This window comes from Sphingobium sp., from assembly GCF_036170395.1.
GTDB lineage: Bacteria > Pseudomonadota > Alphaproteobacteria > Sphingomonadales > Sphingomonadaceae > Sphingobium.
This window is the reverse complement of the sequence record NZ_JAVHPD010000075.1, coordinates 1-57671: the sequence shown is the minus strand read 5'-3', so window position 1 is coordinate 57671 and position 57671 is coordinate 1. Positions and strand designations below refer to the sequence as shown.

General features: G+C 67.0%; 46 protein-coding genes and 1 pseudogene (1 of these 47 running past the window's edge). 29 read left to right on the top strand and 18 right to left on the bottom strand.

Going from position 1 to position 57671, the window contains the following annotated elements:
• Positions 1-431, top strand: the 3' portion of a protein-coding gene (locus V2B31_RS18385) for a FadR/GntR family transcriptional regulator (RefSeq protein ID WP_328281349.1). Its footprint begins 334 nt before the window's first position; only the last 431 of its 765 coding nucleotides appear in the window; its start codon lies off the left edge, out of view; it ends in the stop codon at positions 429-431.
• 67 nt (positions 432-498) lie between these two features.
• Positions 499-999: pseudogene (locus V2B31_RS18380) on the top strand (nuclear transport factor 2 family protein); the annotation flags it as partial.
• A 54-nt stretch (positions 1000-1053) separates the two neighbouring features.
• Here the strand turns inward: V2B31_RS18380 and V2B31_RS18375 are convergent.
• Positions 1054-2391 carry an LLM class flavin-dependent oxidoreductase gene (locus V2B31_RS18375; protein ID WP_328281347.1) on the bottom strand — a complete coding sequence of 446 codons (1338 nt, stop codon included), beginning with the start codon at positions 2389-2391 and terminating at the stop codon, positions 1054-1056.
• Positions 2392-2506: 115 nt separating this feature from the next.
• Positions 2507-3859: an FAD/NAD(P)-binding protein gene (locus V2B31_RS18370; protein WP_328281346.1), complete on the bottom strand. Its 1353-nt coding sequence runs from the start codon at positions 3857-3859 to the stop codon at positions 2507-2509.
• Between the two features lie 102 nt (positions 3860-3961).
• Between V2B31_RS18370 and V2B31_RS18365 the strand changes: the two genes are divergently transcribed.
• Genes V2B31_RS18365 through V2B31_RS18350 form a run of 4 tightly spaced genes read left to right on the top strand, consistent with a single transcriptional unit; the run spans position 3962 to position 7212 of the window.
• On the top strand, positions 3962-4105 hold the full coding sequence (locus V2B31_RS18365) for a hypothetical protein (RefSeq protein ID WP_328281343.1): 144 nt from the start codon (positions 3962-3964) through the stop codon (positions 4103-4105).
• A complete protein-coding gene (locus V2B31_RS18360) occupies positions 4095-5084 on the top strand; it encodes an ABC transporter substrate-binding protein (protein ID WP_328281339.1) in 990 nt (329 codons plus the stop codon). The genes V2B31_RS18365 and V2B31_RS18360 overlap by 11 nt, the downstream gene beginning before the upstream one ends.
• A gap of 5 nt (positions 5085-5089) precedes the next feature.
• Entirely contained in the window at positions 5090-6262 is a 1173-nt protein-coding gene (locus tag V2B31_RS18355) for an acyl-CoA dehydrogenase family protein (RefSeq protein ID WP_328281335.1), read from the top strand.
• 2 nt (positions 6263-6264) lie between these two features.
• Positions 6265-7212 carry an NAD(P)-dependent oxidoreductase gene (locus tag V2B31_RS18350; protein ID WP_328281333.1) on the top strand — a complete coding sequence of 316 codons (948 nt, stop codon included), beginning with the start codon at positions 6265-6267 and terminating at the stop codon, positions 7210-7212.
• Between the two features lie 13 nt (positions 7213-7225).
• Here V2B31_RS18350 and V2B31_RS18345 read toward each other — a convergent pair whose 3' ends face one another.
• Positions 7226-8062 carry a LysR substrate-binding domain-containing protein gene (locus tag V2B31_RS18345; RefSeq protein WP_328281331.1) on the bottom strand — a complete coding sequence of 279 codons (837 nt, stop codon included), beginning with the start codon at positions 8060-8062 and terminating at the stop codon, positions 7226-7228.
• A gap of 293 nt (positions 8063-8355) precedes the next feature.
• On the opposite strand from V2B31_RS18345, the gene V2B31_RS18340 reads away from it, so the two are divergent.
• The 11 genes from V2B31_RS18340 to V2B31_RS18290 all read left to right on the top strand — a co-directional run bounded on the left by V2B31_RS18340 (position 8356) and on the right by V2B31_RS18290 (position 20533).
• A complete protein-coding gene (locus V2B31_RS18340; RefSeq protein ID WP_328281327.1) occupies positions 8356-9174 on the top strand; it encodes an ABC transporter permease in 819 nt (272 codons plus the stop codon).
• A gap of 2 nt (positions 9175-9176) precedes the next feature.
• Entirely contained in the window at positions 9177-9959 is a 783-nt protein-coding gene (locus tag V2B31_RS18335) for an ABC transporter ATP-binding protein (RefSeq protein ID WP_328281323.1), read from the top strand.
• Positions 9956-10570 (top strand): cysteine dioxygenase, encoded by a 615-nt coding sequence (locus V2B31_RS18330; protein ID WP_328281319.1) that lies wholly within the window; start codon positions 9956-9958, stop codon positions 10568-10570. The genes V2B31_RS18335 and V2B31_RS18330 overlap by 4 nt, the downstream gene beginning before the upstream one ends.
• Positions 10567-11829: a rhodanese-like domain-containing protein gene (locus V2B31_RS18325; protein WP_328281315.1), complete on the top strand. Its 1263-nt coding sequence runs from the start codon at positions 10567-10569 to the stop codon at positions 11827-11829. The genes V2B31_RS18330 and V2B31_RS18325 overlap by 4 nt, the downstream gene beginning before the upstream one ends.
• Positions 11830-11857: 28 nt before the next feature.
• Positions 11858-12946 (top strand): LLM class flavin-dependent oxidoreductase, encoded by a 1089-nt coding sequence (locus V2B31_RS18320; RefSeq protein WP_328281311.1) that lies wholly within the window; start codon positions 11858-11860, stop codon positions 12944-12946.
• A 3-nt stretch (positions 12947-12949) separates the two neighbouring features.
• A complete protein-coding gene (locus V2B31_RS18315; RefSeq protein ID WP_328281307.1) occupies positions 12950-13906 on the top strand; it encodes an ABC transporter substrate-binding protein in 957 nt (318 codons plus the stop codon).
• 123 nt (positions 13907-14029) lie between these two features.
• Positions 14030-16618: a TonB-dependent receptor plug domain-containing protein gene (locus V2B31_RS18310; protein ID WP_328281303.1), complete on the top strand. Its 2589-nt coding sequence runs from the start codon at positions 14030-14032 to the stop codon at positions 16616-16618.
• Complete coding sequence (locus tag V2B31_RS18305; RefSeq protein ID WP_328281299.1) at positions 16608-17555, top strand: ABC transporter substrate-binding protein; 948 nt, start codon at positions 16608-16610, stop codon at positions 17553-17555. The genes V2B31_RS18310 and V2B31_RS18305 overlap by 11 nt, the downstream gene beginning before the upstream one ends.
• An 82-nt stretch (positions 17556-17637) precedes the next feature.
• Positions 17638-18429, top strand: coding sequence for a class II aldolase/adducin family protein (locus V2B31_RS18300; RefSeq protein ID WP_328281295.1), 792 nt, complete (start codon positions 17638-17640; stop codon positions 18427-18429).
• 10 nt (positions 18430-18439) lie between these two features.
• Positions 18440-19789 carry an LLM class flavin-dependent oxidoreductase gene (locus V2B31_RS18295; protein WP_328281291.1) on the top strand — a complete coding sequence of 450 codons (1350 nt, stop codon included), beginning with the start codon at positions 18440-18442 and terminating at the stop codon, positions 19787-19789.
• A 93-nt stretch (positions 19790-19882) separates the two neighbouring features.
• Positions 19883-20533, top strand: coding sequence for a peroxiredoxin-like family protein (locus V2B31_RS18290; RefSeq protein ID WP_328281495.1), 651 nt, complete (start codon positions 19883-19885; stop codon positions 20531-20533).
• A gap of 33 nt (positions 20534-20566) precedes the next feature.
• Here V2B31_RS18290 and V2B31_RS18285 read toward each other — a convergent pair whose 3' ends face one another.
• On the bottom strand, positions 20567-21238 hold the full coding sequence (locus V2B31_RS18285) for a cell wall hydrolase (RefSeq protein WP_328281287.1): 672 nt from the start codon (positions 21236-21238) through the stop codon (positions 20567-20569).
• Between the two features lie 228 nt (positions 21239-21466).
• On the opposite strand from V2B31_RS18285, the gene V2B31_RS18280 reads away from it, so the two are divergent.
• From V2B31_RS18280 to V2B31_RS18255, 6 genes are read left to right on the top strand one after another with little or no spacing between them, the layout of a single operon-like run.
• Positions 21467-23104, top strand: coding sequence for a ShlB/FhaC/HecB family hemolysin secretion/activation protein (locus V2B31_RS18280; protein ID WP_328281284.1), 1638 nt, complete (start codon positions 21467-21469; stop codon positions 23102-23104).
• A 38-nt stretch (positions 23105-23142) separates the two neighbouring features.
• Positions 23143-24918: a DUF2341 domain-containing protein gene (locus V2B31_RS18275; RefSeq protein ID WP_328281279.1), complete on the top strand. Its 1776-nt coding sequence runs from the start codon at positions 23143-23145 to the stop codon at positions 24916-24918.
• Positions 24919-24942: 24 nt separating this feature from the next.
• Complete coding sequence (locus V2B31_RS18270) at positions 24943-25344, top strand: ExbD/TolR family protein (protein WP_328281275.1); 402 nt, start codon at positions 24943-24945, stop codon at positions 25342-25344.
• Between the two features lie 29 nt (positions 25345-25373).
• On the top strand, positions 25374-26096 hold the full coding sequence (locus V2B31_RS18265) for an energy transducer TonB family protein (RefSeq protein WP_328281271.1): 723 nt from the start codon (positions 25374-25376) through the stop codon (positions 26094-26096).
• 41 nt (positions 26097-26137) lie between these two features.
• On the top strand, positions 26138-28027 hold the full coding sequence (locus V2B31_RS18260; protein ID WP_328281266.1) for a putative porin: 1890 nt from the start codon (positions 26138-26140) through the stop codon (positions 28025-28027).
• 27 nt (positions 28028-28054) lie between these two features.
• Positions 28055-40711: a filamentous haemagglutinin family protein gene (locus V2B31_RS18255; protein WP_328281262.1), complete on the top strand. Its 12657-nt coding sequence runs from the start codon at positions 28055-28057 to the stop codon at positions 40709-40711.
• Between the two features lie 27 nt (positions 40712-40738).
• On the opposite strand, the gene V2B31_RS18250 is transcribed toward V2B31_RS18255, so the two are convergent.
• From V2B31_RS18250 to V2B31_RS18200, 11 genes are read right to left on the bottom strand one after another with little or no spacing between them, the layout of a single operon-like run.
• A complete protein-coding gene (locus V2B31_RS18250; protein WP_328281258.1) occupies positions 40739-41599 on the bottom strand; it encodes a general secretion pathway protein GspK in 861 nt (286 codons plus the stop codon).
• On the bottom strand, positions 41586-43610 hold the full coding sequence (gene gspD / locus V2B31_RS18245; protein ID WP_328281254.1) for a type II secretion system secretin GspD: 2025 nt from the start codon (positions 43608-43610) through the stop codon (positions 41586-41588). Before gspD ends, V2B31_RS18250 begins: the two co-directional genes overlap by 14 nt.
• Entirely contained in the window at positions 43607-44101 is a 495-nt protein-coding gene (locus V2B31_RS18240) for a hypothetical protein (protein WP_328281250.1), read from the bottom strand. The genes gspD and V2B31_RS18240 overlap by 4 nt, the downstream gene beginning before the upstream one ends.
• Positions 44061-44612 carry a type II secretion system protein GspM gene (gene gspM / locus V2B31_RS18235; protein ID WP_328281246.1) on the bottom strand — a complete coding sequence of 184 codons (552 nt, stop codon included), beginning with the start codon at positions 44610-44612 and terminating at the stop codon, positions 44061-44063. Before gspM ends, V2B31_RS18240 begins: the two co-directional genes overlap by 41 nt.
• On the bottom strand, positions 44609-45631 hold the full coding sequence (locus tag V2B31_RS18230) for a PilN domain-containing protein (RefSeq protein ID WP_328281243.1): 1023 nt from the start codon (positions 45629-45631) through the stop codon (positions 44609-44611). Before V2B31_RS18230 ends, gspM begins: the two co-directional genes overlap by 4 nt.
• Positions 45628-46281 carry a prepilin-type N-terminal cleavage/methylation domain-containing protein gene (locus tag V2B31_RS18225; protein ID WP_328281240.1) on the bottom strand — a complete coding sequence of 218 codons (654 nt, stop codon included), beginning with the start codon at positions 46279-46281 and terminating at the stop codon, positions 45628-45630. The genes V2B31_RS18230 and V2B31_RS18225 overlap by 4 nt, the downstream gene beginning before the upstream one ends.
• The gene (locus tag V2B31_RS18220; RefSeq protein WP_328281236.1) at positions 46278-46631 is read right to left on the bottom strand and encodes a hypothetical protein; all 354 of its coding nucleotides are present in this window, start codon (positions 46629-46631) and stop codon (positions 46278-46280) included. Before V2B31_RS18220 ends, V2B31_RS18225 begins: the two co-directional genes overlap by 4 nt.
• Positions 46628-47023: a GspH/FimT family pseudopilin gene (locus V2B31_RS18215; protein WP_328281232.1), complete on the bottom strand. Its 396-nt coding sequence runs from the start codon at positions 47021-47023 to the stop codon at positions 46628-46630. The genes V2B31_RS18220 and V2B31_RS18215 overlap by 4 nt, the downstream gene beginning before the upstream one ends.
• Positions 47024-47029: 6 nt before the next feature.
• Positions 47030-47473 carry a type II secretion system major pseudopilin GspG gene (gene gspG / locus V2B31_RS18210; RefSeq protein WP_328281228.1) on the bottom strand — a complete coding sequence of 148 codons (444 nt, stop codon included), beginning with the start codon at positions 47471-47473 and terminating at the stop codon, positions 47030-47032.
• Positions 47474-47475: 2 nt separating this feature from the next.
• Positions 47476-48675, bottom strand: a complete 1200-nt coding sequence (locus V2B31_RS18205) for a type II secretion system F family protein (RefSeq protein ID WP_328281224.1) — start codon at positions 48673-48675, stop codon at positions 47476-47478.
• A 6-nt stretch (positions 48676-48681) separates the two neighbouring features.
• Positions 48682-50415 carry a GspE/PulE family protein gene (locus V2B31_RS18200; protein WP_328281221.1) on the bottom strand — a complete coding sequence of 578 codons (1734 nt, stop codon included), beginning with the start codon at positions 50413-50415 and terminating at the stop codon, positions 48682-48684.
• Between the two features lie 396 nt (positions 50416-50811).
• On the opposite strand from V2B31_RS18200, the gene V2B31_RS18195 reads away from it, so the two are divergent.
• From V2B31_RS18195 to V2B31_RS18185, 3 genes are all read left to right on the top strand, one after another.
• Positions 50812-52569 carry a substrate-binding domain-containing protein gene (locus V2B31_RS18195; RefSeq protein ID WP_328281217.1) on the top strand — a complete coding sequence of 586 codons (1758 nt, stop codon included), beginning with the start codon at positions 50812-50814 and terminating at the stop codon, positions 52567-52569.
• Positions 52570-52771: 202 nt separating this feature from the next.
• Positions 52772-53251, top strand: a complete 480-nt coding sequence (locus tag V2B31_RS18190; RefSeq protein ID WP_328281213.1) for a hypothetical protein — start codon at positions 52772-52774, stop codon at positions 53249-53251.
• 48 nt (positions 53252-53299) lie between these two features.
• A complete protein-coding gene (locus tag V2B31_RS18185) occupies positions 53300-53959 on the top strand; it encodes a peptidylprolyl isomerase (RefSeq protein ID WP_328281209.1) in 660 nt (219 codons plus the stop codon).
• A gap of 8 nt (positions 53960-53967) precedes the next feature.
• Here the strand turns inward: V2B31_RS18185 and V2B31_RS18180 are convergent, their stop codons facing one another.
• On the bottom strand, positions 53968-54204 hold the full coding sequence (locus tag V2B31_RS18180) for a DUF2061 domain-containing protein (RefSeq protein WP_328281206.1): 237 nt from the start codon (positions 54202-54204) through the stop codon (positions 53968-53970).
• Between the two features lie 110 nt (positions 54205-54314).
• Here V2B31_RS18180 and V2B31_RS18175 point away from each other — a divergent pair, with 110 nt between their 5' ends.
• Complete coding sequence (locus V2B31_RS18175) at positions 54315-55055, top strand: DUF72 domain-containing protein (RefSeq protein ID WP_328281202.1); 741 nt, start codon at positions 54315-54317, stop codon at positions 55053-55055.
• 333 nt (positions 55056-55388) lie between these two features.
• Here the strand turns inward: V2B31_RS18175 and V2B31_RS18170 are convergent, their stop codons facing one another.
• On the bottom strand, positions 55389-55574 hold the full coding sequence (locus V2B31_RS18170; protein WP_328281197.1) for a PspC domain-containing protein: 186 nt from the start codon (positions 55572-55574) through the stop codon (positions 55389-55391).
• A 265-nt stretch (positions 55575-55839) separates the two neighbouring features.
• Between V2B31_RS18170 and V2B31_RS18165 the strand changes: the two genes are divergently transcribed.
• Complete coding sequence (locus tag V2B31_RS18165; protein WP_328281194.1) at positions 55840-56295, top strand: gamma-glutamylcyclotransferase family protein; 456 nt, start codon at positions 55840-55842, stop codon at positions 56293-56295.
• A gap of 127 nt (positions 56296-56422) precedes the next feature.
• Here the strand turns inward: V2B31_RS18165 and V2B31_RS18160 are convergent, their stop codons facing one another.
• Positions 56423-57178: an alpha/beta fold hydrolase gene (locus tag V2B31_RS18160; protein WP_328281191.1), complete on the bottom strand. Its 756-nt coding sequence runs from the start codon at positions 57176-57178 to the stop codon at positions 56423-56425.
• Positions 57179-57488: 310 nt separating this feature from the next.
• On the opposite strand from V2B31_RS18160, the gene V2B31_RS18155 reads away from it, so the two are divergent.
• A partial coding sequence (locus V2B31_RS18155) for a hypothetical protein (protein WP_328281187.1) occupies positions 57489-57671 on the top strand: 183 nt, incomplete at its 3' end.

The window sequence follows — 57671 nt, the reverse complement described above, 5'->3', positions numbered from 1 at the left end:
CGCCAGCAGCCCGGATCGTTGCGCAGAGCCCGACGCCGCAAGCCATCGAGCGACTCAATGCCTGCATCGCCGAAGAGCGAAGGTTCATTGAAGATGTGGAGCAGTTCAGCCGCAGCTCGAACGAGTTCCACCGCACGCTCGTAGAGCTGAGCGGCGTTCGCACATTGACGGTCATCGTGGATATGCTCAACGAAATGCTCGGGCGGCATTTGCTTCAGATCTACATCCGCGCCGCCGGTGAGGCAGACTCGCTGGTCAGCCGCAAGAAAGCCGTGCGCGCGCAGGAAAAGCTGGTGACGCTGATCGAAGCCGGCGACGCGGACGGCGCGGCGACCTTCTGGCGCGAGCATCTGAGCATTGTGACCTCGACCATCAACAAGTGGCAGCATGCCGACTCGGTGGTCGATCTCACCAGTGGCGTGATGACCTGATCAGTCGATCAACGCCTTGATTCGCGCACGACCTCATGTCGATCGGGCCGCGTAGCTACACCATCCTGACGCCCGCATCACATTCGGCTGGTTCAGCGGCACCATCGCAGCCTATCTGGAAGCATCCCGCGCAATCCTTACGCGGATGCAGGCCAGCACCGACAATGGCAATCATTTGACCTTCGCCCCCCATGTCGAACTGAACGGCGACCGCGCGTTGAGCGACATGGCGGTGATTATCATCGGCCGCGCGCCCTATGACACGATGCTCGCTGACGTGGCCTGCTATTGCCGTTTCGTCTCGCGTGCCGAGCGTCGCGCGGGCGAATGGCGGCTATCGACGATGGATTGCGTCTACATTAAGGAAACCATTCAACCTGCCGACCCCGGCGTCGAGCTGGATTATGACGCCGAAGTGATGGCCGGGTTGCCGGGCGCCTATCGCATCATGGCCTATTCGCTCGTTCGCGCGGGGTTCCCGATCCGCGACGATCTTTACTCGCTCGATCAGCCCGAGCGCGTTTCCGAACTATATCGTGCCGCCCGTGCATGGCTTGGCGAGGGCTGAACTTCATCCGTCGCTCTTAAACGATGCCGCCGGCCAGGTATGTGCCTGGCCGGTTCAGGCCGCGCTCTGCGCCTGCCGCTGCGCCGTATAGCGATTCTCCGGCTCGGCCAGTCCTAGATGCGCGCGGAAGGTCGTGCCGTCATAGTCGGTGCGGAACAGCCCGCGCGCCTGCAGGATCGGAACCACCTTGTCGACGAACAGGTCGAGCTGCCCCGGCAAGGGCTCGAAAATGACGAAGCCGTCCGCCGCGCCGTCTTCAAACCATTGCTGCAAACGGTCGGCCACCGTCTCCGGCGATCCGACAAACACCCCGCGCGGCGTCGCCAACCGCTCGGCCACCTGCCGCAGCGTCAGATTTTCCGCCCGCACCTCGGCAAGGATGCGCAGCGTGCCGCTCTGCTGGCTGTCGAGCCCGATATGCGCCACATCGGGGAAGGGCGCGTCGAGATCATATTGCCGAAAATCATGGTCGTTGAAGGTGCGCGACAGGAAGCCGAGGCCGGTGTCGATCGACTCCAGCGCCGCCAGCTCGCGATAGCGCGCCTCCGCGTCCTCGTCCGTATCCCCGACGATCGGCGCGATGCCCGGCAGCACGAACAGCTGGTCGGGGTCGCGGCCGAAGCCCTTCGCCCGCGCCTTCACGTCGGCCAGATAGGCCTGGCCGTCCTCCTTGGTCGGCGCATGGGTGAAGATCACCTCGGCATGGCGCGCGGCGAAGCTGCGCCCGTCGTCCGACGCGCCGGCCTGGAAGATGACCGGCTGGCCCTGCGGCGTGCGCTTGATGTTGAGCGGCCCGCGCACCTGGAAATGCTCGCCCTTATGGTCCAGCCGGTGCAGCTTGTCGGGATCGACGAACCGCCCGCTCTCCTTGTCGGCGACATGCGCGCCATCCTCCCAGCTGTCCCACAGCCCCTTCACCACGGCGAGATATTCGGCGGCGATCTTGTAGCGGGTGGCGTGGGCGGGATGCTCGGTCTTGCTGAAATTGGCCGCCGTATCCCCCAGCCAGGACGTGACGACATTCCACCCCGCGCGGCCGCCGCTCAAATGATCGAGCGAGGCGAACTGGCGCGCGACGTTGAACGGCTCGGAGTAGCTGACCGTCAGCGTGCCGACGAGGCCGATGCGCGACGTGGTGGCGGCGAGCGCCGACAGGATCGTGATCGGCTCGAACCGGTTGAGATAATGCGGGCTCGATTTCTCGGTGATCGACAGGCTGTCCGCCACGAACAGGAAGTCGAACTTGCCCCGTTCCGCTGTCGCCGCCTGCTTCTGATAGTGGGACAGGCTGGTGCTGGCATTCACGTCCCGATCTGGATGACGCCAGTCGTTCCAGGTGCGGCCGACGCCGTGCAGGATGAAGCCGAGCTTGATGTGCGGGGATTTCGCCATGGGGGGGCAGCCTTTCGCCGATGCGGATATGGCGCGCAGCATAGAGGCCGTCCCCGCAACGCGACCAACGCGAAGTCGTGCCGCGACTATGACTTAGGCAAATAGGTGAGGGGGGTCAGAGCCCCGCCGCCTCGACCCAATAAGCGTGGCTGATCTCGCGCGCCAGCGTCCACACCTGCCGCCTGATGTCGGGCACGGCGACGATCTCCCAATGCGCGCCGCGCGTCATCGGGCCGACGACGCGCAGCCGCTCCTGCGCCTCGCCGTCCGCGCTGATCGCGCGGCACTGGCGATCCACATCGATGCCGATCGCCAGCGGATCGGGCCGGATCGCGCCCTTGTCGGCCAGCGCGCGCAACAGCGGATCGCGTGCGCGGTTGAGGTCGCCGAGAGGCCCGGTACAGTTGATGACCCGCGCGAAGCGTCGCCACGTCACCGCGTCGCTCCCCCGCGGACGCAACGCGACCGCGATCCCATCGCCCTCCGGCCGCGCGGCCACGATCTTCGCCGCCCCGATCTCCAGTCGCCCGCTGGCGCGCATCGCCGCCAGCCGTTCGGCCACCGCCGGCGCGAGGCGGTGGCGGTGCACATCCCAATAGGGCCGCAAATGCCGCAGGAAGCGCGCCCGGTCGGCCGCGTCGGCGGCGCGCCACATATCCTGGGTGAAGGGCCGCAGTTCGTCCACCGCCCCGCGCCAGCCGATCGCCTCCGCCCGCGCCCGCACCTGCCGCACCAGCGCCGACGCCGAACCCGCCGGCCGCTCCGTCGGGCTCGCCGCCGCCGGCCCCGGCGCATGGGCGTGGGGCAGCAGCCCGCGCCGGGACACCGCGACGATCCGCCCGGCAAAGCCCCCCGTGTCGAGGCTGAGCGCGCAATCCACCGCCGTCAGCCCACAGCCGAGCAGCAGCACCTGATCGTCTCCGCATAACCCATCAGCCAGCCCCGCCGTCCAGGGATCGTCGGCATAGGCGATATGGCTGATGCCAGCAAAGGCAGGCAGCGCATGCGGCGGCAGGTTGCCCGGCGCAATCACCGCAATGTCCGCAGCCACCCACGCGCCGGTCGCCAGCCGCACCGCCGCCGCCTCGTCCGACAGCCGGATATCGACCGCCTCGGCCTCCACCAGCCGCAGCCGCGCGCCCGCCTCGTCCGCCGCCGCCTCCAGCAGGTCGCGCAGATATAGACCATAGGTCCGCCGCGTGGCGAAACTGGCATCCTGTCCTTCGGCCCGCGCCTTCAGCCAGTCGGCGAAATGGCCCGGTGCGTCGGGCAGCGCGCTCATATTGGCGGCGCGGACATTGAGGACATGGTCGTCTTGCGCCGCGCCATAGGCAAGGCCCCGCCCCAGCCGGTCGCCCCGACGCTCGATCAGCGTCACCCGCGCCTCGCCATGACGCAGCAGGTTGATCGCCAGCAGCGTGCCGGAAAAGCCGCCGCCGACTATGGCGACATGATCGGCGCTCAGCATCGATCAAGCATTTCTAATGGAACGGGCAGCATTGCTTGTGGGACATATCTCTACTGCTACCATAGATAAATAGCCAAGATGTGATTGTCGGAGATTATGGTCATGGCCCCTGTGCGATCCCTGCTGGCCGGGTGGCGGCGCTGTAAGGCGGCGGCGGCGCGCGAATTTCTGCGCGATCCCCATGTCATCCTGTTCGAGCGCGCCGCCGATCCCGCCCCGGCCGCGACAAGCGCCCATGGCGGCTGAGGGTCTTTCCCGCCGGCTGCTGCTGGGCGGCGGCGCGGCCTCCTGCCTGCTGCTCGCCGCCTGCGGTTCCACCAAGGGCGGCCGACCCACGTTGCGCGTGTCGATCACCGGCAAGGGCGACGGCGATTCGCGCCTGCTCTTCAAATCCGCCGGGATCAAGCCCGACGGCTTCGACATCGCCTATAGCGAGTTCCAGTCGGGCCATCTGGTGGTCGAGGCGCTGAACGGCGGCTCGCTCGATTATGGCGGGATGAGCGAGATCCCGCCCATCTTCGCCGCCGCCTCCACCATCCAGAGCTTCCGCCAGATCGCGGTCGCCCATGGCGACGTCAATAACCAGGTCGTGCTGGTGCCCAAGGGATCGACCGCCAGGAGCATCGCGGACCTCAAGGGCAAGCGCGTCGGCTATGTCCGCGCGACCACCTCGCAATATTTCCTCATCCGCATGCTGGAGGAAGTCGGCCTGGGATGGGACGATATCAGGCCGGTGGCGATGGGCGTCAGCGACGGCGCGGCAGCCTTCTCGCAAGGTGCGCTCGACGCCTGGGCGATCTACGGCTTCCCGATCCAGCGCGCGATCGCGACCGAAGGCGCGCGCATCCTGCGCACCGCCTATGGCATCCTGTCGGGCAATTATCTCGTCGCCGCGCATGTCGATACGCTGGCTGATCCCGATAAGGCGAAGCTGGTCGCCGACTATCTCGGCCTGGTCCAAAGAGCCTATGGCTGGGCTGCCGCGCATCAGGAGCAATGGGCGGCCATCGTGTCCAAGGATATCGGCGTACCGCTCGCCTATGTGCAGGACCAGTTCAAGCGCAAAAGCGCGACCTACGAACTGCGGCCGGTGACTCGGCAAGCCATCGCGTCGCAGCAGAAGGTCGCCGACCTCTTCTACGCGCAGAAGCTGCTCCCCAAGCCGGTCGATGTCCGCCCTTTGTGGGACGACCGCTTCAATTCCGCCATTCCCAAAAGAGGCTGACCATCATGGCAACCCGTCTCGCAACCCCCGACGCCATTCCCGCGATCACCGACGATTATCTCGACTGGCTGACCCGCGAACTCGCGTCCCATGCGCAAGCCTATGACCGCAGCGGCGAATTTCCCCGCGCGCCCTTCGACCTGCTGGCGCGCGAAGGGCTGATCGGCCTCACCGTCCGCCCGGAACTGGGCGGTCGCGGCGCGAACCTGTCAGAGGCGCTGCGTGTGCTCGCCGCCGTCGCGAAAGGGGAGCCGTCGACCGCGCTCATCCTCTTCATGACCTATCATTATCACGCCAACCCGCATCGCGCGCAGGGCTGGCCCGCCGCCATCTACGAGCGGCTGGCGGCCGATGCGGTTGCGGGTCGCGGCCTGATCGGGGGCCTCCGCGTCGAGCCCGAACTCGGCACCCCGGTGCGGGGCGGCCTGCCCGTCACGATCGCGCGGCGCACGGCCGACGGCTGGGCGATCAGCGGCACGAAAATCTATTCGACCGGATCGACTGGGCTCGACTGGTATTCGGTCTGGGCGAAAACGGACGAAGAGGAGCCGCGCGTTGGCAATTTCCTGGTGAAGGCCGGCAGTCCCGGCGTCACCATCGAGCCGGCCTGGGATCATCTGGGGATGCGCGCGACCGTCAGCCACGCGGTCCATTTCGCCGACACGCCGACCCCGCTCGACCATGCGGTGGACGTGCGCCTGCCACAGCAATGGGCGGCGGCTGCGGGCGACCCCAGCCTCGCCATCTGGAACGCACTCGCCATATCGACCATCTATGACGGCGTGGCCCGCGCCGCGCGCGACTGGCTCGCGCCCTATCTTAACGACCGCGTGCCCTCCAACCTCGGCGCGTCGCTCGCCACCCTGCCGCGCGTGCAGGAGAAGTTCGGCGAGATAGAGGCGCTGCTTCAGGTCAACGCCGCCCTGATCCGCGACGCCGCCGCGCGCTACGATGCCGGCGATCCGCCCGGCGCGGTCGCGGTCAACAATATCAAATATGTCGCGACCGCCAACGCCATCCGCGCGGTCGAGATCGGCTTGGACCTCACCGGCAATCCCGGCCTCAGCCGCAACAACCCGCTCGAACGCCATTATCGCGACGTGCTGTGCAGCCGCATCCACTCGCCGCAGACCGACACGATCCTTGTCACCGCCGGTCGCGCGGCGCTGGGGCAATAACCATGTCGCTCATCATCGCCAGCCAGCTCGACGCCGATTTCAACAAGGGTCTCGGCCAGCACCCGATCGCGCCGGTCGTGATCGACGTGGCGGAGGACGAACCCTGGACCGCCGCCGCCGAAGCCGACCTGCTGCTGGTCCGCCCGACGCCCGCCTGGCGTCAGCCGCGCGTCGCGCGTCCCTCGCTGTGGCCGGGCCGGTTGAAATGGGTCTATAGCGCGTCCGCCGGCATTGATTTCTATCCCGAATGGCTGCTCGACGCGCCGCTCGTCACCTGCGGGCGCGGCGTCGCGTCGGACGAAATCGCCGACTATGTGATCGCCGCCATCTATGCCCATGCCAAGAATCTTGAGGCGGTGACGGTGCGGTCGCGCGCCGACTGGAAACATGCGCCGCTGGGGCGCGTGTCCGGCACCACGGTCGGCATCGTCGGGCTGGGCGCGATCGGCCAGGCGGTGGCGCGGCGCGTGCTGGCGCTCGGCGCGCAGGTGGTGGCGCTGCGGCGATCGGGCGCGCAGGCCGGGATCAGCGGCGTCGAACTGCTGACCGATCTGCCCGCTCTCGTCGCCCGCGCCGACCATATCGTCGTCGCCGTGCCCGGCACGCCCCAGACCCGCCATCTTTTCGACGCGCTCTTGCTTGCACAGGTAAAGCCCGGCGCGCACATCATCAATGTCGCGCGCGGCTCCGTGCTGGATCAGGATGCGCTGGTCCGCGCGCTCGACCGCGCTGATGGTCCGGGCTTTGCTACGCTCGACGTCACCGAACCCGAGCCGCTGCCCGAAGGCCATTCGCTCTACAGTCACCCCAAGGTCCGGCTGACCCCGCATATCTCCAGCAACTACACGCTCGTGCGGCACCGCCTGCTGGAGAAGGTGCGCGACGACATCAGCCGCTTCGTGCGTGGCGAAACCCCGACCGACGTGGTCGATCCGGCGCGGGGTTACTAAGCGGGCAGGCGCATCACAGCCCCTGCACCGTCTCCCGCGCCAGCTCCGCCAGCCGGTGCGCCGCGCTGTCCAGCTTGTCGCCCGCGCGCAATATCGCCGCGACGCGCGGCAGGTCGGGCAAGCGCTCATGCGCGAGCGTCGCTTCCTCGCCGATGAAAAGATGCGTGCGGCAGGTGATGCCCAGGCCCGCGCCCACGGCCGCCTTGAGCGTCGCGAGATTGGGCGTCTCCACCGCGATCCGCCATTGCAGGCCTGCGTCCTCCAGCCCCCGTATCGCCGCCTCCCGGAAGCGGCAGGGCTCCTCCAGCACGGCGAGCGGAATGATGCTGCGGTCGGCCAGCGCCGCATCGCCATACCAGGCCATCGGCGCGACCGTGACCGCATGGGGGTCGTTCGGCGCGGCAAAGCCCAGCAAAATGTCCAGCTCGCGCCGATCGAGCAGCGCCTGCAACTCCGCCGTGCCCGCGACGCGCGCATAGATTTGCGCGTCGGGGTGCAGCTCCGAAAAGCGCGAAAGCAGCCCGGACAGCAAAGTGTCCGCGAAATCCTGCACCATGCCGATCCGCGCCGGCCCGGCAAAGCGCCCCGCGCTCACCGCCGCCACCGCCTCGTCATGCAGCAGCAGCACGCGCCGCGCATAATCCAGCATCACCTCGCCGGCCGGCGTCAGGTTCAGCCGCCGCCCTTCGCGCAGGAACAGGGTCTGCTGCACCAGCTCCTCCAGCCGCTTGATCTGGAGACTGAGCGCGGACTGGGTCACGAACACCTGTTCCGACGCATTGAGCATCGATCCGGTATCGACGATCGCGACGAAGCTGCGCAGCAAATTGGTGGGCAGGTTGACCGGCACGGCGGGCCTTTCTCGGGAAGAATGCGGGGAAGGACCGACCCAAGGCAGGGAACGGGCCATCCCCTATCGCCGATGCTTATATATCAATCAAAATAGTAGAGATTTGGGGTGACCAACTAAATCTTGATATGTCCGCCGCCGGACCAAAAAACGGCTCTTTTCTTCGTTTAGGCGAGCCGATCGGGCATCCGGCCGAGCCTTATGACCGGCGCTCATAGATCGGCGCAGAAAAACTTAATTGAAACGGTAGAGAATACATGATGGGCTTGCCGCGACCTGAACAGGGACCGGATATGGCAAGCGTAGCAATCGGACATTCCCATGGCGCGGAGCGCGCGCGGCGGCCCTTCTCGCTGTCGCGCTTCGGCGGCCGCTGGCTCTCGCCGGTGCTGCTGCTGCTGCTCTGGGAGCTGGGTTCGCGTAGCGGCCTGATCCCCGAACGCACACTCGCCGCGCCCTCGGCCGTCATCGGCACGCTCATCGAGATGGTGATTTCGGGCGAGCTGCCCTCCAATCTCCTCGTCTCCTTCGCCCGAGTCGCCGCCGGCCTTCTGATCGGCGTCGGTCTCGGCCTCGCTCTCGGCCTCTTCGCCGGCCTGTCCCGCGCCGGCGAGCTGGCGGTCGATCCGCTCATGCAGATCAAGCGCACCATCCCGGCGCTCGCGCTGACCCCGCTCTTCATCGTCTGGTTCGGCATCGGCGAAACCCCCAAGGTGGCGCTGATCGCCTTCGCCACCATCTTCCCGGTCTATCTCAACCTCTACAGCGGCATCCGCAGCGTCGACCTGCGCCTGCTGGACGCCGCCAAGAGCTTCGGTCTCAGCCGCGCCGAACAGATCTGGCATGTCGTCCTGCCCTCGGCACTACCCTCGCTGCTGGTCGGACTCCGCTACGCCCTCTCGGTCTCGATCCTCGTCCTCGTCGTGGCGGAGCAGATCAACGCTTCGGCCGGCCTTGGCTACCTCATCAACAATGCCCGCGATTTCATGCGGACCGACATCATCGTCGTCTGCCTGATGGTCTACGCCATCCTCGGTCTCGGCGCCGACTGGCTGGTCCGCGCCATCGAAGCCCGCGCCCTCGTCTGGCGCCCCAGCATAGTGGAGCAATAAGCATGGACGCTCGCCTCGGCTTTACCGCGCTCGACAGCGCAGTGCATCAACCCCATCCCGAGCCCGTGGTCCGCCTGCGCGGCTTCACCCGCCGCTTCGGCGCGAACACGATCATCGACGGGCTGGACCTCGATATCGCGCCGGGCGAGTTCATCGCCCTGCTCGGCCGCTCGGGATCGGGCAAGACCACCTTGCTGCGCACCCTCGCCGGCCTCGATGAAGTGCGCGGCCAGAATGTCGAAGTCCCCGACAGCCGCGCCGTCGTGTTTCAGGACGCCCGCCTCCTGCCGTGGAAGCCGGTCTGGAAGAATGTCGGCCTCGGCCTCAAGGGCGACATCCGCCCCCGCGCCGAAGCCGCGCTCAAGGAGGTCGGCCTCGGCCATCGCATCGACGCTTGGCCACTCACTCTTTCGGGCGGCGAAGCCCAGCGCGCCGCGCTCGCCCGCGCGCTGGTGCGGGAGCCCGAATTGCTGCTGCTCGACGAACCCTTCGCGGCGCTCGATGCGCTCACCCGCTACCGGATGCACGACCTCGTCCTCGCGCTCTGGCGCAGGCACCGCCCCGCCGTGCTGCTCGTCACCCATGATGTCGAGGAAGCGATCGCGCTCGCCGACCGGGTGCTGGTGCTGGACAAAGGCCGCATCGTCGCCGAAGAACGCATCACCGCCCCGCGCGGCGAACGCGCCAGCTTCTCCGCCCGCCTGCGCGAAAAGCTGCTGGCCAATCTCGGCGGCGACGATCATGGCGTCATCCCCTTCGCGCCCGCGCTGGAAGCCGCCGAATGACGGCAGCCGCCACCCTCGACCGGCCGATCGACACCACCCGCCTGCGCGGCTTCGTCACCGCCTTCGCCGACCTGCTGGCGGCGACCAGCGATGAACGGGCGATCCTCGACAGCGGCAGCGCGCTGCTCGCCCGGCTGATCGCAACCGACGACTGGCTGCCGGAAGAGTATGCGCGGCCCAACCCCGACCGCTACCAGCAATATCTGCTCCATTGCGACAGCCGCGAGCGCTTCAGCGTCGTCAGCTTCGTCTGGGGACCGGGCCAGTCCACCCCGATCCACGACCATAGCGTCTGGGGCCTGGTCGGCGTCCTGCGCGGCGTCGAGCGGGTCGAGCGCTTCGGCCGCCTCCCTTCGGGCGCGCTGGTGGCGGAGGGCGAGGAACTGCTCCACGCCGGCGAGGTCGACGCCGTCTCTCCCCGCATCGCCGACATTCACCGCGTCACCAACGGTCTCGCCGACCGCCCCTCGGTCAGCATCCACGTCTATGGCGCGAATATCGGCGCGGTCGAGCGCGCGACCTACGCCCCCGACGGCACGCCCAAGACCTTCATCTCGGGATATGCCAACCGCACCCTCCCCAATCTTTGGGACAGATCGAGAAACCCATGACCACCGACACGCTTGACCGCCTCCAGACGTCCACCCCGCAGGACATCCGGCGCGCCCTCCTGATCGGCACCGAGATCGCGCTGATCGACGTGCGCGAGGAGCATGAATTCGCGCAGGGCCATCCCCTCTTCGCGGCGCAGATCCCGCTCCGCCGCATCGACGCAGAAGCGCGCTGGCGCATTCCCCGCCTCGACACCCCGATCATCATCTATGACAATGGCGAAGGGCTGGCGCGCAAGGCGGCGGTCCGCCTCGAGGCGCTCGGTTACACCGACGTGCGCGAGCTGGAGGGCGGCCTCGCCGCCTGGCGCGACGCGGGCTATGAGCTGTTCGAGGATGTGAACAGCTACAGCAAGGCGTTCGGCGAACTGGTCGAACATCGCCGCCACACCCCGAGCCTCCCCGCCGAGGAAGTGCAGGCGCTGATCCGCGAAAAGGCCGACATCAAGATTCTCGATGCCCGCCGCTACGACGAATATAACACCATGAACATCCCGACCGGCACCAGTGTCCCCGGCGCGGAACTGGTGCTCCGCGCGCAGACCATTGCGCCCGATCCCGACACCACGATCATCGTCAACTGCGCCGGCCGTACACGGTCGATCATCGGCGCGCAGTCGCTGGTGAATGCCGGCATCCCCAACAAGGTCTATGCCCTGCGCAACGGCACGATCGGCTGGACTCTGGCCGGGCAGGAGCTGGAAACCGGCCAGACCCGCGCCGCGCCCGAAGTGGACGATGCCGCGACGGAAGAAGCGCGCGCCCACGCCCGCGACGTCGCCTATCGTGCGGGCGTCAAGCGGATCGGCTGGAAAGAGCTGGAGGCGCTGAAAGCCGAGACGGGGCGCACCCTCTATCTCTACGACGTCCGCCAGCCGCGCGAATATGAAAGCGGCCATCTGCCTGGCTTCCGCAACGCGCAGGGCGGGCAGCTGGTCCAGGAAACCGACCATAATGCCCCGGTGCGCGGCGCGCGCATCGTCGTCACCGATCCCACCGGCGTGCGCGCCGACATGACCGCCTCCTGGCTCGCCCAGCTTGGGTGGGAAGTCTATGTGCTCGACGTCGACTGGTCCGCCGCCACGCTGGAGCGCGGCCCCGACAGCGCGCCGCCGCCGCGTGGCCCGGAGGGCCGCTACAAGCGCCCCTATGAAGGCACCGACAACAAGGCCGCCGCGATGCAGGCCTATCTCGACTGGGAATATGGCCTCGTCGCCCAGCTGGAGCGCGACGGCACCCACGGCTTTTATGTGATCTGATAAAGACAGAAAGACAGGAGGACGCAGCATGAGCGTCAAGTTCATCGGCTATATCGGCTTCAACAACGGCTCCGAAACCCAGTCGGCCGTCCGCAGCCGCGCGCTCGATATCGACTATGTCGATGCCGCCGCTAAGGCGCAGGAGGAGGGCGGCTTCGACCGTGTCCTTATCCCCTTCGGCTCCAACAGCCCGGAAAGCCAGATCGTCGCGGCCCATGCCGCCGCGCGCACGACGCGGCTCGGCTTCCTCGTCGCGCATCGCCCCGGCTTCACCCAGCCGACCGTCGCCGCGCGGCAGCTCGCGACGCTCGACCAGCTTTCGGGCGGCCGCGTCGCCGTCCACATCATCACCGGCGGCGCCGATGAAGAAATGGCGCGCGACGGCGACACGAAGACGGTCAAGGCGGAACGCTACGCCCGCACCGACGAATATCTGACGATCCTGCGGCAGGAGTGGACTGCGTCCAAGCCCTTCGATCATCAGGGCCGCTTCTACGACATCCGCCAGGCGTTCAGCGCGATCAAGCCCGACAATCTGCCGGTCTTCTTCGGCGGTTCGTCGGACGAGGCGATCGAGGTCGCTGGCCGCCATGCCGATGTCTATGCGCTCTGGGGCGAAACCCTCGCCGCCGTGCAGGACACGGTCCGCGCCGTGCGCAAGTCCGCCGCGCGCTACGGGCGCAGCCCCGGCTTCTCGCTCTCGCTCCGTCCCGTCATCGCCGACACCGAGGAAGCCGCGTGGAAGCGCGCTGCCGAGATCGAGGAACAGGTGCGCGGAAACCGCGTCGCCGCCGGGCTGCCGCTGACCGGCCATCGCCCGCCCAATGCCGGCTCGCTGCGCCTGCTCGAAACCGCCAGCAGCAACCGGCAGGACAAGCGCCTGTGGACCGGGGTCGCGGCGCTGACCGGCGCGGCCGGCAACAGCACGGGCCTCGTCGGCACGCCCGAGCAGGTCGCCGACGCCATGCTCGATTATTATGACATCGGCATCGACCATTTCCTGATCCGCGGCTTCGATCCGCTCGGCGATTCGATCGTCTACGGCCGCGAACTGCTGCCGCTGGTCCGCGCCAAGGTCGCGGAGCGCGAAGCGGCCGGTCTCGCTCTGGCGGGCTGATCCATGTCGAAAAAGACTGTCGCCATCCTGTCGGCGGCCCTTGTCGCGGTGGCGGGCCTCGGCCTTGCCGCCGCGACCTTTTCCCGCAAAGACGACAATGTCCTGCGCGTCGCCAACCAGAAGGGGCAGGTGAAGGCGATGATGCTCGCCTCCGGCGCTCTGGAAGGCGCGCCCTATAGCGTCGAATGGTCCGAATTTCCCGCGGCCCAGCCGTTGCTCGAAGCGGTCGGCGGCGGCGCGGCGGACTTGGGCCTTGCCGCCGACGCGCCGTTCATCTTCGCCTATCAGAGCGGCAGCCCGGTCAAGGCGATCGCCGTCCAGTCCCCCGCCAACCAGGCGGCGCAAGCGCTCGCCATCCTCGTCAAGACCGGATCGCCGATCCGCAGCGCGCAGGATCTGGTAGGCCGGTCAGTCGCCACCACGCGCGGCTCGATCGGCCATCATCTGCTGCTCCAGGCGCTCGAACGCGCGAACATCCCGGCGGAGAAGGTCCGCGTCACCTTCCTGCCGCCCGGCGACGCGAAGGCCGCTTTCGACAGCGGCGCGATCGACGCCTGGGCGACCTGGACACCCTATACCAATGTCGCGATCAAGGAAGGCGCGCGCGCCGTCGTGGACGCCAAGGATTATGGCCTGCCGCTCTATATCGACATCGCCAATGCGGACTCGATCGCGCCCAAGCGCGCGCTGCTCGCCGATTTCCTGAAACGGGAAGCGAAGGCGGTCGCCTGGTCGCGCGCGCATCCCGATCAGTTCGCGGCGGTGCTGGCGAAGGAAACCGGCCTGCCGCTCGACATCGCCCGCGCCAGTTTCGAGCGGAGCAACCGCGTATCGCGCCCGATTGATGCCAGCGTCGTCGCGCATGAGGAGGCGATCACCGCCCGATTCCAGCGCGCGGGCCTCATCGAAGACGCGCGCAATGTATCGCAAGCCTTTGATCCAAGTTTCTCTAAACAATAGATTTCCATCAGCAAAGCTAAGCTAAAGTTGAGAGTAAATCATAGGTCATTGGTCAAACTCATTTCTCAACTAAAGATGTAGTAAATATAGCAACCCTCAAATCCGAACTGGGGGTCAAAAAACATGAAGCGTTTTCAGTATCTTACAAAAGCAAGTGCGTGTATAGCTGTTCCACTCGCTGTTCCACTTGCATCGGCGCAGCCGCTCCCGGTCGCCCCGCAGGCAGCGGAGGGCGACGGGGCCGACGCCGGCACCATCATCGTCACCGGCGTGCGCGGGGCGCCCCGCACCATTGCGGAAAGCCCGGCCCCGATCGACGTGGTGGGCGCGGAAAAGCTGCAAGCCACCGGCTCGGCCGAGTTCGGCGAAGCGCTGTCCAAGCTGCTCCCCTCGCTCAACTTCGGCGCGACCCATGCCGGCGTCTTCTCGATCGGCCGCCCCGTCACCAACCGCGGCCTCGCGCCCGCCTATACGCTGGTGCTGGTGAACGGAAAGCGGCGGCATAACGGCGCTTTCCTCAACAACTCGACCGCCGACACGTCGGGCGCGAACCCGGTTGATATCGATCTCATCCCAACGAGCGCGATCGACCGGATCGAGGTGCTGAAGGACAGCGCCGCCGCTCAGTATGGCACCGACGCGATCGCCGGCGTCATCAACATCCAGCTTGCCGAGAAGGAGGGGCTCTCCGCCGACTTCACCTACGGCACCCTCTACGAGGCCAATGGCGAGCCCGACAGCTGGAAGGGCACGATCCGCTATGGCACGAAGATCGGCCCTGACGGCGGCTTCCTCACCCTCTCCGGCGACATCCGCAAGCGCGGCGGGGCGTGGTGGAACCTGCCCGCGACCGACATCAACCTCTACGGCCTGCCCGCCGGCCGCACCATCGACCAGGTGGTGGCGACGAGCGGCCTCACCCGTGCCCAGGTCGAGGCGAACGTCGCCGCCGCCAACGCCCGCAACGCCCAGTGGAACCGCGACGGCGCGCATAATGGCGACCCGCAGATCGAGGCGTTCAACTTGGCCTACAATGCCGAATTGCCGGTAACCGAAAATGTCAGCCTCTACAGCTTCGGCACCTATGGCGAGCGCGACGCCCAGATCGGCAATAATTTCCGCCGCCCCAACAGCACCGCCAATTTCACGGCGCAGTTCCCGGACGGCTATTACCCGCTCAACAATATCGAGGAGAATGACTTTCAGGTTGTCGCGGGTCTGAAGGGCACGCTGGTCGGCTGGGACTATGACGTCTCCTCCTCCTTCGGCCGCAACTACAGCCATCAATTCTCCAAGCTGTCGGTCCGTCCCTCGCTCGGGCCGACCGGCCCGACGGAATGGCCCAACCTCGCCAATTTCGAGTTCCGCCAGTGGACCCACAATGTCGATCTGCACCGCAGCGTCGACATCGGTCTCGCAAAGCCGCTCGAAATCTCGGTGGGCGCCGAATATCGGCTCGACCGCTTCCGCACCTTCGCCGGCGATCCGCTGGCTTATCAGCCCGCGACCTACACCTTCAAGCCGGGCGACCAGCAATATGACTGGAATGTCGGCCGCATCGCGTCGCCGGTAGTCCAGGGCGCGATCGTCCTGTCGCCCGCCGACGAGGCCGACATCAGCCGGAAAGTCTATGCCGGCTATATCGACCTCGGCCTCTATCCCACTGACGCCTGGTATATCGGCGCGGCGATCCGGGCCGAACATTATGACGACGGCTCGGGCAGCCCCATCGGCCTCAAGCTCAACAGCCGCTACGAAGTCACCCCGACGCTCGCGATCCGCGGCACGGTCGGCACCGGCTTCCGCGCGCCTTCACTGACGCAGATCGGCTATGCCCAGACGGACGGCCGCACCTCCTCCTTCTTCAACCCCGCCACCGGCCAGACCGAATTGCGCCCGACCGTCGCCAAGCTGGTGACGGCGGACTCGACCGTGGGCCAGTTGCTCGGCGCCAAGCCGCTCAAGGCGGAAAAGACGTGGAACGCCGGCCTCGGCCTCGTTTTCACCCCCGCGCCGTCGCTCTCGATCACGCTCGACAGCTACTATATCCGCATCAAGGACCGGGTGGAGCGCACCGGCCGCCTGTTCGGCCCCGGCATCTCGGCGATCCTCGCCGCCAACGGCCTCTCCGACATCGAGCAGGCGGAATATTTCATCAACGCCGCCGACACCGAGACCAAGGGGTTCGACCTCGTCGCGGACTATAGCCGCAATCTGGGCGACCTCGGCAAGGTCGGCCTGACGCTGGCCTTCAACTATTCCAAGACCAAGGTCACCGACGTCGTCGCCACCCCGTCGCAACTCTTCGCGGCGAACGGCGCGTCGCTGCTGGGCGCGGGATCGGTCTTCTTCGGCGGCGACAAGATCGGCGAGCTGGAAGTGCTCCAGCCCCGCACCAAGCTGGTGAGCAGCTTCAACTGGCAGAAGGGCATTTTCGGCGTCAGCGTCACCGCCACCCGCTACGGCAAATATACCCAACGCACGGCGGCGGGCGACGACCGCTATTTCGGCGCGAAGATCATCACCGACGCCAGCATCAGCGCGAAAGTGACCGACTTTGCCACGCTATCGGTCGGCGCGACCAATCTCTTCGACGTGCGGCCCGAAACCAACGGGCCGGGCAATCCCCAGACGGGGCAGGGCTATTACGGCCCGTCGCCCTTCAACCCGGCAGGCGGCTATTATTATGGACGGATCGCTCTTGCCTTCTGACCGCCGAACCTTCCTCGCCGGGGCGGCCGCTTTCGCCCTCGCCGCGTGCGGGGGCGGGAAGGGCGGCCGCACGAAGCTGGTGCTGGGCGATCAGGTCCATCTGCTCCAGTCGAAGGCGGAGGCAGCGGGGGTGCTCGGCAACCTCGCCTATGACATAGAATGGGCCAATTTCGTCGGCGCAGCGCCCTTGCTCGAAGCGCTCAACGCCGGCGCGGTCGATACCGCGCCGGCGGGCGACCTGCCGGTCGTGCTGGCGGCGGCGGCCAAGGTGCCGTTAAAGGTGATCGCCGGCTCGGTCTCCTCCACGAAGGACATCGGCATCATCGTTCCGCCCGGCTCGCCGATCCGCTCGGTCGCGGCTCTCGCCGGCCACCGCGTGATTGTCTCCAGCGCACGCGGCAGCATCTCGCATTATCTCCTCCTTGAAGCGCTCAAGGAAGCGAAGCTCGACCGGCGCACGGTCGATATCGGCTTCATGCTGCCCAACGACGCCGCCGCTGCCTTCGCCGCCGGGCGGATCGAGGCCTGGGCGACCTTCGGCACCTATCAGATCGCCGCCGAGCAGCGCGGCGCGCGGGTGCTGCGCGACGGGCAGGGGATCAACACCGGCCTCACCCTCATCGCCGCGTCGCAGGCGGCGCTGGACGATCCCGCCAAGCGCGCCGCGCTTAAGGACGTGCTCGCCCGCTTCCGCCAGGCCAGCCTCTGGGCGCAGGCGCACCCGGCCGACTATGCCGCCGTGTTCGCAAAGGCGACCGGAGTCGACCCAAAGCTCGCCAAGCTGATCGTGGATCGCCAGAACCCCGTGCTGGTCGCGCCCGACGCCGCCGTCATCGCGCCGCTCCAGCGTGTGGTCGATCGCTTCCGCGCCGATGGCGAACTGCCCGCCCATGTCGATGTCGCCTCCATCGTCGATCGCGGCATCTTCCCGGCATGAGCAGCGCTTCGCGACCCTTCAGAAATCCTCATTGGGCGGCCCCCTGCCGCCCGCTTACTATTCCGCCCAAAGGAGCATCGCCATGGCTACAGTGTTGAAGGACGACCGGTTCCGCCACAGCGGCATCAGCGAGGCCGAGTGGAAGGTCCGCGTCGATCTCGCCGCCTTCTACCGCCTCTCGGCCCTCTATGGCTGGGATGATTTCATTTACACCCACATCTCCGCGCGGGTGCCGGGGCCGGACCATCATTTCCTCATCAACCCCTTCGGCCTGATGTTCGACGAGATCACCGCGTCCAGCCTGGTCAAGGTCGATCTCGACGGCAATATCATAGGGGACAGCGATTACGGCATCAACTATGCCGGCTATGTGATCCACTCCGCGATCCACGGCGCGCGAGAGGACGCGCATTATGTCGCCCATTTCCACAGCGCGGACGGCATGGCGGTCTCCGCCCATGCCGAAGGGCTGCTGCCCTTAAACCAGCGCGCGCTCGGTCTCATCCCGCGCCTCTCCTATCATGCCTATGAAGGGGTGGCGCTCAACCTCGACGAGCGCGAGCGGCTGGTTGCCGATCTTGGCGATACGAAGGTTATGCTGCTCCGCAACCATGGCACTTTGGCCCTGGGTGCGTCACCGGGCGAAGCATTCAGCGGCATCTATCATCTGGAGGAAGCCTGCAAGGCGCAGGTCCGCACGCTCACGGTGGGCCGCGACAAGGTGCTGATCGCGCCCGAAGCCGCGCAGGAGGAAGTGCGCCGCCAGATCGGCCGGGAACGCAAGCCCGTCGAGGGCGGCAAGTCGCATTATGATCTCGTCTGGGAAGCCGCGCTCCGCAAGGCGCAGCGCCAGTCCCCCGGCTTCGACGCCTGAAACCCAGGCCATGACCAAGCGGCAATTGAAGCTCGGCCTCGTCCCGACCGGGGTGGGCGGCCCCGGCGACAGCAACCGCTGGCTCGACACCGACATTCCGGTCGACGCCAGCGTCAATATCGACTGGACCATCGACATCGTGCGTCAGGCAGAGGCGGCGAAGTTCGACCTCGTCTTCATCGTCGACAGCCAGTTCATCACGCCCCATTCGCCGCCCCATTATCTCAACCGGCTGGAACCGCTCACCCTCCTGTCGGCGCTCGCGGTGGCGACGAAGCATATCGGCCTCGTCGGCACCTTCACGACCTCTTACAACGACCCCTTCGGCCTTGCCCGCCGCCTCGCCTCGCTTGACCTCATCAGCAAGGGGCGGGCCGGCTGGAACGTCGTCACCAGCGGCGACGCGGGCACCGCCAGCAATTTCAGCCTGCCCGAACATTTCGATTATGACACACGCTACCGCCGTGCCGTCGAGTTCCTGGACGTGGCGCGCGGCCTCTGGTCGAGCTGGGAGGAAGGCGCATTGGTCCGCGACCGGGCGACCGGCCAGTTCCTCGATCCCGACCGGCTGCACCGCCTCGACCATCGCGGCGAATTCTTCCAGGTGGCAGGGCCACTCAACATCCAGCGCTCGCCGCAGGGCGAGCCGGTCATCTTTCAGGCGGGCGACAGCGATCAGGGCCGCGATCTCGGCGCGAATATCGCCGACGCCATCTTCACCCACGCCGCCACGATCGAGCAGGGCCAGTCCTTCTACGCCGACCTCAAAGGCCGCGCCGCCCGCCTCGGCCGAAACCCCGACGAGATCGTGATCCTCCCCGGCTTCTTCCTCTATGTCGGCGACACCGACGCGGAAGCGCAAGACATTCAGCGCCGCTATCGCGAACTGGACCAGAGCTTCGACCAGGCGCTGGCCGAATTCGGCCGTCCCTTCGGCTGGCATGATTTCCGCCGCTACGATCCCGACGCGCCCTTCCCGGCGGAGGCGCTGGAGGCCGCGAAAAGCAGCTTCTACACCCATGCCAAGCGCATCACCGACGAAGCGGTCGCGCAGGGCTGGACGCTGCGGCAGGCGGTAGAAAAGGCCCGCGCCGGGCGCGGTAGCCCCTTCGTCGGATCGCCCGAAACCGTGGCGAACGAAATTCAGCGCTGGTTCGAGGGGCGGGCGCTCGACGGCCTCAACGTCCATCTCGGCCATCCCGAACAATTCACCCGCTTCACGAGCCAAGTGGTGCCGATCCTGCAAGAGCGCGGCCTGTTCCGCACCGATTATGAAGGCGCTACGCTGCGCGCCAATCTAGGCCTCCCCATTCTGGCCAGCCGCCACCGCCGGGAGCCAGCACGGCTGGACGCCGCCTGAACCTATGACAAATCATCGCCGCCGCGTTGCCAACTCTCATTGGCGGCGCGGCGCGCGGGCGGCCATCATGCCTCAACAGCCAAGGAGACGATGATGGCGACTATCCTCACCGAACCTCTCACGACCCGCTATGCCGCGCTTCAGGCCGAGCGCGAGCGCAGCTGGCCCGCCGCGCAACTCGAAGCCAATGCCCGCCAGCGCCGGCTGCTGACCGAGCGGTTCGATCCCGCCGCCATCGCTCAGCGGGGTGACATATTGCCCGACTTCGCTTTCCCCGAAGTCGATGGCGAGGAACTGACGCTCGATGGCCTGACGGAAGGCGGCTCCGCGCTCTTCATCTTCTTCCGCTTCGCCGGCTGCCCCGCCTGCAACATCGCGCTGCCCTATTATGCGGAAGCGCTCTGGCCGGAACTGCGCCAGCGCAACATCCCGCTGGTCGCGCTCAGCCCGCAACGGCCCGATCGCCTGCGCGAGATCAAGACCCGGCACGGCCTCCCCTTCTTCGTCGCGACCGACAGCGATAATCAACTCGCACGCCACATCGGCATCGCTTTCGAGCCCGATGACAGGCCGACGCCGCCGCCCGCGGGCTGGATCGGCGAAGTGACCGGTACTGGGGCGTGGGAACTGCCCCAGCCCGCTATCCTCCATGTCCGTGCAGACCGCAGCATCCAGGCGCTGACCGTCAGCCCGGACTGGCTCGATCGCCCGGAGGCGCAGGATATATTGCGGACTATAGGCTGAACGCGGGGTCCGCTCCGTTCAGCGGGACGGCCGTCAAAGACCTTTGCCGCCCCCGATCGCCTGACGATCGCTTGCGGCAGCCGCCAGGTTGATGCCCCAGATGCTCGGCTCGGCGACCGGCGGCGCCGCGGCATCCGCTGTCGGCATATCGCGCGTCGCCGCACGCCCCTCCGCCTTGCGCGCGTAAAAAATGTGCCGGCCGATCTTCTGCTTGCGCATCAGGCCCAGCCGCCAGCCGGGCGCGACATAGTCGGCATGATAGTTGAGCAGCGGCTCCGCCTCGGCCCCTTGCCCTTGCCGGTCGAGCGCCAGCATCCGCCGGGCGACCTGCTCCGCCTTGTCCCACAGGTCCGCGACCGGGCGACGGCGCAGCGATCCGTCGCAGGTGAAGCTGAACTGGCATCCGGTGGCGCGCGCATGGCCCTGCCACACGACGCCGCATATGGTCGCGGGATAGTCGCGCTGGCGGGTGCGGTTGAGGATGACGCGCGCGACCGCTTCCTGCCCGGCTTCGGGTTCATGCGCGCTCTCATAATAGATGGCGGTGGTGAGGCATGTCCGTTCGGCGGCCGGATTCGCTGCGTCTGCGCCGAGTGGCGCGGCGATGGACGATGGCGGCAGCGTCGCGTTCGCCGGATGCCGGGCGATCAGGATAAGCAGCAGCGCTCCTGCGGCCGCTCCGATCTTTGGCCCTGCATGCGTCATTGGCCGTCCCCCGACGAATCGATGACGGCCAAACGCGCGATTGATGAACCTTTTATGTCAGAATCGCGGCATCTGCGACGGATCGCTCTGTAAAGCCATTGAAAACAGCGAATTTCGCGGATGCGGTAAACTGTCTTAAAACTATAGCATTTGGCTCCTAATCAGACCGCGCGTCCTTGTGGGGGTGCTGTGGGGTGCCGGTTCGCCGGCTTTTGATATCGGGGTTTTATGCCGTTACTGGCGGGGCTTAGCACCATCGTGCTGGCGGCGGCGATGCCGCAGGCGGGCGATTCGGTCGTTGCGGCGCAGCAGGAGTCGGAAACGACCGCCGCCGCCCCGGTCGCGTCCGACAGCTTCGACATCATGGCTTATGACGTGCTCGGAAACAGCCTGCTGAACCAGGACGCGATCGAGCGCGCCGTCTATCCCTATCTCGGCCCCGGCCGCACCACCGCCGATGTCGAGTCCGCCCGCGCCGCGCTTGAAAAAGCCTATCATGCCAAGGGCTATCAGTCGGTCGTCGTGCAGGTCGCCGAACAGGGGCTGACCTCCGGCGTGCTGGCGCTTCAGGTGACCGAGGCGAAATTGGGCGCGGTCAAGGTGACCGGCGCCAAACATGCGAGCGCGCAGGATATTCAGCGCCGCTTCCCCTCGCTCCAGCCCGGCCAGTCGCCCAACCTCACCCAGACCGAGGCGGAGCTGAAAGAGGCCAACCGCTTCCCCAACCGGCAGGTCACGCCGCTGATCGAGCCGGGCGAGACGCCGGGGACGATCAATGTCGAACTCAATGTCGAGGACAGCCTGCCGCTGCACGCGACGGTCCAGCTCAGCAACGATTATAGCCAGGGCACGCGCCCGCTGCGCCTGCTCGGCAGCCTGCGCCACACCGACCTTTGGGGTCTCGGTCATCAACTGACCGCCACCTATCTGGTCGCGCCGCAGAACAAGGAGAATCTGGAAGTCTATTCCGGCTCCTATCTCGCGCCGTTCGAAAATAGCCGCTGGTCGCTGCTGCTCTACGGCTACAAGTCGAACAGCAACATCGCCTCGCTGGGCGGCACCAACGTGCTGGGCGATGGCTATGCGGTGGGCCTGCGTGGCATCGTCACCACACCGTTCAAGGCGAAGGGCTGGTTCGGCTCGGCGAATTTCGGCTTCGACTACAAGAATTTCAAGGAAACCATCACGATCCCCGACGTAGCGGAGCAGATCCGCACCCCGATCGATTATGTGGCGGGCGTGGCCTCCTACACGGTCGGGTTTGTGGGCGACGCCGATACGCTGAACGCCAGCGTCAGCGCGACCGCGGGCCTGCGCGGCTTCGGCAAGGATGTGATCGACATCAACGGCCAGGCCTATCCGGTGTTCGGCAACAAACGCGGCAGCCTGGATGCCCGGCCCAATTTCGTCCATTTCAACCTGGACGCGGACTATACCCATGCGTTCAAGAACGACATCGCGGTCTTCCTGCGCCTGTCGGGCCAGTTGGCGGACAGCCCGCTCATTTCCAACGAGCAGTTCGCCGCCGGCGGCCTGTCATCGGTGCGGGGCTATTATCAGTCCGAAGCGGTAGGCGACGACGGCCTCAACGGCACGATCGAGCTGCGCACGCCCTCGCTGGGCAAATGGCTGGGCGGGTTCGTCGACGAATGGCGCTTCTACGGCTTCACCGACGCCGCTTATATCCGCGTGCGCGATCCCGCGAGCGGCGCCAATGACAGCTTCAACCTGTTCAGCGCGGGCGTCGGCACGCGCTTCCAATTCTTCAAATATCTGAGCGGCGAGGCGGCGCTGGCCTGGCCGATCGAAATGTCGGTGCGGGGCAACGGGCCCTTCGCCACTTTCAGCGTGAAGGCGGAATATTGATGGCGCGTTCTGGCGGACGCACCGGGGGAGCAAAGACGATGCGCATTGGATCCTGGCTTGCAGCATTGATGCTGAGCATGGCGGTGGCCGCGCCGGCCATGGCCGAAGGCGGCTGGTGGGAAAAGGACTGGCCTTATCGCAAGGTCATCACGCTCGACACCACGGCGTCGGGCATGAACGTGCCCGGCGCGGTCGGCCGCAGCCTGGTGCTGGTGCGGCTGCACAGCGGCAATTTCGGCTTTTCCGACAGTCTGGACAATGGCGCGGACCTTCGCTTCACCGCCGCCGACGACAAGACGCCGCTGCCCTTCCACATCGAGAAATATGACGCGCAGAATCAGATCGCGATCATCTGGGTCAGCGTGCCGAACCTCAATGGCGGCGAGAAGCAGGACATCCACCTCTATTATGGCAACAAGAATGCGCCGGTGGGGCAGGATATCCCCGGATCGTTCGACGCCGATTATGCCGCGGTCTATCATTTCAGCGACAATCCCGGCCAGCCGGTGAGCGACGCGACCGCGAACAAGAATGCTAGCCAGGCCGCGCCCGCCGGCGTCAACGACGCGGCGATCATCGCGCGCGGCGGCCGCTTCCCCGGCAATGTGCCGCTGACCATCGCCGACTCGCCGTCGCTGGCGATCCCCGCCGGCAGCGGCTTCACCTTCTCCGCTTGGGTCAAGCCCGACCAGCTGCCGGAGCAAGCGACCATCTACGGCCGTGGCGGCCTCACCATCGCGCTGATGGCGGGCGTGCCTGCCGTCGTCGCGGGCGGCGCGCAGCTCAAGGCCAATGCTGCGCTCAAGCAGGGCGACTGGTCGCATCTCGCGCTTGCCGCCGATGGCAAGATCGTGCGCCTCTATGTCAACGGCGTCGAAGCCGGCGCTGCTTCGGCGGCTCTCCCGGCGCAGGCGGGTCCGATCGCGCTCGGCGCTGGCTTCGTCGGCGAAATGGACGAGGTGCGCATTTCCAAGGTCGGCCGGTCGCCGGCCGCGATCCTGGTCGACGCCAAGAATGAAGGGCCGGGCGACAAGCTCGTGACCTTCGGCGCGGACGAGAAGCAGGGCGGCGGGCACAGCCCGATGCTGACGATCGTTCAGAATACGCCGTTCGACGCCTGGGTCGTCATCGCCATCCTGATGGTGATGCTCGTGATCGCCATCTGGGTGATGTACGCCAAGTCCGCTTATCTCCGCCTCGCCATGAAGGCCAATGCCGCCTTCATGAAGCGCTTTCGCCGGCTCGACGATCTCGTGCCCTTCGACCGGATCGAGGGCATCGACGCCAAGGAGCGCGCGCTGATCGAGAAAGCGCCGCTCAAGGCGCTGTACGACGTCGGCATGGAGGAGCTTGAGCATCGCAAGGGGATGCAGATCAAGAAGAAGGGTCTGTCCGCCGAAACGATCGAGGCGATGCGCGCTTCGGTCGATGCCGAGCAGGTGTTCCAGAACGAGAAGCTCGACAAATGGATGGTGCTGCTGACCATCGCGATTTCGGGCGGGCCGTTCATCGGGCTGCTCGGCACGGTGCTGGGCGTGATGCTGGTGTTCGGCGAAGTGGCCGCCGCCGGCGACGTCAACATCAACGCGATCGCACCCGGTATCGCCGCCGCGCTGCTGGCGACCGTCGCGGGCCTTGGCGTCGCGATCCCCTCGCTCTTCGGCTACAATTATCTGAACGCGCAGGTGGTGACGATCGCCAACGAGATGCGCGTCTTCGTCGACCGGCTGATTACCCGCCTGGCCGAAACCCATCATCATATGAACCCGCCGCAGCAGCCCCTGTCGGGCGACCTGCCGCAGGCCGCCGAATAAGCGCACGGTACAAGGAGACGCATCATGGACGTCGGTGGCGGACGCAAAGCCTATAACGAGATCAACATCACGCCGATGGTGGACCTCACCTTCGTGCTGCTGGTGATCTTCATCATCATGACCACGGCCAGCGTGCAGGGGATCAAGGTCGATCTGCCCAAGGCGAGCAGCGCGGCGAACCTCGCCAAGCCCAAGACGATCGCGATAACCGTGAACGACCAGGGCCAGATTTTCATGGACGCCTATCCGGTGACGCTGGCGGAGCTGGAAGCGCGATTGCGCACCGAAAAGGCGACAAATCCCGACGTGCCGATCGTGCTGAAGGGCGACCAGGTGGTGCAATATGCCAAGGTCATGGAAGTGCTCGACCTGCTCCGCACGCTGGAGCTGAACAAGGTCGGGCTTGCCACCGGCAAGCAGAACTGACGGCCGGCGCGGGGGGCGGGACGAGCCAGATGGTGAGCCAGGCAGACAGTAGCGAGAGCACCAGCGCGATGGCCAGCGTGCGCCGTTTCACGGTGCCGGCGGTCGTGCTGCTGCTGTTTGTGTCGCTGGGCCTGTGGGTCTGGTCGGGCATGGACAACCGCACCGGCGTCGCCCGGCCGCCGCAGACCGCACCGACGGTCGATCTGCTGCCGCCGCCACCTCCGCCGCCCCCGCCACCGCCCGACGAGATCAAGCCGCCCGAGCCGACCGAAGCGCCGACGCCCGATCCGACGCCTTCGCCCGCGCCTGATCCGACGCCTCAAGCGCCCGCGCCGATGAGCATCAACGCGCCCGCCTCCGCCGGCTCCGACGCGTTCGGGATGCAGGCGGGCAGCGGCGGCGGCATGGGCAGCCCCGGCAGCACCGGCACCTGCGTCGGCCCCAATTGCGGGCGCGGCACCGGCGGCGGAGGCGGCATCAGCGACACATTCTACCGCCAATATCTGAGCAGCGCGCTGCAGAACGCGCTGCGGCGGGACAAGGCGATAAACCGCGAGCGCTTCACCATGACGGTGCTGATCTGGGTCGACGCCAACGGCCGCGTCACCCGCGCCGAAGCGGTGGACGGCACTGGCGACAATGCGCTCGACCAGAAGGTGATCGCCTCGCTCCGCAACGTCGCATCGCTGCGCGCGCCGCAGCCGACCATCCAATTTCCGCAGCGCACCGTCGTGCGCGGCACCAGAAGCTAAAGGGGACGGCGCAACGGACGCGCCGCGAAAGAGGGACGGACATGAAGAGCCTGCCGAACGGAAAAATCGCGCTCAAGCTGACGTGCGCCGGCACGATGGCCGCGCTGTTGGCGCTGGCCTCGCCCGCGCAGGCGCAGGATCCCTCGCCCAATGCGATGGTGAACCTCATCCGCCTGCTGGTCGAGCAGAAGGTCATCACCCAGGCGGCCGGCGATGCGCTGCTCGCCCAGGCGGAAACCGAGGCGCAAGCGGCTCAGGCGAAGCTCGCCGCCGCCGCGCCGCCGCCTCCGCCCGCCGATGGCGCGGTGCGCGTGCCCTATGTGCCGCAGGTGGTGAAAGACCAGATCCGCGACGAGGTGCGCCAGGAAGTGCTGGCCCAGGCCAAGACCGAGGGCTGGGCCACGCCGGGCAATGTGCCCGACTGGGTGCGCCGGGTGAAGATGACCGGCGACGTTCGCTTCCGTAGCCAGTCCGCCCTGTTCGCGCGGACCAACGCGAACGACTTCATCGACTTCCAGCGGTTCAATCTCAACGGTCCGACCGACTATCAGGAAACGGCCGACGCCAACACGCTGCCGCTGCTCAACACGCGGGAGGACCGGATCAGCCAGCTGTCGATCCGCGCGCGCCTTGGCATTGAGGCCGATCTGGTACCCGGTGTGCGCGCGGGCATCCGCCTCGCCAGCGGGCAGGACAATGGCCCGGTATCGACCACCGGCCTGCTCGGCGGCGGCTTCGGCAAGAAGAATATCTGGTTGGATCAGGCGTTCATCGCGATCAGCCCGACCGATTTCGCGACCGTCACCTTCGGCCGTATGCCCAATCCCTTCGTCAGCGGCGGCCAGCGGACCAACACCACGCTTACCAATCTTCTGCTGGCGGGCAGCCGCGATCCCTCGCGCTTCGGCGTCAGCGATCTCATCTTCGACGAAGACATTAATTTCGACGGCGTGGCGATGACGCTCGACAGCGGCGGGCGGCTGGGTTCCGGCCTCAATCTCGCCGTCACCGGCGGCGCCTTCCCGTTCGAGCAGCTGGGCGACGACGACCCGGTCACCGCGTTCGACAAGACCGATGCGCCGTCCAAATGGATTTTCGGCGGCCAGGCCCGGCTTGCGTGGAATGCGGAAGATTTCGGTGCGAAACTCGGCGTCGGCTATTTCGATTTCTACAAGGTGCGCGGCCAGATTTCCGAGCCCTGCCTTGCCTATGTCGGGCAGGTCGACTGCTCGACCGACTATACACGCCCGGCATTCGTCACTCGCGGCAACACGCTCATGTATCTGCGCCAGATCGTCGCCGATCCGAGCAACCCCAATTTCTATCCCAAGCCACAGTTTGTGGGCCTGGTCGGCGACTATAATGTCCTGGAGGTCACTGGCCAGCTCTACGCCAATGTCAGCGACGACATCCGCGTCTCGATCAACGGGAGCTATGTGAAGAACCTCGTGTTCGACCGCAAGGATATCTGCGCCAACCAGCCTTTCGGTATTCCGCTGACCAATGTGACCGGCGTGACCGTCTCGGTTCCGGCGACCACCGGCGGGCGGACCAACGTGCTGAACTTCAACCCCTGCGCCGCGCTGGAAAACAGCACTTCGGTCGATGGCGGTCCCCTGCTCGCCAGCTATGATAGCGGCGACACGGCCTGGATGGTGCAGGGCTGGGTCGGCAGCAAGGGGCTGCGCAAGGGCGGCGAATGGAGCCTGGGCCTGGGCTACAAGCGGATCGAGCCCGACGCGGTGCTCGACAGCCTGGCCGACAGCGATTTCCATTTGGGCGGCACCAACGCGCAGGGCTATATCGTGACCGGCAACTACATGCTGTTCGACAATCTGCGGATCACTGGCCGCTATCTCAGCGCCAATGAAATCTACGGCAATCCGCTCGCCATCGACGTGCTGCAGATCGATCTGGTCGCGGCCTTCTAAGCCGCGCGCAGAGCCAATCGGAACAGGGTGAACAAGGGCATGATGCTGGACAGTCGCAACCGCCACCGCGCAGGCTTGCTGATCGGGGTGAGCCTGGCGGGGATGTGCGTAGCGATGCCGGCGATGGCCCAGGTCGGCGCCCTGCGCGGCGCGGCGGGCGTGCGCGCGCCGATCCCCTCCCCCGTGCCGCAGCGCCCGACCAGCGCCGGTCCGCTGGCCGCCGCGCAGCAGCAGGCGCTGGCCGCGGCGCAGGCCAATCAGGCGAAGGCCGCCGCGCAGCTCAACCTCGCCCAGCAGGCGCAGGCCGCCGCCCGCGCGGCAGTGGCCGGCGCAGTGCCCAACGGTCTCGTCAAGGGCGGGCTTATGCCCGTGCCCAAGGTCGTCCGCGCGGCCGCCGACCTCACCGGCAATCAGACCTGGGAGGGCGCGCTCGCCCCGGTCGAGACGGTGTCGGGCGGCAAAAGCGATGTCGTCGTCACCCAGACGGCCAAGCGCGCGATCCTCTCCTGGGAAAGCTTCAACGTCGGCGCGAACACCACGCTTACCTTCAGCCAGAAGGACAATGGCGTCGCGCAGAAGGACTGGGTGGCGCTCAACCGCATCGTCGGCGAGATCGACCCCGCGACCGGCCAGCGCACCGGCGCAACGATCGACCCGACCCAGATATTGGGATCGATCAAGGCCGACGGCACCGTCCTGATCCTCAATCAGGCGGGCGTGATGTTCGGCGCCACCGCGCAGGTCAACACCCACTCGCTGCTGGTCTCCAGCATGGAGATCGGCCGCGCCACCGCGCTCCAGGGATCGGTCAGCCGCCCCCTAACGCTGGCGCAGCGCAACCAGGAATTTTTAAGCTACGGCCTGCTCGGCTTCCGCGATCAGGCGTCGGCGATCGAGCGTACCTCGGCCTACACCTTCTCGCCCATGGCGGATGCGGTCGGCACCGAGGGCGGCATCCGCATCGCGCAGGGCGCGCAGATTACGAGCGGAGATTCGGGCTTCATTCTCGCCCTGGCCCCAACCGTCGCCAACGCAGGCACGCTGACGTCGCCCAACGGGCAAGTCACCCTGCAATCGGGCCGCCGCTTCTTCCTCGACCGGTCGGAAGGGACGAGCACCAGCATCAACCCCTTCATCCGCGGCCTGATCGTCAGCAGCCAGGCCGTGACCGGCGACGCCGCCGATTATGTCACCAATAGCGGCATTTTGAACGCCCCGCGCGGCTATGTCTCGCTCGGCGCGTCGGAAACCGGCGCCGTGCAGCAAAGCGGCATCCTTCAGTCGAGCACCAGTGTCGCGCGCAACGGATATATCGGCATTTCGGCGGGCGACATAAGGCTCGATCCGGGCAGCCTCATCCTGCTGAACCCGGACAGCGGCGGGGAGACCATTCCCCAATCGGCCGATTCGGTTTCCAGCTTCAAGACGTCGCAGATCGCGATCGGCAGCGCGACCTCCCGGATCGAGATTGGCGGCGGCAGCCTGCTGCTGGCGCCCAGCGCGGATGTCACGATCGGCGCTTCCTCGGGGGTCGATGGGCTTCTGGTCGACGATGCGGGCGCGCTGCGTTCGCGCGTGTTCGTGGACAGCGGCGCGACGATCGATGTGGGCGGGGTCAAGGATTATGTCGTCCCGGCAAGCCGCAACCTCATCCGCATTTCGCCGGTAAAGGGCAACGAGCTGCGCGACACGCCGCTCTACCGGGCGGAATTTCTGAACGGCACGACCGTGCTGGTCGATCCGCGTCTGTCGGGGGTCCGTGAAGATGGCGTGCGCTGGATCGGGTCGCCGCTGATCGAAGCGGCAAGCTATTATGCGCAAGTCGGCGTCACCGCGTCCGAACTGATGACGAGCGGCGGCAATGTCACACTAGGCGTGGCGGGCTTCGGCGGCACGACGGCGACGAACGCATCGGACATCATTGTCAAGGCCGGCGCGAAGATCGACATCAGCGGCGGCTGGGTGCGCTATGAGGGCGGATCGGTGCAGACCACCCGGCTTGTCACCCGATCGGGCCAGATCGTCGACATCGGCGCGGCGGACCCCAATGGCGATTATGTCGGCGTGCTGGAAGGCTTCACCGAAAGCCAGCCGCGCTTCGGCCTGTCCACCACCTATGCCAATCCCGTCCTGATCGGCACCCGCGCGCAGGCCGCCTATAGCGAAGGCCGCGACGCCGGATCGCTGACGCTCAAGGGATCGGCCATCGCCTTTGACGGCACGCTGAGCGCGCAGGCCTATGCCGGCGCGCTGCAACGCGCCAATGCCGATGTCGGCACGGCAACCTCCAGCGTCTATGGCGACACGCGCGCGCTCCAGGGCGCGCCTTCGGAACTGCCAGCCTCGGGCTATCTCAATGTCCAGGGCCTGTCGCGCTTCACCGACGACGTGCTGACCGGCGCGGGCGATATCGTCGTCACTCGCGCGGCGGCGATCGACGCGGTGCCAGCCGATCTCAGCTTCGGCCAGTCGTTTGCGTTCGACGAAAGCGGCGGACTGGTCATTCCAGCCCGCGACAGCGACAGCCTGCTGGCCGAGGGTCGGCGCGACCGCATCCAGCTGTCCGCCAGCCTCATCAACGATGCCGGGCTCAGCAACGTAACGCTCCAGACGTCGGGCGGGATCAGCATTGCGAGCGGCGCGGACCTCATGCTGGCGGATGGCGGGGCGTTCACCGGCATTGCCGGTCGGGCCATCACCGTGGACGGCAGCGTCACCGCGCTCGGCGGCCGCATCGATCTGCGCACCCTCCAGATCACCGAAGGGTCGATCTTTGCCGAGGATCTGCCGGCGGCCGGCAGCTTCGACATCGCGATCAACGGCACGCTGTCCACGCGGGGACGCTGGGCCAATGACTATGGCAATAGCGGCCTGATCGACGGCGCGGCCTATCTGGACGGCGGTTCGATCAGCCTGCGCGTCGCGCCCCGCGTGGCGGCGGCGATCCCCGGCGACGACACGGCGCGCACCGATATTTCGGGCAGCATCCTCATCAACGACAGCGCTTTGCTGGACGTGTCGGGCGGCGGCTATGTCGCGGTCGATGGGCGGGTCGACACCAGCGCGCGCGGCGGCGACATCAGCCTCGTCAACCAGACCAGCTATTTCCAGATTTCGCCGGTTCCGATCATCGGCCTTGAAACCGACGGCAATGTGCCGGGCATCCGCGTGACCAACCATCCCGCGATCGACGCGGCCGCAAACCCCGGCGCGATCACCGCGCGGGTGACGATCGCCGATGGCGCGATCAAGGCGCATGGCTTTGCCGGCGGCGGCACTTTCTCGCTGGAAACGCCCGCCATCTCGCTGGGCGAGGGCGCGGTGGACAGCGGCACGCGGCTGTCGCTCGACTTTTTCGAGAAGACCGGCTTTGCCGATTACGCCATCACCTCCTACGGCACGGCGCTGATCGAGAATCGCTTCAACAACGGCCTTGGCGGCTATAATGCGCTGCTGGCGACCCAGACACTGACGATCGGCGCGGGCGAGACGCTGCGCTTGACGCAGAGCCGCTTCAACCCGATCCTCACCACCGACTCGCAGTTCGCGCTCATGGGCCTGGCGACCGGGGGCGATCTCTATTCGGTGCTGACGCCGCAAGTGCCCGGCGACGCTTATGACCGGCTTGGCGTCGGGCTGACGCTGGGCGGGCTCACCGAACTGCATGTCGAACAGGGCGGCAGCATCACCGGCGACGCCGGATCGGCGCTCACCGTTTCCAAATTGTGGAATGAGGGCAATATCCGCCTGGTCGGCGGCAGCCTCACCCAGTCGGAAGCGCTGCCCTCGCTTTATGCCGGCGCGCTCGGCGGACGCAGCCTGTCCGACTTCTTCACCGCCAATGCAGATGGCAGTTTCGACGAAGCCGCGCTGAACGCGGCGGGGGCGACCGATGCCGGGCGGGTGCTGACCAATGCCGAACTTGCGCTACGCCCGCTCTACCTGACCGGCCTGCTGGACCAGGGCGAAGGCGTGCGCCTGTCCGCCGGCAGCAGCATCGACCTGTCGGGCGCGAGCATCCGCAACCCGCGCGCGCCGTTTATCGCCGGCACCAGCGCGATCCGCGCTACCGGCACCATCATCGGTGGCGGAACGCTCACGACCGCAACGACCCTGCTGAACGCCGGCGACGCCTTCGATCGGCCATTGCTGGGCGAGGGCGTCTATGCGAGCGATCTCATCACCCTCGACACGGTGCGGATCGCCCGCGCGATCGATGCAGGCCAAGGCGTCAGCATCGACCTGTCCGGCGTCAGCGACACCTATGAAATCGTCAACAGCGCCAATCGCTACGTGGATCAGGCGGTCTGGAGCGCGGGCGGCGCGCTCGCGATCGGCGGCGGCGGGACGATCAACGGCGCGACCATCGATGCCCGTGGCGGCGCGACGGTGGCGCGCGGCGGCACGCTGAGCTTCGTCGATCCCACACTGGTGCAGACGGCCACCGACGTGACCGGCACAGGCCAGATCGCAGCGGACCAGATCATCGCGTCGGGCTTCGACACGCTGATCGCTTATGGATCGCTGGCGAGCCAGGGCAATGTGGCGCTGTCGCTCGGGCGCGGCTTCTTCCTTGAATCGCGTCCCTTCAGCGGCGACGACACGGACTTCACCCCCTATCTGCCGACAGTCTCGGCGACCGGCGACCTCTCGATCACGGCGCCGTTCATCGGCTTCACCAGCCTGTTGCAGCAGATGGCGGATCCCAGCGTAGGCACGGCGGGCACGGCCAGCGTGCGCTTTTCGGCCAGTTCCTTCGACCTGCGGGGCGCGGTGCTGTTCGATCGCAGCATCGGCAGCGTGACGCTTGAGAGCAGCGGCGACCTCCGGCTGAGCGGCGCGGTGCCGATCGAACTCAGCCTTGGCCTCGACAGCTCGGTCAGCAGCTCGCTGCTGGGGCAGCTCGTCGTCAATGGCGACCTGACGCTCAATTCGGCGCGCACCTATGCGACCACCGGCTCCTCCTTCCTGATCGCGTCGACCGCAGACGACGGACTGATCCGCTTCGGCCGCACCGCCGGCACATCTGCCACCACGCCCTATTCGGCAGGCTCCAACCTGCTGGTCCAGGCCGCGACAATCGAGCAGGGCGGCGCGCTCTATGCGCCGCTCGGCACGCTGACGCTCGGATCGACCAGTACGTTGGTCGGGGGCAGCGGCTTTGTATCGGCAGGCGAAGGACGGTTCGCGCCGGCGACTAGCTCGGTCACGCTCGATCCAGGCAGCACGACCTCGGTCTCGGCCAAGGGGCTTTCCATCCCCTATGGCACCACCACCGACCAGATCGAATATTATTTCAGCCCCACCAGCACCAACCCGCTGACCGCCGCGCCGGTCGGCACGCTGAAGCTCGCCGGCACCGAAGTGACGGTCGGCGCGGGTGCTGGGGTGGACATCAGCGGTGGCGGCGACGTTTTCGCCTATGAATTCGTGCCTGGCACTGGCGGCTCGCGCGACGTGCTCGACCGCTTCAATGCCGATCCGTTCAGCGGCAATGACGGGCTCGCCTATCCCGACGGACGGCAGGTCTATGCGATCGTGCCGGGCCTCAGCGCCGAGGCCGCCGCGGCTTTCGACCCGATCTACGGTTCCGACTATGCCGATATTTACAGCGCGTCGGCGGTGGGGCAGAGCGTCTATCTCGACAGCGTCAGCGGCCTGACGCCCGGCTGGTACACGCTGCTGCCGGCGAAATATGCGATCCTGCCGGGCGGTCTGCGCATCGTCGAGCAGACCGGAACGCAGGCCGTCGCCGGCGGCAGCGAAAAGCTGCTGGACGGGTCGCAGATCGTCACCGGCTATTTCGGATCGGCGGCGACCGGACAGCGCGAATCGACGCTGCGCACCTTCTCGGTCCAGACATCGACGACATTCCGCCAATATTCCAACATCGTCACGACGTCGGCGACCGAGACGTTCAACGATCGCGCGACCCGTGACGGGCTGGCGCTGCCGCGCTCGCCGCTCGATGCCGGACGCATCGTGCTGGAGCCGATCGCCAAGCTGGTGCTCGAAGCGTCGCTTTCCACTCAGGCGGGCAGCGGCGGGCGCGGGGCGCAAGCCGACATCAGCGGTCAAGCCTTCCGCATCGTCTCGCAATTGAGCGACGATGCCGGCAATGGCGGTCCCATTCAGTTGACCGCCGACGGGCTGACCGGGCTCGGCGTCGAAAGCCTGCTGATCGGCGGCATCCGCACCCAGGGCAGCGACGGGCGCACGTCGCTTGCCGTGCGCGCCACCAGCATTTCCATCGAGAATGATGCCGTCCATGTGCTTCGCGCGCCCGAACTGCTGTTCGCGACGGACGGCAGCGGCTCGTCGCTGAGCGTGTCCGACGGCGCGGTCGTAACCGCGAGCGGGACTCTCAGCGACGCCTCGACCAGCGATTATCTGATCGACGGATCGGCCGACGGCATGACCGGCCAGGGCGCGTTCCTGCGCCTGGCGAGCGGGCCGGAGCGGCTCGTGACGCGCATCAACCGCGACGCCGTCGCCACGACGCCGACCATCATCGTTGGCGCGGCAAGCCTTACCGCCATGTCCGTGCTCATCAGTTCGGCCGGCGAAGTCGGCATCGATCCCGATGCACAAATCGGCGCGGACAATCTCGCCCTCGACGCCGCCCAGATCAGCTTCGCGGCGTCCTCTGACGGCCTCAGCGGCCTTGTCATCACGCCCGGCCTGCGCGCCGCCTTCGCCGCCGCCGACCGGCTGACCTTCCGCTCGCCCGGCGCGATCCGCTTCGAATCGACCGGCGTTGGCAGCACCAGCTACAGCTTCGGCGCAGTGACCTTCGACGCGGCCGGCTTCGGCACGCTGGGCGGCGGCGACGCCGATGTGACGCTCAAGGCCAGCGCGCTGCGGCTGGCGAACAGCAGCGGAACCGCCGCGCTCTGCACGGCCCTCTGCGGCGAGGGCGCGCTGACGATCGAAACGGCGAGCCTCGGCTTCGGATCGGGCACGCTCGGGCTCGACGGCTTCGGCCGGTCGCTGACGCTGCGCGCGAGCGAGGGCATCCGCTTCGATGGCGTCGGCGGCCTCAATGCCGGCGCGGCGGACATTGCCATCACTACGCCCTATATCGCCGATGCGGCCATCACCCTGCTGCCGGGGGTGGAAGCGACGCTGCCATCGCTCGGCATCGCCACGACCGGCGCGCTGCGGATCGACGGCGCGGCAGGCGCCACGCTGCCGGACGGAACGCCCGGCGCAAAGCTGGCGCTTAGTGCGGCCTCGATCGACATCAGCGGCGCGCGGCTGCGCGCAACGGCCGGGCTGCTCGACGTCAAGGCGAGCGGCAGCATCAGCGTGAGCGACGGGGCGATTCTGGAAACGCCGTCCTACGCCAAGCAGTTCGGCGACGACGCCGATCCCTATTTCGTCTCGGCCGGCGGTGGTCGCCTTTCGCTTACCAGCCTGACCGGTGACATCGTAACGGGCGCGGGCACGCTGCTCGATGTGGGCGGCGCGCAAGGCCGCGCCGGCAGCCTGACGTTGCGCGCGTCGGGGCTCGTGACGCTTGGCGGCGCGATCAATGGCGCTGCGCGGGACGGTGGCGGATCGCTCGGCATCGACAGCGGCGGCAGCTTCGATTTCGACGCTTTCGCTGCGGCGCCCCAGGGCTTTACCGGCGCGATCGACATCAGGGTAGGCGCGGGCGACCTCATATTGAGCAGCGGGCGGCAGCTCGGCGCGACCAGCTTGTTGCTGGCAGCGGAGGACGGCCGGGTCGCGATCGACGGCGCGATCGACACATCGGGCGTGAATGGCGGCGACGTGTCGCTTTACGGCCGCAGCGGCGTGCGTCTCGGCGCGACTGCGCGGATCGACGCCAGCGCCGACGGCTATGCCGCGACCGACTCGCGGCAGGCGAGCGCAGGCGACATCATCCTGGGCACCGATGGCGACGGCGCGGTGGAGGTCGCAAGCGGCGCGCAGATCGATGTGCGCGCGCTGCGCCCCGGCAACCGGCTGGTGCCGGTGATCCGCAATGGCGAGACCTTGTTCAGCTATGTCGACAGCGACCAGGGCGGCACGCTGACCCTGCGCGCGCCGATCATCGAGCAGGACGGGCCGGATAGCGTCAACATCGCCTTTGGCGGCGCGGTGACGGGTGCGCGCGGCATCGCGGTGGAAGCCTATAGGCGCTGGGATCTGGGCGCGGTGGCGGCAGACAGCGGCTTTACCGGCGTTACCATCAGCGATGGCGCGGCGGTGCTCGATACAGCGCAGGCAGCCGGCGGGGCGGTCAATTTCCTGTCCGGCCGCGGCGCCGGCACCCTGTCCGACTTCATCCAGGGCTTCGATATTTCCGCTGCCTATGCCGGGCTCGGCGGCCTCGCCACTGATCCCGCCTTCGTCGCGCGGCCGGGCGTGGAACTGAGCTATAGTGGCGACATCCGACTGCGCTCCAACTGGAATTTCGCGGCGGCCGACATCGATGTCGACGGCGCCCTGGCCGCCGGCGTTCTCCGCAATTCGACCGAATTGGCGGGCAAGCTGGTCGTCAATCCGGGCCGCGAGGCTGAACTGCTCGAAAATCATGCCGACTTCCTCTATCGGGTTGGCGGCAGCATCTACGGCGCGTCGGGTGCGCTGACGCTGCGCGCGGGCGGCGATCTGGCCATCGCCGGATCGATCAGCGACGGCACCTTCACCTTCTACGACCAGACTGATCCTGACTATCTCGGCACGGTGCTTGGCGGCGGCGGCGGAGGCCGGCAGGTGGTCGTGCCGTTCAGCTGCTTCGGCCCGCAAAGCTGCCGCGGCGTCGTGAACTTCACCAATTCCACCCAGTTCTTGCGCGCGCTGGTCAATTTCAGCGGCATCACCGCGACGAGCACTGGCGGCGCGACGCCGGCGCGCCCAATCCCCAACGATATGCCGTTCAACCCGCTGGCGAACGGCGCAGCAGCGCTGGGCGCAGGCACCGACGGCGCGGGTGATCCGCTCGGCTCCGCCAGTCTCATGCCCATGCTCTCGGACGGCAGCTTCGCTTCCTCCTGGAGCTACGCCTTTGTCGGCGGGGCTGATCTTTCCAGCGGCGGCGAAGCCAGCGCGCCGTCGGTCGATCCGCTCCGCACCGATTTCGCGACATCCGCCACGGTGTCGGTTGAGGGGGAGCGCCAATATAGCTATGGCGGACGCTCGGGCGGGACCGTCGCGGACGAAGTGCTGTTGTCCAATGGCGGCTTCACCTATCAGCTCGACGAGTTCGTCACGCGCGACAATGACCCCCGTCGTCCGCGCGCGACCGGCTATTCGACCATCAACCTGACCGCCGGCCGCTTCAGCGCGATCACCAATTTCCTCAAGGCGCGCGCTATCGCCTTCTTCCGCACGCGCCCGGCCGGCACCTATCGCTATGACGGCGCGGCCACCAATCCGACGGCGGTCAGCACCAGCGCGGCCGTGGCCGAGCAATTCTTTGCGTCGATCGAAACGGACCTGACCGCCCTGGTCCTCGATCCGACGACCGGCCTCGTCAGCGATGGGACGCCGCAAAATGTGATCACCGCAACGGTCCGCTCGCTGGTGCGCACCGGCACCGGCAATATCGCGATCGCCGCGTCGGGCGATGTCGATCTCACCAATGGGGCGGTGACGACCACGCGCGTCGGAACGACCGCCTATCAGAATGGCGGCACGGCGGTTTATACGCTGGGGCATCTGGCCGACACGCGGGCGACGACCGCTACCGACATGACCACCGGCGCCAGCTATCAGGTCGATCCGACCGCCTATCTCGCGGCTGCCCCGACCGATGTCGAAACCGTCGCCTTCCGTTATGGCCGCGGAGACCAAAGTGCGCTCACCGGGCTGGTGGTGACCGATCCGGTCTATCTGACCGGTGGCGGCGATCTGTCGGTCGGCGCGGGCGGCAGCGTCCTTGGCCGGCGCGATGTCTTCAATGAAGCGCGCGCGACCAGCGCCGGCTTCTCCTTCATCGGCGCAAGCGACCAGCCCTGGCGCATCGGCTCGGTGGGCACGACCGTCAACATGCGGGTCAATCCGCAGCTCTTCACCTCCGGCATCGGCGCGCTTGGCGGCGGGTCGATCGACCTCGACGCAGGCGGCGACATTGCCGACCTGACCCTCTCGGCGCTGTCCAGCGTCACCACGGCGGATGCGACCAGCGGTAGCGGCGCCGCGGCGGTGAGGACGCTCGTCACCTGGGGCAGCGGCAACCTTTCGGTCAATACCGGCGGCGACCTCGCCGGCGGCACCATCGATCTGGCGCATGGCGAGGGCGCGCTGGCGATCGCCGGGTCGATCCGCACCGGCAGCGCGCTCAGCGCGGTGCCGACCGGAGACCTCCTCGGCAACCTGCTGCGTGTCCGAGTGAGCGACGCGCAGATACGCTTCGACGTGGGCGGGTCAGCCACGCTTCAGGGCATTGCCGCGCTCGGTGCGCGTGGCAATGGCACCGACCCGACGAGCCCGCTCAACAGCTTCGGCTTCTATTCCGCGGCATCGGCGATAGACCTGACCGCCAATGGCCGCATCAGCATCGCCGATCGCGGCGTCAGTGTTGTGACCGGCCGCACCGGCGAGCCGGAAACCGCCGTCTATCCTGCTACCGTCAACTTCGCGTCGGTCACCGGCGATCTGGTGCTGAACGCCGACCGTGCGTTGCCTGGCGGCGCCCGCTCGATCAACCTCTTCCCCAGCAGTACCGGCCAGCTTCGCCTGTTCGCCGGGGGAGACATCACCACCGCGACCATCACTATGGAGGATCGCGATCCAGGACAGCTGCCGGGCTATTTCTCGGTCTATAGCGTCATCGAGCCGTCGATCCGCGTCGCCGGCCAGGATTTCAACTTCCCCGTCGTCCTGCCCGACACCAGTTCGGCCGAGCGCGCGGCGCTGCACAACAGCGCCATCACCCACCTGAACAACGCGGAGCCGGTGCGGATCGCGGCGGGCGGCGACGCGCTCGACCTCATCCTCTCGCTGCCCAAGCAGGCCCGGATCAGCGCCGGCCGCGACATCATCAACATGATGTTGTTCAGCCAGAATATCAGCAGCACCGACATTACCCGCGTCACTGCCGGACGCGACATCGTCGCCACCACCCAGCTCACCCGCGCCTTCCTCCCGGGCGGCACCTTCGGCGATCCGCTGCCTGCGCTTCAGGGCAATAGTTTCGTGATCGGTGGGCCGGGTTCCTTCTTCCTTGAGGCCGGCCGCGATGCGGGGCCGTTCCTCAATTCCGCCGTGGTCGATCCCAGCCGCATGAAGAATGGGGAGATCGATTTCTACGGCAGCCTGTCGGTAGGCGGCGGCATCTTGTCGCTCGGCAATGAGTGGAACCCGGCGCTGCCCGAAACCGGCGCGGACCTGACGGTGCTATTCGGCGTCGCCAAGGGCGCGGACTATGCTGCGCTGCGCGACACCTATCTCAACCCGGCCAAGGCCGACGCGCTGCCGGACGATCTGTTCGTGCAGGTGGAGGATGTGAACGGCAATCTGATCGCCGATCGCACCCAGCCCATCTACAGCCCGCTGCTGATCGCGTGGATGAAGGCGAACGCCGCCGATCTGCTGACGCAGACCTACGGCTCGACCAATGTCACTGCGCAGCAGGCCTATGACGCTTTCGTCACCCTGCCTGACCTGCGCCAGCGCAGCTTCCTGCTGAAGGATGTCTATTTCAACGAGCTGGAGATGACGTCGCGGCCCGACGGCCCTTCCTATCTCCAATATAGCCGCGGCTATCGGGCGGTGAACACGCTCTTCGCGCCGGAGCTGGGCTATACCGAGAATAATCTGGAAGGCGGCGAAGCGGGCGCGTCCGACACGGTGCTGACCGGCAATCTCGACCTGCGCCTCGCGACGATCCAGACGGCGCGCGGCGGTGATGTGGCGCTGCTGGGGCCGGGCGGGCGTATTCTCGCCGGCTCGACCGTCCGCACTTCCGACCAGGCGGCGCGGCGCACCTATGACGGCACGCGCCTCTATTCGGGCGACCGCGCCATCGGTCTTGGCGCCAATGGCAACCCGCTGCTGGGCTTCAGCCAGGCGAGCCCGTCGACCATCTCGGCGATTCCGACCGGCTATGAAGGCATCATCACGCTGCGCGGCGGCCGGGTGCTGAGCTTCACCGACGGCAGCCTTTTGCTCAACCAGAGCCGCCTCTTCACCCAGGGCGGGGGCGACATCACGCTCTGGTCCTCCAATGGCGACCTGAACGCCGGTCAGGGTCCGAAGAGCGCGGCAAGCTTCCCGCCGGTGGTGGTGCGGATCGACGAAAACGCCTATAGCCAGGTGGACGCAGTGGGCGGTGTTTCAGGTGCGGGTATCGCCGCCTTCTCGCCCGGCGTCGGCATAACGCCGCCCGACGTGTTCCTGATCGCGCCGCGCGGCACGGTGGACGCGGGCGACGCCGGCGTGCGCGTGGCGGGCAACCTGTTCGTCGCGGCAGCGGCGGTCGCCAATGCCGACAACTTCCAGGTCGGCGGCACGTCGATCGGCGTCGTATCCTCGCCAGTGGTGGATGCGGGCGCGGTGGCAGCGTCGAACGCGGCTTCGGCGGCCGCGACCGAAGCAGCGCAGGCCGCGACGGCAGGCCAGAATAACGAGCAGCGAGTACAGATTTTCGTCGATGTGCAGGGCTATGCCGGCGGCGGGGATGCCGATCGCTGCAAGCAGACGCCACGCCCGGCCGACTGCCCGGACCGCTAAGAAGTGGGGCGCGCGCCGCGCGCGCCCTCATTCCTGATAGCGTATCTCCCAGCGGCGTAGCGTCGCATCGGGAAACTCGATGATCGTTGCCCGCTCCAGCCGCGCGCCCTGCCCATCCTCAGCCAACACCCGCACAGTAAGCGGCCGGCCGCCGAGCGCCGGCGGCGCGTCCGGCTCCAGCGCGGTGCGTTGCCCCGCGAGCGCCCGCTGCCGTTCGATCACCTCGGGCGATCCCATGCCCGTCTCCAGCATCACGGCAAGCGCGAGCGGATGGGCATTGGCGGGGTCGAAGCCGCCCGCTCCGCCGAAGAACACGGTCGCGGCGGGCGCGATCCGGTCATAGATGGCGCGGTCCATCCCCCGGATCAGCGCTAGCTCGCTTATGGTCCGCAGCCCGCCATTACGCGGTTGATAGCCGAGTCTGGCATAGTCCGCCGCCTCGGCGCCATAAGGGCGGGGGTCATCGTCCGCGTCGGTCCAGTCGAGAAAGGCGTCGGTCACCTCGTCCAGCCGCCGCCCGCCGACGCCCGCACCCTCGAACATCAGCCGCGCCTGCGCTTCGGTGAGGTCGTTGAGGCGAATCTTGCCGCGCTCGTCCTCGATGCGGATGGTGAGCGATACGCCGTTAAGGGTGGTCCGATAGGGCCGACCATCGATCCGCCAAATGCTCGCGCCTATGCCGCGTGCCGCAACATGCGCCGCCGCCAGCACCAGGCCCGCGTCCGCCGCTGCCGCAAGCCGCGCCTGCTCCGCCCCGGCGGCGGTGCCGGCCAGATTGCCCTTCTCCGCCGCCAGCATGGCGAAGGCGACGCCAGCAAACAGCGCCAGCGCGATCAGCGCCGCGACCAGCGCGAAGCCGTCCTCGGACGCGGGCTTAGAGGTCGGCACCCCGGGTGCCCGGTTTGAGCGACTGGATCTTCTCCTTCAGCTCCTCGGTGATGGCCCGGCCATCATCGCTCGTGCGCACCACGCGCGGGCGCAGCAGCACCAGCAATTCGGTGCGGCGCTCCTCGCTGGTCTTGGTGCCGAACAGCGCGCCGAGCACCGGGATGCGCGAGAGCAGCGGTATGCCTTCATTGCCGCGCGTCTTGATCGCGCGGATGAGGCCGCCAAGCGCGATCGTCTGATTGTCCTGCACCGCGATCGAGCTGGCGAGGCGGCGGGTGGAGATGGTGGGCGAATCGATATTCGAGCTGCTGGTGGTCGACACGTCGCTGACCTCCTGACTGATGTCGAGCAGCACCAGACCGCCGCTGTTCACGCGCGGCGTGATCTTCAGGATGACGCCGGTATCCTTATATTCGATCGCGTTAACGATCGGCGCATTGGGATTTTCGACGCTTACCGCTGACGAGGAGGAGATCGGCACCTGATCGCCGACCTGGAGCGAAGCGGTCTGATTGTTGATGACCAGCAGCTTGGGCGCGGACACGACGTTGATCTTGGTCAGCCCCTCCAGCGCGTTGAGCGTCGCCTGCACGCTGCCGCCGTTGGAATAGCCAAGCGACAGGCCGGGGAAGATGCGGGTGGGCGTCGCGGTGGTGCCGCGCGTCAGCGCCGCTTCGTCATTGCCGTCGCGGAACAGCCATTGCACGCCGTAGCGCAGTTCGTCGTTGAGCGAGACTTCGGTGATCGCTACCTCGATCATGACCTGGAGCGGCGGGATGTCGAGCTTGCGCAGCGCATCCTCGACGATCGCGTAAGTCTGCGGGGTCGCATAGACGACGACGGCGTTGTTCGCCTCGTCGCTGGTGATCGTCATGCCGCTGGGCAGCCCGTTCGCCGGCTGCTGCGCATTTGCCGCGGCTGGGTCAGCGGGCGGGGCGGGATTGAGGGGCGATCCGGTCGGCGTGGCGTTCTGGCTCTGGTCGGGGGTGAAGAGGCCGGGCGCGCTGCCGCCATTCTGGCCCTGCTGCGCCGGCTGTGCCCCCGTCGCACGGCCCCCCATGCCGAAGGCGGCGAGCAACGTCTTGGCCAAGTCCGACGAGCGGCCATTCTGCACGCGATAGACGAACAGGCGCGGCTGGCTGTTCTCGCCTTCGCGGTCCAGAATATCGACCCAGCGGCGCACGTCCTGAAGATATTGCGGCTGGGACGAGACGGCGAGGATGCCGTTCAGCCGGTCCATCGCAATGAGCTTGACCAGGCCCGCCGTCGGCGCGCCGGGACTGTCGACCAGCTTCTCCAGTTCGGGCACGATCAGCCGCGCATCGGTGCGGCGAGGCACATAGAGCGCGAAGGACATGTTCCGCAGCCAGTTAACGTCGAACCGCTCGACCAGGTCGCGTACCGCGCGGCGCTGGCCCGTGGTGCCGGCGACGGTCAGGATATTCTGGCTCGGATCGACGCTGGCGACCAGCCCCGGCAGCACCGAATCGAGCACCTGCTTGAGCAGCGTGGCGCTGACGAATTTCAGCGTAAAGGCTTCATTGCCGAAGCCGCTGTTGCCCTCGCCAACCAGGCCCGCCTGCTGCCGCGCCTGTTCGACGGTGGTGACGACATAGGTGCCGTTGCTGTTGATGATGGCGAGGCCTGATACGCGGAACGCACCCTCCAGGAAGGGGAGGACCGAGGATCGGGCGATCGGCCGGTCGGACACTACCGTCACCGGCGTGTCGAGCGACGGGTCGATGCTGAAGGGCACGCGCAATATGTCGCCGAACACGGCGCGCGCGACCTGCTGCACGCTGACGCCGGGGAAGTTGAGCGTGATGTCGCCGCGCCCGATCGGCTGGTCGGGCAGCGGCGCGCGGGGATTGGGAATCTGGCCGTTGCCGGGGACGATCGTGGCGCGGACATCGCGATCGCCGCCCGGCTCGGCCTGCTGTGCCGGCGCGCCACCGGCAAGAGCGAGCAGGGCGACGGCGGCGACGCCGCGTTTCAGCATCGCCCGCATCATTCGCCGCCTTCCGCCGCTGCTGGCGCAGCGGTATCGCCCACGCGCAGCGTCAGGCTGCGCGATCCATCGTCTATCCGAGCGGAGGCCGCCCCGATGCCGGTCACGCGCCAGGGGCCGACGCGCCCGCCGAGGGGAACGGTAACCGCAACCCCGTCCGTCCCGCGCAGCACCGCCGCGCCACCCCGGCCGGATCGCGCGACGCCCAGCAGGCTGACCGCGCCCGATCCCGGCGCGCCCGCCTTGCCGCCGCTGCTTCCGCTGGGCGCGAAAATGTCGCGCGCGGCCAGCACCGGGGGAATCGATGCTGGCAGCGACTCGGCCGTGCGAAGGTCGGGCGCCTTCATCGCCCGCATCGGCATGTCCGGCAGGTCCACCGTTACGGGCGTCAGCAGCTGGAACAGCAGGGCCAGCGCCAGCAGCAGCGCCAGCGCGGCGGGCAAGGGCGCATCCTCAGCGGATCGCCGCAGCGTCGAAAGGCGCGGAAATTTCAAGTTGGACCTCCATCGGCGCGGCGGTTCCGGCCTGGAACGCCGCGTTGGCGGCGATGCTCGTCGCGCCGATCAGGATGAGCGGCTGCTCATTCTGCACGTCCGCCAGGAAGCGCGCGAAAGGAGCCATCCCCACCACCATGGTCACGCGCAGACTTGCCCAACCCGCCTTGCCATCGGCGCTTTGCGACATTTTCGTGACGATCTCGTGACGCAGGGCGGTGCGGCGAACGAGGTCGCGCAAACGGCCGGTCGCCTCCTCCTGATTGCGCGCCGGCAGAGCGAAGCGCGGCGCATCGGCGCGCTGGCGGCGGGCGGCGGCGCGCAACAGGGGCAAGGATGCGGCGATTTGCTGGTTGCGCTGATGCTGCATCAGCAATTGCGCCTTCGCCTCGCGCCGCTCCGCAAAGCCATCGAGGATCGGCTGGACAATGCCAAGCCAGGCGAGCGCCACCAGAGCGACGAGGATGAGAATGGCGATCAGCCGCTGCTCGCGCGGATTGGGCGTCTTCATCGCCGCCGCTCTGGCAGATAGACGGCGCTGATGTCGAACGCGCGCATCTGGTCGGCGGCGGCGGCCGGCGCACCTTCCGCGTCATTTTCGACGATCGCGCGCAGCCGGGGCGACTGACGCAGCGCTTCGGCGACGTCGATCGTGCCCGGGGCAAAGCCGACCAGCCGCACCTGCCGCTGCCGATATTCGAGCCGCTGGACCCAGGCGCCCGGCGGCAGCGCGGCGCTGAGCGCAGCGAGCAGCGGCAGCGGGTCTTGCTCTGCCCGCGCGCGCACCAACCATTGCCGACGCTGCTGCTCCTTCTCGATCCGCTGGCGGATCAGCAGCGCGGTGCGGCCGGCTGGGGCCTGTTCCTCGACCGCCGCCTGCGTCGCTTCGAGCGTGGCGACGTCGCGCCAGATCAAAGCGCCGATGTTGAGCGCGACCAAAGCGGCGACGACCACCCACCAGCGCCACCGACCGCTGTCCGCCTGGGCGATGCCGGCAGCCTTGAGGAAGTCGAAATGATAGCCGTCCTCTTCCGACAGCGCGATCCGGGAGGGGCGGATGTCCATGGCGTCGAGCGATTCGATCCAGCCCATCAGCCGGTCGCGCGGCACCATGCCCAGCCGCACCGACAGGCGGGTTTCCGATCGCTCTACCGATTCGACATCGAAAACGGCCTGCGGCTGCGGGATTGGCCCGATCCGGTCGATGTCCATCGCCAGCATCTGCCGCAACTCGCCGCGCCCCAGCGGCGGCACGTCGATAGAGCGGCAGAGAATGTCGCCGGGCTGGAGGGCGGCGAGCAGCCCCTGCCGCTGCCGGGCGCTCAGCATATGCGCGCTCTGTCCAGTGCCCACGATATGCCAGCCGGAGGGATCGGCGGGATCGCGGGCGATCACCGTGCCGCGATGGCGCTGCCGCCGCGCCATGCCGGGCAGCATCGCCGCCAACTGGCCGGTCCACCATTCCCACCCCTGCGCCAGCCAGCGGCGCAGCGTCGGCATGTCCGCCGCCAGCAGTTCGCGCAGCGTCATGTCCGCCCCCGGCATGTGCCCGTCGCGGGGACATAGACGCACAGATTGTCCACGGTCGCGGCGGGTTGCACGATCAGGTCGGGCCAAATCCGCCGGTCGCCGGGTGCGAAGGTCGCGCGGATGCGGATCATCTGCGGCAGATTGCTCTGCCCCTCCCAGCGGCCCCGCCAGCGCGGCTGCATGTCGGGCGCGGCCGCGCCATAATAAGCGAACTCCAGCGCCGTGAGGCCGGTTGTTATGGTCGCGCGTTCGCTCATGCGTTCGGGGGTCAGCGTCAATGTCGACTGGCTGTCAAGCACCAGGGCGCCGTCGGCCGCCAGCCCCAGCCGGTAGAGGAGCGGCGGGGCGGGCGCCTTCGCGTCCGGCACGGCCGACTGGAACAGCATTTCGCGCGCATCGCCGGAAAAGAGGATACGCGGCTGGCTGCCGTTGAAGCTGCCCTGCGGGAAGATGCGCCAGACGAGTGCGCGCAGCGCGGTCTGCGTCGCCATCACATCCTCGCCCGCGCGGGTGCGCGCCTCGACCCGCTGCCAGCCGCCGCGCCCGCTGGCAAGGCCGGTCAGCAGCATGGCCGACACCATGGCGAGGATCGCCAGGCTAACGAGCAGCTCGATCAGCGTGAAGCCGGCCTGAGATGCGTTCTTGCTCATGCGGCGGGGCGCAAGCTGTCGAGCCGGACCCGGACGGCGGGGTCGCGGGGGCTGCTAACTGATACAGCGAGTGGGACAGTTGTTCGACGGTCGCCGCCGCCTGCTGGCCCCACCTCGACTCGCCAGATAAAGCCGTGATCGGTGCCGCTGCGGCTGCCGCTGGCAGGGGGACGGTTGAGCGGATATTCAGCGAGCCGCGACTGGGCGATCAGCAGGGCGATGCGCTGGTCCGACACACGGCGAGCGCGGCGGGCGCTGTCGTGGAGCGTCTGGAAGGCCGCGGCCAGGATCATCGCCAATATGGCCGTGGCGATGAGCGTTTCGACCAGGATGGAGCCGCGCTCGTTCACCGCGCCGGTGCTTCCGCTTCGACAAGGCCGGTCACGGGCCGGATGCGCAGCATCTGCGTCGCGCGGGGGCCGGTCAGCGCCAACTGCGCCGCACTTGCCGACCCGTCGGGGTAGAAGCTGATCCGGGCGGGACGGGCGCGCAGCACCAGCGGATCGGGCAGGTCCACGGCGGTCACGCCGATGCTATAGCGCCTGCCGTCGGGCGAGAGGGTCAGCGCCACCGGCTGCCCGCCCCGCACTGCCTGCGCCCGCGCGACGCGCAGATTGGCGAGCAGGGTGGAGGCGGCGCTCGTCTGCCGGCTGCCCTCCCACGCGCTGTCCATCGCCGGAAAGGCGATCGAGGCGATCAGCACGGAGATGGCGACCGCGATCAGGGCTTCGATCAGCGACATGGGCGCTTACCAGTTGCCCACATCCTTGGCCTCGCCGGTGCCGCCGGGGGCGCCGTCCGATCCCAGAGTGAAGATGTCATAATCGCCATGCTCGCCCGGCGCTTTCATTTCATAGGGCTTGCCCCAGGGATCGATAAGCGCGCTTTCCTGCGGCAGATAGGGGCCGTTCCAGGCGGCGGCGCCCGACGGCGCCTTCACCAGCGCGCCGAGGCCAGCACCGGCGGGCGGCAGGCCGCCATTGTCGAACCGGTACAGTTCCATGGCCGACGCGATATTCTTGATCTGCACCTTGGCGGTCTGGCTCTTGGAACTGCCGAGATAGCGGAGCGCCTGTGGCGCGACGATCGCGGCGAGGAGGCCGAGAATCGCGATCACGACCAGCAGTTCGAGCAGCGTGAAGCCGCCTTCGCCGGGGCGGCCGGGCCGGTGCGGGGGGCGGGAGGACAGCATGGTTACTCCAGGGCGAGATCGTTGAAACCCAAAATGGCCGTCATGATCGACCCGATCACGGCCGCTACGATGATGCCCATCACGACGGTGATGACCGGCGTCAATATTGTGACAAAGCGTTTCAGTTTGACGGCAATCTCTTCATCCAGCGCGTCGGCCAGCCGTTCGAGCATGGCGTCGAGCCGGGCCGTCTCCTCGCCGGTGCGCATGAAGCTGATGGCGAGGCGCGGGAACATGCCCGATTCGGCCGCCTGTTGCGAAAAGTTCGCGCCCTCCCGCACCCGCTCCGCGATGCGGGCGACAGCGTCCGCCATTACCCGGTTGCCGATCGTGCGCTGCGCCAGGGCAAGCGCCGGGGCAAGCGCGACGCCGCCGCTCAGCAGCGTACCCAGCACCCGGGCGAAACGTCCGGTCTCGATCCGGTGGATTAGGTCGCCAATCTGCGGCAGGGCAATCAACCGCCGGTCGAGCATCGCGCGCGCAGCGGGCTGGCGCAGCCAGCCGCGCAAGAGGAAAACGATGCCGACCAGCGCACCCAGCATCAGCAGCCCATAAGCGCGAAAGCCCTGGCTGGCGCGTATGACCATCTGGGTCATGGGCGGCAGCCGGTCTTGCGCGCCGGCGAACAGCCCCTCGAACTGCGGCACGATGAACAGCAGCATGAGGATGATGACCGCCAGGCCGATGAGGGTCAGCATGATCGGATAGATAAGCGCCGAGACGATGTCGCTTTGCAGCTTCTGCGCACGCTCCAGCGTGGCGGCGAGCTTGCCCAGTGCCGCCGGCAAGGTCGCGCTCGCCTCCCCCGCCGCGATCATCGGCGCGGCCAGCGGCGGGAAGCTGCCGCGCGCGGCGGCGATCGCTTCGGAGAGCGGGGTGCCTTCTTTCACTTGGCTGTGGATTGCGGAAAGCTGCTGGCGCAGCGCAGCGGTTGCGGCATTGTCGACAGCGATGGCGAGCGCCCGGTCGAGCGAGAGGCCCGCGTCGAGCAAGGTCGCCAACTCGCCGAACAGCTTGGCGATATGGCGGGGGTCGAGCTTCGCGCCGCCGCCATCCTTGCCGGCGGCTGCCGGGGTTACGCCGATCGGGCGCAATCCCTGGCTGCGCAGCACGTCCAGCGCCTGCGCGGCGCTGCCCGCCTCGACCGCGCCTTCGCGCATCGCGCCGCTGGCGGTCGCGGCGCGATAATGGAACTGGGGCATGGAAACCTAGCTTTCTCGCGTCACGCGCAGCACTTCCTCGACGGTGGTAACACCGCGTGCTGCCTTGGCAAGCCCGTCGGCCAGCATCGATCGCAACCCCTCCTGCTCGGCGGCGCGATGGATGTCGCGCGCTTCGGCGCGCGCGATGATGAGGTCGGCGATGGTCTCGCTGATCTCCAGCAGTTCCACCACCGCGCTGCGGCCGCGATAGCCCGACTGGCCGCATTCCTCGCAGCCGATGGGACGGCGGAAATCGGCGTCGGCCGGCAACGCCGCAATCAGTGCCGGCTCGATCCCCGCCGCCTCCAGCTGGGCCTGGACATGCGGCATCGGCGCGTTGCAGACGGGGCACAGGCGACGCACCAGCCGCTGCGCTAGCACGGCGTTCAGCGTGCTGGTGAGCAGGAACGGTTCCATCCCCATGTCGAGCAGACGGGTGACCGCCGCCGCCGCGCTGTTGGTGTGCAGCGTGGAGAGGATGCTGTGCCCGGTCAGCGCCGCCTGGACAGCGATCTGCGCAGTTTCAAGATCGCGGATTTCGCCCACCATGATGACGTCGGGATCCTGCCGCAGGAAAGAGCGCAGCGCCGACGCGAAGGTGAGGCCGATGCCGGGCTGCACCTGGGTCTGGCTGACACCTTTCAGGCGATATTCGATCGGGTCTTCAACCGTCAGTATCTTGCGGCCCGGCGTATTGATCTGGTCGAGCGCGGCATAGAGGCTGGTTGTCTTGCCGCTGCCGGTGGGGCCTGTGACCAGGGTGATGCCGTGCGGCTTGCCGATGGCCCGCAGCACCGCCCGGGTCTGATCCTCGGTAAAGCCGAGCGCGGTGAAATCGAGCGCGACACTGGACCGGTCGAGCAGGCGCATGACGACGCTTTCGCCGTGGATGGTCGGCGATGTCGCGACGCGCAGGTCGATTTCATGCCCGCGCACCGCTAGCCGCAGGCGGCCGTCCTGCGGCAGGCGGCGCTCGGCGATGTTGAGCGACGCCATCACCTTGATGCGCGCCACCATGGCCTGTTTCATCGCCGCCGGCAGGGGCGCCATTTCGCGCATCACGCCATCGACGCGGAAGCGCACGGCCAGCCCATCCTCCGTCGGCTCCAGATGGATGTCCGACGCCTGCATCTCGCCCGCGCGGGCGATCAGCCGGTTGACCGCGCGGATCACCGGCGCGTCGCTCGCCTGATCCTTGAACCGCTCCAGATCCTCCTCGTCCAGCGAATCGTCGTCCGCTTCGGCGGCCTGTTCGGCCTGGCCGTAGAGCCGGTCGAGCGCGGCATCGATGTCGGACGACATGCCGATCGCCAGCCGCACCGGGGTTCCCATCAGGAAGGAGATGGCGTCGCGCGCATAGGGGTCCAGCGGGTTGGCGACCGCCAGCAGTAGCCGGCCATCCTCCTCCGCGACCGGCAGCACATGCTGGTCGCGCAGGAAGCGCGGCGCCAGGATGCCCATGCCCAGCGGCTCGTCAGGGAATTGCTGCGGCAGCATGATCGGTATGCCGGTGGCGGTCGAGAAAAAGCGCGCGAGCCGCTGTTCGGAGACCATGCCCAGCCGCGTCAGCACCGTCTCGATCCGGTCACCGGTTTCCTGCTGCACCTGAAGGGCGCGATTGCCGACGTCGCGCGTCAGCACCCCGCCCGACACCAGCCGATCGATCACCCGTCCACAATGATAGGGCGATGGAGGAGCGTCCCCCTGCTCCTGCTTCGCCGCTTGCGCCGACGCCCGCATCCTGACTTCCCGACCCCCGACTTGCCGCCAGCCCCACCCGGCGGAATGAACCCCGACACCCTGCGCCCGCGACATTTTTCGCCGTCTGCACAATATGTTGGCAGTCGGCGAATCAGCTAATCATGGGACGTTGGTAAATGTCATAAAAGTGTTACCGACCTCATGTTTATGAGCTTCCGCAAGACTCGGCAATAATTGTTTCGTGCCGAACCTTGCAAGGAAAGAGGGGGTGCTCTTTCCGAGGATGATGGGGGCACGATCTTGATGGGCCAGGAGTAACATTTTCTTCCTGGTGGGGTTTTTAGGACTGTTACAATTTTGTGACCGATTATTTTCGGAATGATGTCGCGTGCTCCATTGGCACGGCGACCAACTTCTATTGTCTATTGGAGGTTTATGATGCTTCGTAAAGCCTATCTTCTGGGCACTGCCGCGGCGTTCGTCGCCGGCAGCATGTCCGTCATCGCCGGCGCGCAGACCGTCGACACCGTCTATGGTAACGGCGCGTCGCTGCCCGCTCCCTATTTCCGCCAGGCCGCTGACTGCTACAGCGTCAAGACCGACCTGATCTTCGACGGCAACCCGCCTGTCCTGCAGACCGCCCCGGACTTCAACTACACCGGCACGCCGGCGCAGGATTGCGCGACCACCGACTATATCGCCAACGACAGGCTGGTCTATAAATCGACCGGTTCGGGCGTCGGCATCGCAGCCTTCTTCAGCCACGACCCGGTTCGCGCGGGCGACATCGACCCCGCTGACGGCGTGCAGCTGTTCCCGACCATCAACTATGCGCTGTCGGAAACCTCGCTCGGCACGAACGACGTTGCGGCCTATAATAATGGCGGCACCGTTCAGGGCGTGACCGTCGTGGCCCCCGGCGTGACCCCGGGTACCGGCCAGTATCGCAACCCGCGCGAAGCCTATGGCGCCATGGTCCAGTTCCCGCTGCTGATCGCGCCGGTGACCATCGCCTATGATCCGGTCTACAAGAAGATCCGCAACGGCGACGGCAGCATCAGCGAATATAGCCTAAACCTGCGCTATCCGCGCGCCGACGGCTCGGGCGGCCTGCGCCTCAGCCAGGCGGCGGTCTGCGCGATCTTCAACGGCGACATCGTCAACTGGGGCGACAGCCGTCTGCGGGCGCTAAACGGCAACCGCTCGTTCGTCGACCTGAGCGATCCGGGCTCGTTCACCGTGCCGCTCCAGATCGTCGGCCGTGAGGACAGCTCGGGCACGACCTCGCTCTGGACCCGCTTCCTTGCCAACGCCTGCGCCAGCTACACCGGCAACGCCTATGCCGACTCGACCAGCCGCCTGCCGGGCGTCTATGTCGACTCGACCGGCGCGACCCGCACCACCAGCTCGCCCAAGGATCTGGTCGGCGCGGTCTGGAACAAGAGCTCGAACAACGCCGGCGCCGGCCGCGTATTCTACGCCGGCAACGACGCTGAAGTCGCAGGCAAGTATACGCTCGCCAACGGCAATGACGGTGTCGCCAAATATATCGACTTCACCGCCGAGCCGGGCGCGACGGCCGGCAACCTCGTCCGTCAGGGCCGCATCGGCTATGTCGGCCCCGACTTCGTGCTGCCGGGCGTGCTCTACACCCAGGCGAACAACTACAACCTCCAGACCGCCGACGTTCAGAATGTCGCCGGCGCCTATCGCGCGCCGACGGCCACGGCGCTTCGTTCGTCGTTCGGCTCCATCCTGCCGCCCGAATCGGACGCCAACGGCAATTATGTTCCGAACACGGCTTGCCTGAGCGGCGACGTTTCGGCCTCGTGCCGCAACCAGCCGCAGGATTGGGTCCAGGCGGCGTCGAAGACCGCTCCTCTCGCCAATCCGACCGGCTCGCTGTCTTACCCGATCGTGGGCACGTCCAATATCCTGCTCTACAGCTGCTATGCTTCGGACGCCGCTCGCACTCCGCTGGTCGGCTTCCTGAGCTTCTACTTCAAGAGCGCGACCATCAACAATACGTCGCTGGGCTTGCTGGCGTCGTCGGGCTTCCAGCCGATCACGACCCCGTGGCGCAAGGCGATCACCGACAGCTTCGTGACGTCGACCGACCCGAACGGCACTCAGCTGACGATCGCTCGCCGTGGCGCTCGCGCCTGGTGCCCGAGCACCGTCATCGGCGGCTGATCGCCTCTTTGACCTGAATGCAGGAGGCCCGGCAGAATCTGCTGGGCCTCTTTGCCTTTTCAGCTCCACGGTTGACCTTTATCGAATGAGAAAGCGAACCATGCGGTCCTTGCCGATGCTGCCCGGACTCCTGTCGGCCTGTTGCCTTTTATGGGGCGCTGGGCCAGCCCTGGCCGAGCAGGCCCAGACTTCAGAAATTCCGATGAACGAGGCCGCGCCTCAGGTGCCGGGCGGTCCTGTGCCGCTGCGGACGCTGCAATGCCATGTGCGGCATGCCACCAATATCGATCCGACCGCCAGCCAGTCGGAAGCCGACATCCTCTATTCCGACGAGGCCGATTTCACGCTGGAGCTGGGCGCCGCGCAGGTGCCGCTCGCTATGGGCCTCGGCACCGCCAATGCGGGTGAGACGCCGCCCGCCAGCTACCGGATCACGGCCGACCCGCAAAAGCTGTTCGCCATGGCCGGGCCGAGCTTCGACCGGGTCGCCGACTATTGGCCCAAGCATGTCGAAGTCGGCAAGACGATCATGGGCAAGGCCTTTTCCTTCATCCTGCTCAATGCCGTGGAGGGAGACCCGGCGCATATGACCGCCTTCGTCTCGCGCGCGGCCGATGCGGTAGCGATCGACCTTGGCTGGGTCTATCGCGGCCGGTGCGACATCGTGCAGCCTGGCCGCTGACGTCACGACAATTGCGGATCGGCTGCGCGGGCTTTAGGAGCAGGCGCGATGCGTCTCCTGCTTTTGCTGCTGTCAATGCTCGCGGCCTCTCCGGCTGTCGCCCTCCCCGCCAACCGGCCGACGCCTGGCTATACGCGCGTTGCCATCGAAACCTCGGTCGGCACGATCACCGTTGCGGTCGATCGCAAGCGCGCGCCGCAGACGTCGGCCAATTTCCTGACCTATGTCGATGACGGGCGGTTCGACGGCGTCACCTTCTACCGCGCGGCGCGGCGCAAGAGCGATCCGCGCTTCGGCCTGATCCAGGGCGGGATCGACACCGATGCGCGCCGGTCGTTGCCGCCAATCCCGCATGAGCCGACGAGCCGCACGGGCATCCGCCACCTCGACGCCACCCTGTCGATGGCGCGGCCCAACCGGCCCAATTCGGCGATGGGCAATTTCTTCATCACGATCGGCGCGACCCCCAATATGGACGCGCGGGGCGAGTATATCGGCTATGCCGCCTTCGGCCATGTGGTTGCCGGCATGGACGTGGTCCGCCGGATATTGGCGGCGCAGACGTGCTGCGGATCGGGACCGATGCGGGGACAGATGATCGTCAAGCCCGTCCGAATCCTGCGCGCCCGCCGGCTCGACGGCACGCCGAGCCCCTCGCACGGGGTGAAGCCGTGGCTGATCGGGCTCAATAAGAGAACAGCGAGATAGACACCTGTTTAGGCGAAATTCGCCTGCCCGGCGGACCAGGCGCGGCCGCTTTCGCGCGACGGACGGGCCTGCACCCGCTTCCATGCCTGTTCATGGAAGAAGAAGGCGACGGCGTTGATGACCGGCTCGATGAGGGCGATGCCGCCGGCCAGCGCCACCGATCCGGTCAGCACATAGGCGACGGTGAAGCCGACGGTGAGGTGGATTACGAGATAGGTGGTGGTTTTGATGAGATCGAGCGACATGGGGAACTCCTTTCTCTTGCAATTAAGAGTTAGTCGCAATAGTGGCTAGCGGGTTTTTCCGCTGGCTCTGATCGCCCCGGCCGATCAGGATATGGCGGAAGGAGAAGCACATGGCGGGACGCATCAGGGTGGGGATTGGCGGCTGGGTCTATGAGCCATGGCGCGGTAGCTTCTATCCGGCGGGGCTGCGGCAGAAGGATGAATTGACCTATGTCGGCCAGCATCTGACCGCGACCGAGATCAACGCGACCTATTATAGCAGCCAGAAGCCGGCGACCTTCGCCGGCTGGGCGGCGCAGGTGCCCGACGGCTTCCAGTTCGCGGTCAAGGCGTCGCGCTTCTGCACCAATCGCAAAGTGCTGGCCGAGGCGGGCGAGTCCGTCGCCAAGTTCGTCGGCCAGGGGATCGCCGAACTGGGCGACCGGCTGGGGCCGATCCTGTGGCAGTTCATGCCGACCAAGCGGTTCGATCCCGACGATTTCGGTGCGTTCCTGAAGCTGCTCCCCGCCAGCGTCGATGGCGTGCCGCTGCGCCATGCGATCGAGGTGCGGCACGAGAGTTTCGACGATCCTGCCTTTCTGGCGCTGGCGCAGGCGGCGGGGGTTGCCGTGGTGCTGGTCGACCATGACGACTATCCGGCCATCCACGGCCATGATGTCGGCTTTTCCTACAGCAGGCTGATGCGCGCGCAGGCGGACGAGCCGACCGGCTACCCGGCCGATGCGATCGTGCATTGGGCTGAGCAGGCGAAAGCGCAGGCGGCGCGGGGCGATGTCTTCACCTTTTTCATCAGCGGCGCGAAAGAGCGCAACCCGGCAGCAGCGCAGGCGATGATTGTGGCTTTGCAGTAACAGCTCTGTTGCATCTGCTGCAACCGGTCTGCCGCGCTTTGCGATTGTTGCGCAGGCATAAGGAGCGTAGGGGGCCGTCACCCCGCGCTTGCGGGGCAATTGCAGCTATGATGGAGTTGACTATGCGTCAGGCTTTTCAAGGCGCTGTGCTGGCCGTTGCGGTCGGCGTGCAGATGCTGAACTTCTATTCGGTGCTCTATGCCTGATCGCGGTTTATCCGCGATCTTGATCCCGACACGAGGGGATAAGGAAAGGCCGCTCCCAGTATGAACCGGAGCGGCCTTTTCATTTCCTATCGACTTGACGATTAGATCGCCCCGACTTTGCGGGCAATCAGCCTTCGGCCAGCCAACCGGCGAGCAGATAGGCCACGACCCCGATCGGACCGAGCGCGCAGAGCGTCAGCAGCACCAGCACGACGCGGATCAGTGTGACATCCATGCCGGTGCGGTTGGACAAGCCGGCGCATACGCCCATGATCTTGCCGGCGCGACGGTCGAGGGTGAAGCTGTTGTTCATGACAATGGACCTTTGATGCGGATGATGGGGGTGGTCAGGCGATGGCCGACACCGGGACGGCGGCGCTGACGAACAGGCCGGCGGAAATGATCGCGCCGAGAAAGGCGAAAGCGGCATAATGAATCTTCACGATGGACATGGCGGCTACTCCCTGATGATGTCGGCTGGATGATCCAGCCTTGCTGCCCTCCATTTTGCAGAGAGCGTGCCAAGTTGAAGATGTCGCGGAAAAGCGTTGGTTTGCGGGAGTGTCACCCAGATATGGATGGACGATATTTCCGTCTATTGGGGTTTTTCCCCGCTGGTTGGGAAATGCGCCATGCCCTCTAATCTGCTCTTCGTCTATGGCACGCTGAGGATCGGCTGCGCCCATTCGATGGCGGCCCGCCTCTTGTCGGAGGCCGACTATTTGGGGCCGGCCACAGTCGGCGGCAAGCTCTACCGGATCGCCGACTATCCGGGCTTGATGCCGGGGCCGGAGGGGCGCGTCACTGGCGACCTGTTCCGCCTGACCGACGCCGACGCAACACTGGCCTGGATCGACGCCTATGAGGAAGTCACGCCCGATTTCCCCGCGCCGCGGGAATATCGGCGCGAACGGATGACGGTCGAAACCGGGGGTGGCGCGGTGATGGCGTGGGTCTACGTCTACACGCGCGATCCGGAGGGCTTGCCGAGCATTGTGGGTGGCGACTTTCTTCTAGCGGATGAGGCCCAATGACCACCCCTAACCCTGCCCTGAAGGGGAGAGAAAGAGTCCTGCTCTGGGCAGTCTGGTAATATTCCGGCCCGGCGTGAGGGGGTAGGAGGCGTGTCGATCAACCGCGTTGCCCGGAGGCGCGCTTCCACTAGGGCCCTTCTTTAGTTTGATCCAGGCGCGTCAGAAAACCGTGGATCACGGCCGCCGTTTCGGCTCGTTCGAGAATGTCGCAATGGCCGGCCGGTCGGTCGGCCATATGCCTGATCGGCACATAGCGCGCAGACGGAAAAGCGCCGCTGATCGACATTGCGCGCAGATCATTCTGATCGATCGCCTGGCTGGCCTCGGCCCCGACGATCAGCGTCGGCCGGCGATAGGGATGTGCAGGGTCGGGGCAGTCTCGGCCGCTCAGCGTCGCCAGCAATGCGCGAGCGGGGACAGCGGCGTTGGCGCTCACCGAGCGCACCAAGGCAATGGTCCCTTCATCCGCCACGGGCGAGTATAGAAATTCGCGGGCCACTCGCGCCGGGTCGCGGGCGATGGGGGCGATCTTGCGAAATGTTCGCCAGACGCCCGCGCCGACCGCCGGCTGGGGATCGATCAGCACCAGCGCGGCCGCATCGAGCAACAGGCGGCGCGCAATGATCTGCGCGAACGCACCGCCCTGGCTATGCCCGCCCAGCACCAGCCGAATCGGCCCCAACACCGCCGTCACCGCATGGGCGATCAGGGCGGCAATCGTCCGATGGCTTAGCCAGGCAACGCGGCGATCGCTTGCGCCCGAGCCCGGCGTATCGACAAAAACCATTGTGCGATGCGGCATCAGCGCCAGCAATCGCGGGCCAAGGTCGAAATAAGCGCTCGCTCCACTGAATGCGCCGCCCGGCAGGAGAACAAGCGGCATGGCGTTGGGGGCTTCGTGTGGCGTGAAACAATGGACGGCAACGCGCCGCGTCGACCGTTTCGCTGTAACATCGAGATCGTGGCGTTGATAGGCGTGAGTCGCGGTTCCCCTTGCAAAACGGCCTATGGCCAGGATCCGGTCCAGCTTTGCCCCATCCTCCATCGCGACCCTAGTCTCTCCCCCGTATCGTGAGTAGAAAGATATCTACCTTATATTATTTTGTCGAGCGACTGCGGTATCGGCGGCCAAGGCCGTGCAACCCCGCCAAAAAGATCGCCGGCGCTGGACCTGTGCTCGATGGCGGGCAGTGGTGAAAGCGCATTGGGCCTACACGCTGCGTCGGCTGATCGAATTCGGCCCAATGCCGTCAGATCACGCCTTCGGCACGCAGCGTGGCGATCTCCTGGTCGGAATAGCCACCCAATCGGTGTCAATCGTCGTCCAAACGGGACCCCCGATCGGCGCGCAAAAGGGACCCCCTCTCAGGGATGGC

Excerpts from the sequence above, each read along its gene's own strand:
- V2B31_RS18375 (WP_328281347.1), bottom strand. The coding sequence starts at position 2,391 with ATGGCGAAATCCCCGCACATCAAGCTCGGCTTCATCCTGCACGGCGTC.
- V2B31_RS18370 (WP_328281346.1), bottom strand. The coding sequence starts at position 3,859 with ATGCTGAGCGCCGATCATGTCGCCATAGTCGGCGGCGGCTTTTCCGGC.
- V2B31_RS18365 (WP_328281343.1), top strand. The coding sequence starts at position 3,962 with ATGGCCCCTGTGCGATCCCTGCTGGCCGGGTGGCGGCGCTGTAAGGCG.
- V2B31_RS18360 (WP_328281339.1), top strand. The coding sequence starts at position 4,095 with ATGGCGGCTGAGGGTCTTTCCCGCCGGCTGCTGCTGGGCGGCGGCGCG.
- V2B31_RS18355 (WP_328281335.1), top strand. The coding sequence starts at position 5,090 with ATGGCAACCCGTCTCGCAACCCCCGACGCCATTCCCGCGATCACCGAC.
- V2B31_RS18350 (WP_328281333.1), top strand. The coding sequence starts at position 6,265 with ATGTCGCTCATCATCGCCAGCCAGCTCGACGCCGATTTCAACAAGGGT.
- V2B31_RS18340 (WP_328281327.1), top strand. The coding sequence starts at position 8,356 with ATGGCAAGCGTAGCAATCGGACATTCCCATGGCGCGGAGCGCGCGCGG.
- V2B31_RS18335 (WP_328281323.1), top strand. The coding sequence starts at position 9,177 with ATGGACGCTCGCCTCGGCTTTACCGCGCTCGACAGCGCAGTGCATCAA.
- V2B31_RS18330 (WP_328281319.1), top strand. The coding sequence starts at position 9,956 with ATGACGGCAGCCGCCACCCTCGACCGGCCGATCGACACCACCCGCCTG.
- V2B31_RS18325 (WP_328281315.1), top strand. The coding sequence starts at position 10,567 with ATGACCACCGACACGCTTGACCGCCTCCAGACGTCCACCCCGCAGGAC.
- V2B31_RS18320 (WP_328281311.1), top strand. The coding sequence starts at position 11,858 with ATGAGCGTCAAGTTCATCGGCTATATCGGCTTCAACAACGGCTCCGAA.
- V2B31_RS18315 (WP_328281307.1), top strand. The coding sequence starts at position 12,950 with ATGTCGAAAAAGACTGTCGCCATCCTGTCGGCGGCCCTTGTCGCGGTG.
- V2B31_RS18310 (WP_328281303.1), top strand. The coding sequence starts at position 14,030 with ATGAAGCGTTTTCAGTATCTTACAAAAGCAAGTGCGTGTATAGCTGTT.
- V2B31_RS18300 (WP_328281295.1), top strand. The coding sequence starts at position 17,638 with ATGGCTACAGTGTTGAAGGACGACCGGTTCCGCCACAGCGGCATCAGC.
- V2B31_RS18295 (WP_328281291.1), top strand. The coding sequence starts at position 18,440 with ATGACCAAGCGGCAATTGAAGCTCGGCCTCGTCCCGACCGGGGTGGGC.
- V2B31_RS18290 (WP_328281495.1), top strand. The coding sequence starts at position 19,883 with ATGGCGACTATCCTCACCGAACCTCTCACGACCCGCTATGCCGCGCTT.
- V2B31_RS18285 (WP_328281287.1), bottom strand. The coding sequence starts at position 21,238 with ATGACGCATGCAGGGCCAAAGATCGGAGCGGCCGCAGGAGCGCTGCTG.
- V2B31_RS18280 (WP_328281284.1), top strand. The coding sequence starts at position 21,467 with ATGCCGTTACTGGCGGGGCTTAGCACCATCGTGCTGGCGGCGGCGATG.
- V2B31_RS18275 (WP_328281279.1), top strand. The coding sequence starts at position 23,143 with ATGCGCATTGGATCCTGGCTTGCAGCATTGATGCTGAGCATGGCGGTG.
- V2B31_RS18270 (WP_328281275.1), top strand. The coding sequence starts at position 24,943 with ATGGACGTCGGTGGCGGACGCAAAGCCTATAACGAGATCAACATCACG.
- V2B31_RS18265 (WP_328281271.1), top strand. The coding sequence starts at position 25,374 with ATGGTGAGCCAGGCAGACAGTAGCGAGAGCACCAGCGCGATGGCCAGC.
- V2B31_RS18260 (WP_328281266.1), top strand. The coding sequence starts at position 26,138 with ATGAAGAGCCTGCCGAACGGAAAAATCGCGCTCAAGCTGACGTGCGCC.
- gspD (WP_328281254.1), bottom strand. The coding sequence starts at position 43,610 with ATGATGCGGGCGATGCTGAAACGCGGCGTCGCCGCCGTCGCCCTGCTC.
- gspM (WP_328281246.1), bottom strand. The coding sequence starts at position 44,612 with ATGAAGACGCCCAATCCGCGCGAGCAGCGGCTGATCGCCATTCTCATC.
- V2B31_RS18230 (WP_328281243.1), bottom strand. The coding sequence starts at position 45,631 with ATGACGCTGCGCGAACTGCTGGCGGCGGACATGCCGACGCTGCGCCGC.
- V2B31_RS18225 (WP_328281240.1), bottom strand. The coding sequence starts at position 46,281 with ATGAGCAAGAACGCATCTCAGGCCGGCTTCACGCTGATCGAGCTGCTC.
- V2B31_RS18215 (WP_328281232.1), bottom strand. The coding sequence starts at position 47,023 with ATGTCGCTGATCGAAGCCCTGATCGCGGTCGCCATCTCCGTGCTGATC.
- gspG (WP_328281228.1), bottom strand. The coding sequence starts at position 47,473 with ATGCTGTCCTCCCGCCCCCCGCACCGGCCCGGCCGCCCCGGCGAAGGC.
- V2B31_RS18205 (WP_328281224.1), bottom strand. The coding sequence starts at position 48,675 with ATGCCCCAGTTCCATTATCGCGCCGCGACCGCCAGCGGCGCGATGCGC.
- V2B31_RS18200 (WP_328281221.1), bottom strand. The coding sequence starts at position 50,415 with ATGCGGGCGTCGGCGCAAGCGGCGAAGCAGGAGCAGGGGGACGCTCCT.
- V2B31_RS18195 (WP_328281217.1), top strand. The coding sequence starts at position 50,812 with ATGATGCTTCGTAAAGCCTATCTTCTGGGCACTGCCGCGGCGTTCGTC.
- V2B31_RS18190 (WP_328281213.1), top strand. The coding sequence starts at position 52,772 with ATGAACGAGGCCGCGCCTCAGGTGCCGGGCGGTCCTGTGCCGCTGCGG.
- V2B31_RS18185 (WP_328281209.1), top strand. The coding sequence starts at position 53,300 with ATGCGTCTCCTGCTTTTGCTGCTGTCAATGCTCGCGGCCTCTCCGGCT.
- V2B31_RS18180 (WP_328281206.1), bottom strand. The coding sequence starts at position 54,204 with ATGTCGCTCGATCTCATCAAAACCACCACCTATCTCGTAATCCACCTC.
- V2B31_RS18175 (WP_328281202.1), top strand. The coding sequence starts at position 54,315 with ATGGCGGGACGCATCAGGGTGGGGATTGGCGGCTGGGTCTATGAGCCA.
- V2B31_RS18170 (WP_328281197.1), bottom strand. The coding sequence starts at position 55,574 with ATGAACAACAGCTTCACCCTCGACCGTCGCGCCGGCAAGATCATGGGC.
- V2B31_RS18165 (WP_328281194.1), top strand. The coding sequence starts at position 55,840 with ATGGACGATATTTCCGTCTATTGGGGTTTTTCCCCGCTGGTTGGGAAA.
- V2B31_RS18160 (WP_328281191.1), bottom strand. The coding sequence starts at position 57,178 with ATGCCGCTTGTTCTCCTGCCGGGCGGCGCATTCAGTGGAGCGAGCGCT.